Annotated in this window: 51 protein-coding genes and 2 pseudogenes; 23 read left to right on the top strand and 30 right to left on the bottom strand. The window is 61.9% G+C overall.

Annotated features, from left to right (window positions below; genetic code table 11):
* Window positions 1–32: 32 nt before the first annotated feature.
* Both M0D64_RS22445 and aroQ read right to left on the bottom strand, forming a co-directional pair.
* Window positions 33–938, bottom strand: coding sequence for a shikimate dehydrogenase (locus M0D64_RS22445; protein WP_266259289.1), 906 nt, complete (start codon window positions 936–938; stop codon window positions 33–35).
* Complete coding sequence (gene aroQ, locus M0D64_RS22440; RefSeq protein WP_154558529.1) at window positions 935–1390, bottom strand: type II 3-dehydroquinate dehydratase; 456 nt, start codon at window positions 1388–1390, stop codon at window positions 935–937. The genes M0D64_RS22445 and aroQ overlap by 4 nt, the downstream gene beginning before the upstream one ends.
* A 320-nt stretch (window positions 1391–1710) precedes the next feature.
* On the opposite strand from aroQ, the gene M0D64_RS22435 reads away from it, so the two are divergent.
* From M0D64_RS22435 to M0D64_RS22425, 3 genes are all read left to right on the top strand, one after another.
* Complete coding sequence (locus tag M0D64_RS22435; RefSeq protein ID WP_266259288.1) at window positions 1711–3594, top strand: bifunctional sugar phosphate isomerase/epimerase/4-hydroxyphenylpyruvate dioxygenase family protein; 1884 nt, start codon at window positions 1711–1713, stop codon at window positions 3592–3594.
* A 207-nt stretch (window positions 3595–3801) separates the two neighbouring features.
* Window positions 3802–4134, top strand: a complete 333-nt coding sequence (locus M0D64_RS22430; protein ID WP_097396058.1) for a hypothetical protein — start codon at window positions 3802–3804, stop codon at window positions 4132–4134.
* A 156-nt stretch (window positions 4135–4290) separates the two neighbouring features.
* Window positions 4291–4551 carry a hypothetical protein gene (locus M0D64_RS22425; RefSeq protein ID WP_154558531.1) on the top strand — a complete coding sequence of 87 codons (261 nt, stop codon included), beginning with the start codon at window positions 4291–4293 and terminating at the stop codon, window positions 4549–4551.
* A gap of 19 nt (window positions 4552–4570) precedes the next feature.
* Here the strand turns inward: M0D64_RS22425 and M0D64_RS22420 are convergent, their stop codons facing one another.
* From M0D64_RS22420 to M0D64_RS22395, 6 genes and pseudogenes are all read right to left on the bottom strand, one after another.
* Entirely contained in the window at window positions 4571–4900 is a 330-nt protein-coding gene (locus M0D64_RS22420; RefSeq protein WP_093645319.1) for a hypothetical protein, read from the bottom strand.
* A 12-nt stretch (window positions 4901–4912) separates the two neighbouring features.
* Window positions 4913–5680, bottom strand: a complete 768-nt coding sequence (locus M0D64_RS22415) for an AraC family transcriptional regulator (protein ID WP_266259287.1) — start codon at window positions 5678–5680, stop codon at window positions 4913–4915.
* Between the two features lie 132 nt (window positions 5681–5812).
* Window positions 5813–7108, bottom strand: a complete 1296-nt coding sequence (locus M0D64_RS22410; protein ID WP_266259286.1) for an FAD-dependent oxidoreductase — start codon at window positions 7106–7108, stop codon at window positions 5813–5815.
* Between the two features lie 122 nt (window positions 7109–7230).
* Window positions 7231–7482 (bottom strand): annotated as a pseudogene (locus tag M0D64_RS22405) ((2Fe-2S)-binding protein); the annotation flags it as partial.
* Entirely contained in the window at window positions 7475–8602 is a 1128-nt protein-coding gene (locus tag M0D64_RS22400; RefSeq protein ID WP_266259361.1) for an FAD-binding oxidoreductase, read from the bottom strand. The gene M0D64_RS22400 and the pseudogene M0D64_RS22405, both read right to left, overlap by 8 nt.
* Entirely contained in the window at window positions 8599–9555 is a 957-nt protein-coding gene (locus M0D64_RS22395) for a 4-hydroxyproline epimerase (protein WP_266259359.1), read from the bottom strand. Before M0D64_RS22395 ends, M0D64_RS22400 begins: the two co-directional genes overlap by 4 nt.
* Window positions 9556–9902: 347 nt before the next feature.
* Between M0D64_RS22395 and M0D64_RS22390 the strand changes: the two genes are divergently transcribed.
* The gene (locus M0D64_RS22390) at window positions 9903–10808 is read left to right on the top strand and encodes a dihydrodipicolinate synthase family protein (protein ID WP_266259285.1); all 906 of its coding nucleotides are present in this window, start codon (window positions 9903–9905) and stop codon (window positions 10806–10808) included.
* Window positions 10809–10870: 62 nt separating this feature from the next.
* Here M0D64_RS22390 and M0D64_RS22385 read toward each other — a convergent pair whose 3' ends face one another.
* Complete coding sequence (locus M0D64_RS22385) at window positions 10871–11590, bottom strand: response regulator transcription factor (protein WP_171927409.1); 720 nt, start codon at window positions 11588–11590, stop codon at window positions 10871–10873.
* A 409-nt stretch (window positions 11591–11999) separates the two neighbouring features.
* Here M0D64_RS22385 and M0D64_RS22380 point away from each other — a divergent pair, with 409 nt between their 5' ends.
* Window positions 12000–13301, top strand: a complete 1302-nt coding sequence (locus M0D64_RS22380) for an MFS transporter (RefSeq protein WP_266259284.1) — start codon at window positions 12000–12002, stop codon at window positions 13299–13301.
* Between the two features lie 134 nt (window positions 13302–13435).
* Complete coding sequence (locus M0D64_RS22375) at window positions 13436–15031, top strand: MFS transporter (RefSeq protein ID WP_266259283.1); 1596 nt, start codon at window positions 13436–13438, stop codon at window positions 15029–15031.
* A 211-nt stretch (window positions 15032–15242) separates the two neighbouring features.
* On the opposite strand, the gene M0D64_RS22370 is transcribed toward M0D64_RS22375, so the two are convergent.
* The 5 genes from M0D64_RS22370 to M0D64_RS22350 all read right to left on the bottom strand — a co-directional run bounded on the left by M0D64_RS22370 (window position 15243) and on the right by M0D64_RS22350 (window position 17521).
* A complete protein-coding gene (locus M0D64_RS22370; protein WP_154566769.1) occupies window positions 15243–15515 on the bottom strand; it encodes a hypothetical protein in 273 nt (90 codons plus the stop codon).
* Between the two features lie 64 nt (window positions 15516–15579).
* Entirely contained in the window at window positions 15580–16011 is a 432-nt protein-coding gene (locus tag M0D64_RS22365) for a DoxX family protein (protein ID WP_154566770.1), read from the bottom strand.
* Between the two features lie 253 nt (window positions 16012–16264).
* Complete coding sequence (locus tag M0D64_RS22360; protein ID WP_168435985.1) at window positions 16265–16729, bottom strand: RbsD/FucU family protein; 465 nt, start codon at window positions 16727–16729, stop codon at window positions 16265–16267.
* Between the two features lie 133 nt (window positions 16730–16862).
* Window positions 16863–17123 (bottom strand): hypothetical protein, encoded by a 261-nt coding sequence (locus tag M0D64_RS22355; RefSeq protein WP_266259282.1) that lies wholly within the window; start codon window positions 17121–17123, stop codon window positions 16863–16865.
* Between the two features lie 29 nt (window positions 17124–17152).
* Complete coding sequence (locus tag M0D64_RS22350; RefSeq protein ID WP_054039068.1) at window positions 17153–17521, bottom strand: nuclear transport factor 2 family protein; 369 nt, start codon at window positions 17519–17521, stop codon at window positions 17153–17155.
* Window positions 17522–17814: 293 nt separating this feature from the next.
* Between M0D64_RS22350 and M0D64_RS22345 the strand changes: the two genes are divergently transcribed.
* From M0D64_RS22345 to flhC, 7 genes and pseudogenes are all read left to right on the top strand, one after another.
* Entirely contained in the window at window positions 17815–18186 is a 372-nt protein-coding gene (locus M0D64_RS22345) for a type II toxin-antitoxin system RelE/ParE family toxin (RefSeq protein WP_054039105.1), read from the top strand.
* Complete coding sequence (locus M0D64_RS22340) at window positions 18183–18485, top strand: addiction module antidote protein (protein ID WP_054039070.1); 303 nt, start codon at window positions 18183–18185, stop codon at window positions 18483–18485. The genes M0D64_RS22345 and M0D64_RS22340 overlap by 4 nt, the downstream gene beginning before the upstream one ends.
* Window positions 18486–18661: 176 nt before the next feature.
* Entirely contained in the window at window positions 18662–19540 is an 879-nt protein-coding gene (locus M0D64_RS22335) for a helix-turn-helix domain-containing protein (protein ID WP_266259280.1), read from the top strand.
* A 93-nt stretch (window positions 19541–19633) separates the two neighbouring features.
* Window positions 19634–20164, top strand: coding sequence for a GNAT family N-acetyltransferase (locus tag M0D64_RS22330; RefSeq protein ID WP_266259279.1), 531 nt, complete (start codon window positions 19634–19636; stop codon window positions 20162–20164).
* Window positions 20165–20198: 34 nt separating this feature from the next.
* Window positions 20199–20423, top strand: a pseudogene (locus tag M0D64_RS22325) (YeeE/YedE thiosulfate transporter family protein); the annotation flags it as partial.
* A 520-nt stretch (window positions 20424–20943) separates the two neighbouring features.
* Window positions 20944–21264 (top strand): flagellar transcriptional regulator FlhD, encoded by a 321-nt coding sequence (flhD, locus tag M0D64_RS22320; RefSeq protein WP_028194930.1) that lies wholly within the window; start codon window positions 20944–20946, stop codon window positions 21262–21264.
* Window positions 21265–21278: 14 nt separating this feature from the next.
* On the top strand, window positions 21279–21848 hold the full coding sequence (gene flhC, locus M0D64_RS22315) for a flagellar transcriptional regulator FlhC (protein ID WP_054039111.1): 570 nt from the start codon (window positions 21279–21281) through the stop codon (window positions 21846–21848).
* Between the two features lie 167 nt (window positions 21849–22015).
* Here flhC and M0D64_RS22310 read toward each other — a convergent pair whose 3' ends face one another.
* From M0D64_RS22310 to M0D64_RS22265, 10 genes are all read right to left on the bottom strand, one after another.
* Window positions 22016–23344, bottom strand: a complete 1329-nt coding sequence (locus tag M0D64_RS22310) for an Nramp family divalent metal transporter (RefSeq protein ID WP_266259278.1) — start codon at window positions 23342–23344, stop codon at window positions 22016–22018.
* Between the two features lie 60 nt (window positions 23345–23404).
* Window positions 23405–24607, bottom strand: coding sequence for an acyl-CoA dehydrogenase family protein (locus M0D64_RS22305; RefSeq protein ID WP_266259276.1), 1203 nt, complete (start codon window positions 24605–24607; stop codon window positions 23405–23407).
* A 191-nt stretch (window positions 24608–24798) separates the two neighbouring features.
* On the bottom strand, window positions 24799–25455 hold the full coding sequence (locus tag M0D64_RS22300; protein WP_074286788.1) for a methionine ABC transporter permease: 657 nt from the start codon (window positions 25453–25455) through the stop codon (window positions 24799–24801).
* Window positions 25448–26605 carry a methionine ABC transporter ATP-binding protein gene (locus M0D64_RS22295; RefSeq protein ID WP_266259274.1) on the bottom strand — a complete coding sequence of 386 codons (1158 nt, stop codon included), beginning with the start codon at window positions 26603–26605 and terminating at the stop codon, window positions 25448–25450. The genes M0D64_RS22300 and M0D64_RS22295 overlap by 8 nt, the downstream gene beginning before the upstream one ends.
* A gap of 13 nt (window positions 26606–26618) precedes the next feature.
* The gene (locus tag M0D64_RS22290) at window positions 26619–28025 is read right to left on the bottom strand and encodes an LLM class flavin-dependent oxidoreductase (RefSeq protein WP_154566777.1); all 1407 of its coding nucleotides are present in this window, start codon (window positions 28023–28025) and stop codon (window positions 26619–26621) included.
* Between the two features lie 42 nt (window positions 28026–28067).
* Window positions 28068–28907, bottom strand: coding sequence for a MetQ/NlpA family ABC transporter substrate-binding protein (locus M0D64_RS22285; protein WP_266259272.1), 840 nt, complete (start codon window positions 28905–28907; stop codon window positions 28068–28070).
* A gap of 383 nt (window positions 28908–29290) precedes the next feature.
* Window positions 29291–30904: an efflux transporter outer membrane subunit gene (locus M0D64_RS22280; RefSeq protein WP_266259271.1), complete on the bottom strand. Its 1614-nt coding sequence runs from the start codon at window positions 30902–30904 to the stop codon at window positions 29291–29293.
* Window positions 30905–30917: 13 nt separating this feature from the next.
* The gene (locus M0D64_RS22275; RefSeq protein ID WP_266259269.1) at window positions 30918–34103 is read right to left on the bottom strand and encodes an efflux RND transporter permease subunit; all 3186 of its coding nucleotides are present in this window, start codon (window positions 34101–34103) and stop codon (window positions 30918–30920) included.
* A gap of 74 nt (window positions 34104–34177) precedes the next feature.
* Entirely contained in the window at window positions 34178–35389 is a 1212-nt protein-coding gene (locus M0D64_RS22270; protein WP_093634717.1) for an efflux RND transporter periplasmic adaptor subunit, read from the bottom strand.
* A 45-nt stretch (window positions 35390–35434) separates the two neighbouring features.
* The gene (locus M0D64_RS22265) at window positions 35435–36289 is read right to left on the bottom strand and encodes an alpha/beta hydrolase (RefSeq protein WP_093634909.1); all 855 of its coding nucleotides are present in this window, start codon (window positions 36287–36289) and stop codon (window positions 35435–35437) included.
* Between the two features lie 174 nt (window positions 36290–36463).
* On the opposite strand from M0D64_RS22265, the gene M0D64_RS22260 reads away from it, so the two are divergent.
* Together M0D64_RS22260 and M0D64_RS22255 are read left to right on the top strand one after the other, a co-directional pair.
* On the top strand, window positions 36464–37468 hold the full coding sequence (locus M0D64_RS22260; protein WP_154566782.1) for a LysR family transcriptional regulator: 1005 nt from the start codon (window positions 36464–36466) through the stop codon (window positions 37466–37468).
* Window positions 37469–37691: 223 nt separating this feature from the next.
* Window positions 37692–38000 carry a DUF4148 domain-containing protein gene (locus tag M0D64_RS22255; RefSeq protein WP_154566783.1) on the top strand — a complete coding sequence of 103 codons (309 nt, stop codon included), beginning with the start codon at window positions 37692–37694 and terminating at the stop codon, window positions 37998–38000.
* Window positions 38001–38982: 982 nt separating this feature from the next.
* Here M0D64_RS22255 and M0D64_RS22250 read toward each other — a convergent pair.
* Window positions 38983–40056: a purine nucleoside permease gene (locus tag M0D64_RS22250; RefSeq protein ID WP_171928333.1), complete on the bottom strand. Its 1074-nt coding sequence runs from the start codon at window positions 40054–40056 to the stop codon at window positions 38983–38985.
* A gap of 238 nt (window positions 40057–40294) precedes the next feature.
* Between M0D64_RS22250 and M0D64_RS22245 the strand changes: the two genes are divergently transcribed.
* Entirely contained in the window at window positions 40295–41275 is a 981-nt protein-coding gene (locus M0D64_RS22245; RefSeq protein WP_171928332.1) for an aldo/keto reductase, read from the top strand.
* A gap of 114 nt (window positions 41276–41389) precedes the next feature.
* On the opposite strand, the gene M0D64_RS22240 is transcribed toward M0D64_RS22245, so the two are convergent.
* From M0D64_RS22240 to M0D64_RS22225, 4 genes are all read right to left on the bottom strand, one after another.
* Window positions 41390–42295 carry a cation diffusion facilitator family transporter gene (locus M0D64_RS22240; protein WP_171928331.1) on the bottom strand — a complete coding sequence of 302 codons (906 nt, stop codon included), beginning with the start codon at window positions 42293–42295 and terminating at the stop codon, window positions 41390–41392.
* Between the two features lie 156 nt (window positions 42296–42451).
* Window positions 42452–47293: an NAD-glutamate dehydrogenase gene (locus M0D64_RS22235; RefSeq protein ID WP_266259267.1), complete on the bottom strand. Its 4842-nt coding sequence runs from the start codon at window positions 47291–47293 to the stop codon at window positions 42452–42454.
* 145 nt (window positions 47294–47438) lie between these two features.
* A complete protein-coding gene (locus tag M0D64_RS22230) occupies window positions 47439–48215 on the bottom strand; it encodes an alpha/beta fold hydrolase (protein ID WP_266259266.1) in 777 nt (258 codons plus the stop codon).
* On the bottom strand, window positions 48212–49246 hold the full coding sequence (locus tag M0D64_RS22225; protein WP_266259265.1) for a M14 family zinc carboxypeptidase: 1035 nt from the start codon (window positions 49244–49246) through the stop codon (window positions 48212–48214). The genes M0D64_RS22230 and M0D64_RS22225 overlap by 4 nt, the downstream gene beginning before the upstream one ends.
* Before the next feature lie 291 nt (window positions 49247–49537).
* On the opposite strand from M0D64_RS22225, the gene phnC reads away from it, so the two are divergent.
* The 6 genes from phnC to M0D64_RS22195 all read left to right on the top strand — a co-directional run bounded on the left by phnC (window position 49538) and on the right by M0D64_RS22195 (window position 54542).
* Window positions 49538–50452, top strand: a complete 915-nt coding sequence (gene phnC / locus M0D64_RS22220) for a phosphonate ABC transporter ATP-binding protein (RefSeq protein WP_266259264.1) — start codon at window positions 49538–49540, stop codon at window positions 50450–50452.
* A gap of 42 nt (window positions 50453–50494) precedes the next feature.
* Complete coding sequence (gene phnD / locus M0D64_RS22215) at window positions 50495–51472, top strand: phosphonate ABC transporter substrate-binding protein (protein ID WP_266259263.1); 978 nt, start codon at window positions 50495–50497, stop codon at window positions 51470–51472.
* A complete protein-coding gene (gene phnE, locus M0D64_RS22210) occupies window positions 51469–52308 on the top strand; it encodes a phosphonate ABC transporter, permease protein PhnE (RefSeq protein WP_154567167.1) in 840 nt (279 codons plus the stop codon). The genes phnD and phnE overlap by 4 nt, the downstream gene beginning before the upstream one ends.
* A 276-nt stretch (window positions 52309–52584) precedes the next feature.
* Window positions 52585–53421, top strand: coding sequence for a DMT family transporter (locus M0D64_RS22205; protein WP_266259260.1), 837 nt, complete (start codon window positions 52585–52587; stop codon window positions 53419–53421).
* A gap of 86 nt (window positions 53422–53507) precedes the next feature.
* Entirely contained in the window at window positions 53508–53966 is a 459-nt protein-coding gene (locus M0D64_RS22200; protein WP_171928324.1) for a helix-turn-helix domain-containing protein, read from the top strand.
* 3 nt (window positions 53967–53969) lie between these two features.
* Window positions 53970–54542 (top strand): PIN domain-containing protein, encoded by a 573-nt coding sequence (locus M0D64_RS22195; protein ID WP_266259259.1) that lies wholly within the window; start codon window positions 53970–53972, stop codon window positions 54540–54542.
* A gap of 30 nt (window positions 54543–54572) precedes the next feature.
* Here the strand turns inward: M0D64_RS22195 and M0D64_RS22190 are convergent, their stop codons facing one another.
* Window positions 54573–56090 (bottom strand): PLP-dependent aminotransferase family protein, encoded by a 1518-nt coding sequence (locus tag M0D64_RS22190; protein ID WP_266259258.1) that lies wholly within the window; start codon window positions 56088–56090, stop codon window positions 54573–54575.
* 138 nt (window positions 56091–56228) lie between these two features.
* Between M0D64_RS22190 and M0D64_RS22185 the strand changes: the two genes are divergently transcribed.
* Window positions 56229–57512 carry a 4-aminobutyrate--2-oxoglutarate transaminase gene (locus M0D64_RS22185; protein WP_266259257.1) on the top strand — a complete coding sequence of 428 codons (1284 nt, stop codon included), beginning with the start codon at window positions 56229–56231 and terminating at the stop codon, window positions 57510–57512.
* The last annotated feature ends 159 nt before the right edge of the window (window positions 57513–57671 follow it).

Here is a 57671-nt window from a genome sequence, read left to right as displayed (position 1 = left end):
CTCGGTCGGGTTACGTACCGGATATGTATGGCTTATGTGCTACTGGCCTGGCGTTGCAACAAGGACTGGAAATGCGTGTAAACGCGTTCGGCGTCGGGTTCCAGACCCGTGAAGATGCGCATCGCGTCGACCGCCTGATATACCGCCATCCCGCCGCCGCTCAGCGTGCGGCAGCCGAGTTCTTCGGCGGCCTGCAGCAGCGCAGTGCGGATCGGGAAATAGACGATGTCCGCTACCCACAAATCGCGGTGCAGCAATTCGACCGGCAATGGCAAGCCCGGCAATTTCGCCATGCCGGTGGGCGTTGCGTGAATCAGGCCGTTAGCGGCGGCGAGCGATTCTGCGAGCGAGCTGCCGGCGCTGACGGTGGAGGCGGGGAAACGCTTCTGCAATTCAGCAGCGAGCGATGCGGCACGCTCGGCGTCCACGTCGAATAGCGTGAGCGTTTGCGCACCCATGGTCAGCGCGGCATGCGCGACCGCTGCGCCCGCGCCGCCCGCGCCCAGTTGCACGACGCGCGCGAGCGATACGTCCGGCAGGCCGCGTTGAAACGCACGCGCGAAACCGGACCAATCGGTGTTGTGGCCGATACGTTTGCCGTTCTTGAACAGAACCGTATTGACCGCGCCGAGTGCGCGCGCATCGTCGGACAGTTCGTCGAGCAGCGGAATTACGGCCTGCTTGCAGGGGTACGTGATGTTCAGTCCGTTGTAGCCCATGCGTTCGGCTGAAACGAGCAAATCGGCGAGCGCCGTGATGTCCAGCTTCAGCGCCTCCAGATCGATGCGCCGATACACATAGTGCAGGCCGAGCTTGCTGCCCTCTTCCTCATGCATCGCGGGGCTAAGCGATCCGCCGATGCCCGAACCGATCAGACCGACGAGAAACGATTGCGGGCTCGCCTGAGCGTTTGCCTGTGTGTTCGCTTGTGCGTTCATTTGGCCGCCCTATTCTTAAGGATGACCGCCATCCGCTCCAGAGCGAGCACATAGCCCTGCGTGCCGCAACCAACGATGATCGCCTCGGCCACCGCCGACACGTACGAGTGATGCCGGAACGCTTCGCGGCGATGCACATTCGAAATATGCACCTCGATGACGGGCTTTTCGATCGCAGAGAGCGCGTCGGCAATCGCCACCGAGGTATGCGTGTAAGCCGCCGGATTGATCACGATGCCGTCAACCTTGCTGCGCGCCGCATGCAGCCAGTCGATGAGTTGGTGTTCCGCATTCGATTGGCAGAAATCGACCGACAGATCCAGCCGCTCGCCCGCGTCGCGGCAGAGCTGCGCGACGTCGTCGAGCGTTTCCGAACCATAGATGGCCGGCTCACGCGTGCCGAGCAGGTTGAGATTCGGTCCGTTGAGGACCAGCACTGAGGCAAAACTCATGACGACTACTCCTGCAAAAGTAAGGCATAAGGCGGGCCACAGCACGCGCCGCGGCTCTACAACGTAAGCGCAGTGTGCGCGCATTGCCCGCAATCGTCATTCGGGGTTTATACGAATTTGTACCATCTAGTTAGTTTGTATAGACTGTCGGGAAATTCCGCTAATATGGGCACTTCTGGCCTGCGCCCTGCTGGTTGACGGTAACTAGCTAGACCATTTTCCGCATTGCAGCATAGCGAACCGCAAGACATGCGGACGCCGTACAGTGGCCGCTTGGCGCTGCCCCAATAGCCGTTTCATTGTTTTTGCAGGAGCCGTTCATGCAACGTTCGATTGCCACCGTGTCGATCAGCGGGACCCTCGTCGAAAAGCTGACCGCAATCCAGGCGGCGGGCTTCGAAGGCGTCGAAATCTTCGAGAACGACCTGCTGTATTTCGACGGCTCACCCGCCGACGTGCGGCGCATCGCCGAGGATCTTGGTCTGAAGATCATGCTGTTCCAGCCGTTCCGCGATTTCGACGGAGTAAGCCCGGAGCGCCTCGAACGCAATCTGGATCGGGCGAAGCGGAAGTTCGACGTGATGCACGAACTGGGTACGGACCGGATTCTGGTGTGCAGCAACGTCTCGCCCGACACCATCGGCGACGATTCGCTCATGACCGACCAGCTCGGTGCGCTGGCCCGCGCGGCTGAAGCGGCCGGCGTGATTGCCGGCTATGAGGCGCTCGCGTGGGGCAAGCACGTCAAGACCTACCGCCACGCGTGGAAACTCGTCAACGCGGTCAATCATCCGAATCTGGGGCTTGTGCTCGACAGCTTTCATACGCTGTCGCTGAACGATACGGTGGACGCGATCGCCGATATTCCGGGCGATCGCATCGCCTTCGTGCAGATTGCCGATGCGCCGAAGCTCGCCATGGACGTGCTCGAATGGAGTCGCCACTACCGCTGCTTCCCAGGTCAGGGCGATTTCGATCTGGCAGGCTTCACCGCGCAGGTCGTGAAAACAGGCTATACAGGGCCGCTTTCGCTCGAAATTTTCAACGACGGTTTTCGCGCCGCGCCGACCGCCATCACCGCGGCGGACGGCCATCGCTCATTGCTGTTCCTCGAGGAACAGACGCGGGCACTGCTTGAATCCACCCAGCAGCCGGTCGGCGAACTCTATCGATCGCCCGCTGCGCCCGCGCACGTCGGCTATCAGTTTCTCGAGTTCGCGGTCGACCACACTACCCGCGCGCATCTCGTCGACTGGCTCGGCAAGCTGCGCTTCCGTCAGGCCGGCCAGCATCGTTCGAAAGATGTGACGCTGTTTCAGCACGGCGCGGCGTCGATCGTGCTGAATGCCGAACCGGATTCATTCGCCAATGCTTTCTTCCAGCAGCATGGTTTGTCGCTGTGCGCGTCGGCGTTTCGCGTGGATGACGCCAATCAGGCGTTCGAGCGCGCCGCTGGGTTCGGCTACGCCCCGTTCTCGGGTCAGATCGGCCCGAACGAACGCGTCCTGCCGGCCGTGCAGGCGCCCGACGGGAGCCTGAACTATTTCGTCGACGAGACACCCGACCAGCCCACTCTGTTCGAAGCCGATTTCGTGCTCACCGACATCAACGGTCCGACCGAAGTGGGGCCACTCACGCGCATCGACCATGTCTGCCTGTCTGTGCCGGCGCCTTCGCTGGATACGTGGGTTCTGTTTCTGCGGACCGCGTTCGGCTTTCAGGCCGAGCCTGGCGTACTGGTGCCCGACCCGTACGGGCTGGTGCGCAGCCGTGCGCTGCGCAGTCATGACGGTTCGGTGCGAATCGTACTGAACGCCTCGGTGGATCACCACACGGCAGTAGCCGAGGCCTTGCACACCTATCACGGCTCCGGCCTGAATCACGTCGCGTTCAGCACCGGCGATATTTTCAGCGCGGTTCCCGAATTCGTCGCCGACGGTCTGCCGGTGTTGCGCATTCCGCGCAATTACTACGACGACCTCGCCGCCCGCTATGCGCTGCCGGACGAGACGCTCGAGGCGCTGCGCGCGCACAACATCCTGTACGACCGCGACGAACGCGGTGGTGAGTTCTTCCACGCTTACACGGAACAACTGGATCAGCGCTTTTTCCTGGAGATTGTCGAACGGCGTGGCGGCTACGACGGTTATGGCGCGGCCAATGCGGCCGTGCGGCTCGCGGCGCAGGCTCAGCGCCGCAAGTAGGAGTTTGCGGCCGGTAATGCCGGTGGGCGATGGTTTGCGGTTTGCGGCCGGCTAATTCAGACAGATCGGGCACGGCCCATGCTGCATCGGCTCAAGCGGGCGCGCCGCACCGATATAATGGCGGTTGATCCGCGCCCCGCGCCGCGCGCACTCTACCCAGTGCTGGTGTGCCGCGTACCCTCAGCCGAATGAAACGCCAGGAGCGATATGAAGAAGTTTGCCGTAGTCCTGTCAGTTCCCCTGCTTCTCAGCGCTTGCGCGTACTTCCAGAAGAATCCGGATGCCGGCGAGCCCGTTACGGACACCACCACGCAGCGCTCGGTCAACGACGTAGTCGCCTGCCTGACGCAAGTGGCGACCAGTCACAACGCCGCGTTCAAATCGACCGAGATCCCTCAGGGCCAGATGCTCGATTTCGGCGATTCGAATATCGTCAAGGTGCGCAGCGACAACGGCGCGACGACTTATCGCTTCTACGCGGGCAAACGCCACGTGAACAATCTGTGGATTGAATCGGCGAGCAAAACCTGCGCGCCGTAAGGTAAGCACGGGTAACAATCGGCCAGGTGTAACGGTCGGTAACTTGTGCCGGCGCAATCATAGTGTCACGGTGTTACACCACAATGGTGTCTTAAGAATCGTTTAAGACTTCATCCGCATGATCCGTCCGACACTATCCCGCACAAGGTGCGCTTCATGAACCAGCCCGATCACAACACGAACGACACGCCCGCACCGGCGAAGCGGCCCACGATTCTGCGTCGCTTGCTGAGCCACCACGAACTGGCAACGCTGCTGCTGTTGCTGCACGCGCCGATCGACGCGTCCGCGAAACCCGAGATTCCGCAGCTTCACGAAGCCGGCCTGATCGAAACGGTCTCCGGCGACGCAGGCGACTCGCATATCCGTCTGACGCCCGAAGGCAATGCAGTGTTGCGCGGACTTGGCGTGAAATAAGGCGCGCTTTACATTTTACTTACGCCTGCCATACGCCGTACCCCGCCTCGCGTAGTCCAATCGCCAATTCCACTTCCATATCCTGTGCGCCGCGGTAAGGCATCGGATTGTAAACTTCATACAATTCGGGCATGAGGCGCAGGCCGTAATCGCGCACATAGCGATTTGCCTGAATGCCGGCCTTGTGCCGGTCGAATCTCAGATCCGGGTCCAATCCCGTCATTCCCACGTACACGCACGGCTTGTCGAACCGGTAATCCGGATTCGCGCGGCGAAAGCGTGCCTCGTTCCAGACGGTGTCGTCCAACGCGACGACGTAGACGTAGTAATGATGCTTGCGACGAACCATGTGTGCGGCGGCTCAGCTTCGCGAGGTTCCGTGCAGCAGCATCCGGTACTCGGTCGGCGTGACGCCGACGGTCGCCTTGAATTGACGCGTAAAGGCACTGTGATCGGTGTAGCCGCAGAGTGCGGCGACGTCGGTGACCTTGTCGTGTGAAACCAGCAATGCGGTGGCGGCGTCCAGCCGCATTTTCAGCAGCACCTGGCGCGGCGTCAAATGAAACACTTTGTGAAAGTAGCGCTCCAGTTGCGCCACCGACATATCCGCCATTGCAGCAAGCTGCTTCAGATTCAGCGGCTGCACATAGTTTTCCTGAATGGACTGCACCACTTCAGCCAGCCGGCTGTACGCGGGATGACTGCTTTCGTCCGCTTTCAGGTCGCGGGAGATGCCGGCGAGGCCGACTACCTTACCCGCCGCATCGCGCAACGGCTGCTTGCAGGTCAGGCACCAACCCGGCTGACGGCCGGGATACAGATGCAACTCCAACTGATCGATCATCTGGCTGCCGACGTTGATGATCGCTTTGTCCTGGGCGGTGTAGATACGACCGAAACGGTGCGGGAAGACGTCCTCGGCGGTCTTGCCGAGCAGCGCGGACTTTTCCTTGAAGCCACAGCGCGAAGCCAGCGTGCGATTGACCAGCGCATAGCGGGCATGCGCGTCCTTGACGAAAAACACGACGTCCGGCATCGCATCGAACACGGGCTCGAGCAGCGTGAAATGCGACAGCATGCCGGACAGCGTTGCGTCGTCCGGTTCGAGCGGATGAGCCAGCGTGTTCATCGTGCGGGTTCCGTGGTCGGTGCGGTTGTACGTTGGGTGCGTTCACCCGCGCAACTACACGGGTTTGCACTTGCGGTCGATTATAGGGCCACGCGCTAGTGAAAATATCCAGGGGACGAATCGATGGCGGGGTCATTCAGCACGTGACTGCTCCTCGCTGATTGCCGTCAACGTGCTGATTTGCGCCGGACTGAACGGCGGTCGCGGCGCTGCAGCATGCCAGCCTAGATACAGCGAAGCCGCGGCGCCGCAGATCCGGCCCTGGCATGCGCCCATCCCGCAGCGGGTATGCAGCTTGGCCTCGCGCCAATCCGGATAGGCGCGCACCTCGCCGAGGCTGACGTCTTCGCAACGGCAGAGCAGCGTGGCGTCGTCGGGTGGCGTGCGCGCGGCGGCCTGCAAGGCGAAGGCCGTTTCGACGCGCCTGGCGAAACACCGCCATCGGGCTCGTTGCGCTTGCAGCGTGGTGGCGTTTGCCGAGACGCCGCTTGCTGAGCCGCCGCTCGCGGCTAGCCCTGCAATCTCGCCTTCGACACTCGCCAGTTCCGCGCCGCCTACGCCCGTGCATTCGCCTGCCGCCAGCACGCCGTCAACCGAAGTCCGCTGTTCACCGTCGACGACGATCTCGCCCGCTTCGTTGATCGCACAGCCGAGCGCTTGCGCAAGCGTGATGTTCGGCACGAGTCCATAGCCGCAGGCGATGCGGTCGCAGTCGAGCGTCGACTCCTGCTGGCCGCGCCGGATCGTCACGCGCTCGACACGGCCATCGCCATGCGCTTGTCGGACGATGCTGCCGGTCCAGTAATGCACGCCCGCGAAGCCGCGCGTCATAGCAACGGCTTGCCGCAACTTCGCCGGCTCGCTAAACAATGAGACTCCGAATCGGGCGAGCTGGAGCGCCGATGCCTGCTCCACGACCGCCAGCACCCGCGCCCCCGCTGCACGTGCGGTGGCAAGCGCCGCGATCAGCAAGGGACCGCTGCCTGCAATCACGATCCGTTCGCCGCGTACCGGCATGCCGCCTTTGATGAGTGCCTGCAGTGCGCCTGCACCGGTCACACCGGGCAAGGTCCAGCCGGCGAATGGCAGTAGCCGCTCGCGCGCGCCGGTCGCGAGAATCAATCGATCGTAGCTGATCGACACACCACCATGCTCAGCCGACTCGAGCAGCAAACCTCGCGGACGCAAAGGCGCGATCACGCGCGCCGACGGCAAAAGGGTTACATTGGTTTGCGTCTTCAAGGCGCCGAGCAGGCCTTGTAGCGGCACTTGCGGCGGATGGCCGGGACCTTGCCGCCAGATTTGACCGCCGGCGTGCGGATTGTCGTCGAGCACCGCGACTGAGGCGCCCTCGCGTGCCGCTGCCTGCGCGGCGTTCAACCCGGCTGGACCGGCGCCTACCACGACGATGTCGAAGTGCTGCTTCATCGTTTGTCCGTGGTGGTGGGGGCGTTGGTCCCCCTGGTCGCGGTGGCCGCGCTAGTCGCGTTGGTCGCGTTGGTCGCGTTGGTCGCGTTGGTCGCGTTGACAGCATTGGCCGCAGCCGCGGCAGTGCAAACCACCTGCCCATCGCGGCAAAGCGTCTGGCATGCCAACGCATGCGCCCGGCCGTCGATCGTGACACGGCATTCCTGGCACACGCCCATCCCGCACAGCGCGGCGCGCGGCTCGCCGCTGACCGACGTCCGCGTGCCGCCCGCGCCCGCCATGACAAGCGCCGCGGCCACGATCGTGCCCGCTTCGACCTCGACGGCTTTACCGTCGATCGTCAAGTGAAGGCGTGCTACATCGGCGTCAGTCATGGACCACCTTCTGCGCAAAACGGACCGGCAAGTACGGCTCTGCGGGAATCGGCGCGGTGTTCCCGGTGATCAGCGCGGCAAGCAACTTTGCAGTGCCCAGCGAAGTCGTCACGCCAAGTCCCTCGTGTCCGACCGCAAGCCACACGCCGGGTGCAAAATCACCGGCCGGACCGATCAACGGCAAACCATCCGGCGACGCCGCACGAAAGCCGGTCCACGCGCGAATGCCATTGAGCGTCGGCAGGACCGGCAGATAGTGCGCCGCGCGCTGCAGCATCTGGGCGAGCACCGGCATGTCGACGGCGGGATCGCTTGTATCGAACTGGCGCGACGAGCCGATCAGCAACTGGCCTGTAGGCCGCTGCTGCGCATTGAATGCCACCGAGGTGCCGGCCGCGTGATGCGCGCTCTTGATGTAGCCCAGTTCGAGCAGTTGATGGCGAATGAGTCCGGGATAACGGTCGGTGATCAGCAAATGACCTTTCTTCGGTTGCAACGGCAGCGCCCGAAGCAGTTGCTGAGCGCCCAGACCATTGGCCACGATCACATGCGCGGCGCTGATGCGCTCTCCGTTGGCCAGCGTCACGCCACGCGCGCTGATCGCCGTGACCTGCGTTCCGAGTCGCACACGGATATTATCGATTCCTGAAGATTGCGTCAGCAGCCACTCGGCAACCGTGGGCGCATACACGATGCTGTCGTGCTCGATCCGCAAGCCGCCCGCCATCGATGCCGCCAGCGCCGGCTCGCACGCCCGCAACGCAGCCGCGTCGAGCAGTTGAGCGGAGACGCCCTGCGCTTCGAAGGCTGCATGCATGGTTCGGGCGGCTTGCCATTCCTCATCGTCGGCGGCAACCCATAAAGTACCGCAGCGCGCGAACGCATCGCGCGTGCGCAGTTGCGGCGCGAGCGCCAGCCACAAGTCGCGCGAATAGCGGCTCAGCGCGAACTCCGCGGGCGAGTCGTTCATCACGACGATGTGGCCCATGCCCGCCGCCGTCGCGCCGCCGCCGATGCCCTGCGCGTCGATTACCTCGACCCGCATGCCAAGCGCGGCCAGCTCCGCCGCGCAAGCCGCGCCGACAATACCGGCCCCGACGATCAACGCATCCGCTGTCATGCCGTGCGGATGCCCCATGCGAACGGGTCGCGCTCGTCGAAACACAAACGCCCTTCGGCCATGATGTGCGCGTGGCCGGTGATGGTCGGAATCACCGAGACGCCATCGCCGGCGGGACGATAGCTCGCCTCGAATACGCTGCCGATGATGCTCTCCTGCCGCCACACCGCGCCTTCGGCCAGCTTGCCGTCGGCGGCAAGGCAGGCGATCTTCGCGCTCGTGCCGGTACCGCACGGCGAGCGATCATACGCGTTGCCGGGACAGAGGACGAAGCTGCGGCTGTCGATACCGTCTCGCGAGCCGGGTCCGAAGAGTTCGATGTGGTCGATCAAGGCGCCGTCCGCACCGGTGATGCGCTGCGCGATCAGCGCATCGCGAATTACGGCACTGAACGCGCTCAGCTCAGCGATACGCGCCGCCTCCAGCGAGTGCCCATGGTCGGCGACGAGAAAGAACCAGTTGCCGCCCCAGCCGATGTCGCCAGTCAACATGCCGTAGCCCGGCACGTCCACCTGCACGCCTTGCCGGTAGCGATAAGCCGGCACGTTGCGCACGGCCACACTGCCGTCCTCGTTGAGCGTCGCTTCGACGACGCCGACCGGCGTCTCGATCCGATGAAGCCCCGGCCCGATCCGCCCCATGTGCGCGAGCGAGACAACGAGACCGATCGTGCCGTGCCCGCACATGCCAAGATAGCCCACGTTGTTGAAAAAGATCACGCCGGCCGCGCACGCGGGGTCGTCCGGCTCGCACAGCAGCGCGCCGACCACCACGTCCGAGCCGCGCGGTTCGGTGACGATGCCTGCGCGCCAGTCGTCGAATTGCGTGCGAAACACGTCGAGACGCTGCGCCAGCGTGCCGCCGCCGAGTGCCGGGCCACCCGACACCACCAGGCGGGTCGGTTCACCGCCGGTGTGCGAGTCGATGATGTCTAGGGTTTTCATGATGCACATGGTAGGAATGCCGGGCGCCGGAGTCTTGGTGCGCATAATCGTGGATTGTGACGATTTCAGCATAGCTTATCTGTCCATCCGCGCACGCGTCGGCTATTGAAATCAGGTGGGCGCCGCGTCTGCACAACCTCTATCGAGCGAGGTCAAGAACGCATGTGAGGCCCAGTCAACATGCTTTCGACGTATTTTGCGTCCTATGCTGAAATAGCTGATCCGCTTGGCCTTGCCGGGCATACAAGCACAGCCACTATGCTGAAATCGTCATCCGCCACGCGTGAATCGCGCAAGACGGCAGCATTTTCCCTGCTTACACTGCGCTTCGACTCAACACACTCAGGAGAGCAGTCGTGGCGCATATCTGGGAAGGCGTATTGCCCGCAGTTACCACCAAGTTTCACGCGGATTTCAGCATAGATCGCGAATGGACCGGCAAGAATATCGAGGCGCAGATCGACGCGGGTGTGGACGGCATCATCGTGTGCGGATCGCTCGGCGAAGCATCGACGCTCTCGCTGGACGAGAAGCTGCAAGTGCTCGACATCGCAGTCGTTGCCTCGCGCGGCCGTGTGCCCGTTCTGCTGACGATCGCCGAGAACAGCACGCTCGACGCATGCCGCCAGGCGGAAGCCGGCAGCCGGCATGGCGCGGCCGGATTCATGGTGCTGCCCGGGCTGCGCTATCTGTCCGACCGGCGCGAAACGCTGCACCATTTTCGCAGCGTCGCCGATGCGAGCGCGCTGCCGCTGATGATCTATAACAATCCGCTGGCCTATGGCGTCGACATGACGCCCGACATGTTCGCGGAAATCGCCGACGAAAAGAAGATCGTCGCAATCAAGGAATCATGCGGTGACGTGCGGCGCGTGACCGATCTGATCAACGTGGTCGGCGACCGCTTCGCGATTCTGTGCGGGGTCGACAACCTCGCGATGGAAGCGATATTGATGGGTGCGCATGGCTGGGTGGCCGGTCTCGTGTGCGCGTTTCCGCGCGAGACGGTGGTGATTTACAAGTTGCTGAAGGCGGGCCGTCTTGAAGAAGCGCGCGCGATCTATCGCTGGTTCGCGCCGCTGCTCGCGCTCGACGTCTCGTCGAAGCTGGTGCAGAACATCAAGCTTGCCGAGACGATCGTCGGGCTCGGTACGGAGCCGGTGCGGCCGCCGCGTCTGCCGTTGGCCGGAGACGAACGCAAGGCAGTCGAAGCGTTGATCCGCCGGGCGATTGAAAACCGGCCGACGCTGCCGCAGGTTTGAGTTGCGGCAAATTGATCCGTAGCCGCTTCCGGCCGCGGCGCGGCCGATGATGTGCCGGTTTGTCAGGCCGCCTGCTTTTCCGCGGCCGCTTCACCTTGCCGCAGATGCAGCAGCCGATAGCCGCTCTTGTAAACGGGTTGCAGCCGGAAGTCGTTTTGCGGCTCGATCTCGAGCAGCAGGCGCAGACGCGACACGTGGCTGTCGATCGTGCGGGTGAACTCGCGGAACTCACGGCCCCACACCATCGCGAAGATATGGTCGCGCGACATTACGCGGCCAATATTGGAAAAGAACAGCGACGCCAACCGGTATTGCGTGCCCGATAGCGGCACCGGCTGACCGCGCAACATGACGAGCTGGCGATGCGTGTCGAAATGGTAGGGGCCGACATCGAAGCTCGCGGCGCTGAACCGATCCGGATAGGCGCGGCGCAGCAACGCCGCAACGCGCTCGCGGAACTCGCCCGGGCGCAACGGCAGCCCGACATAGTCGTCTGCCCCGCTGGCAAAGGCGCGCACCACGCTATCCTCCGACGTCTCGGTCGAAGCGAACAGGACCGGCAGGCGGTCGCCGCCGACCGCGCGCACCGACCTCAGGACTTCGGCGCCGGACAGGCGCGTGCCTTGCCAGTCCAGCACCAGCAGATCCACGGTGGAACGGGCGAGCGCTTTCGACATGCTCAGACCGTCGTCATAGACCATACAGGTATGGCCGGCACTCATAAGAATCTTTTCGATCGACTGACGCATGACGGGGTCACGCTGAAGGATGGCAATGCGCATGGGATGACTCTTAACTGATAGCTCGGACGCGATTCTCAGAGGGACGCCCACTCCTTCACATAGGAGCAATCCTAATTTGCATACCAATCGCCCGACTCCCACACGTGGGCACGGCATTCCTACACCCAACCGCTGCGGCTCGCACAACGCGCAGCCCTCATGGTCCTGCCTGCCGTCGAAAAGGCACGTCTCGGGGAACTTTTCCCAATCTAATTAAGCACTTCCCGAAGCGACCGGCTTTCATCCTGTAAAATCGCCGCCCTGGCCCCAGTCGTCATCGCGCTTGCCCTATCCGGGCCGGCGCGCCGGTGTCCCGTGCTCTACCCAGCGCTTGCCACACTTCTCGCCCGACGACCGCCGTATTTCCACGCGCTACGTGTGGTTTCCAATTCAAGACAAGACACAAGCAATGCAAGCGACAAATCTGGGTGGAGCGCAGGCTGTCACCCCACGCCCTCTTGGGCGAAGCGATTACAAGACGCTCGGTCTCGCCGCGCTCGGCGGGGCGCTGGAGTTTTACGACTTCATCATCTTCGTATTCTTTGCGCCGGCGATCGGCCAGTTGTTCTTCCCCGCCGCGATGCCCGACTGGCTGCGTCAGGTGCAGACCTTCGGCATCTTCGCGGCGGGCTATCTGGCCCGGCCGCTCGGCGGCATCATCATGGCGCACTTCGGCGACCTGTTCGGCCGCAAGCGCATGTTCACGCTGAGCGTGCTGCTGATGTCGGTGCCGACGCTGATGATGGGCCTGCTGCCCACCTACGCCAGCATCGGCGTAATGGCGCCGGTATTGCTGCTGCTGTTCCGCGTGATGCAAGGCGCGGCGGTCGGCGGCGAAGTGCCGGGCGCATGGGTGTTCGTTTCCGAGCACGTGCCGCAGCGGCACATCGGCTATGCGTGCGGCACACTGACAGCCGGCCTCACGGCAGGCATCCTGCTCGGCTCGCTGATTGCCTCGGGGGTGAACCGCAACTTCGCACCGGCGGAAATCTCCGCCTACGCATGGCGCATCCCGTTCCTGGTGGGTGGCGTGTTCGGCATGTTCTCGGTTTATCTGCGCCGCTGGCTGCATGAGACGCCGGTGTTCGCCGAGCTCAAGCAACGCAAGGCGATCGCCGCGGAAGTGCCGCTCAAGGCCGTGCTGCGCGACCACGGACGCGCCGTGATCGTGTCGATGCTGCTCACGTGGATGCTGTCCGCTGCGATCGTCGTGGTGATTCTGATGACGCCGACGCTGCTGCAGAAGCAGTTTCATATCGCGCCGGCCACCGCGTTGCTGGCGAACTGCGTGGCGACGCTGTGCCTGACGATCGGCTGCGTGATGGCGGGTTCGATCGCCGGCCGCATCGGCGCGGGGCGCACGATTTTCATCGGCGGCCTCGCGCTGGCCGTGACGTACTACGTGATGTTCCAGCAGCTTGCCGTCGATACGTCGGCGTTGGTGCCGCTGTATGCGGTGGCCGGCCTGTTCGTCGGTGTGATCGGCGCGATTCCGTTCGTGCTGGTGAAGGCGTTCCCGCCGGTCGTGCGATTCTCGGGCATCTCGTTCTCGTATAACGTTGCCTACGCGGTGTTCGGCGGCCTCACGCCGATCGCCGTTTCGCTGATGATGAAGTCGAACCCGATGGCCGCGCCGCTGTATGTCGGCGCGATCTGCATTGTCGGGGCATTGACGACGCTGTTTATCAAAGACGCGCCACAAGTGCGCTAGTCGAGCTGTTTCGCAACGGCGCACCGCGTGGTGCGCCGTTGTTTGCATCGGCTCCACGCCCCGCCTTTACGGCAATTCCGGCGACATCGACACTTCACGTCGGGCCGAAACATCGTGCGCTGCATCAGCCTACGATGTGTCTCATGAACTCTTCCAATACCCGCCCATCGCCCGCCCTCGGCCGCATTCTCGCGACCGTCAGCGTCGGCTTCGTCGTCACGCAACTCGACGTGACCATCGTCAACATCGCGCTGCCGAAGATCGGTGCGGACCTGCATGCGGATGTCGCGGGGCTGCAATGGGTCGTCGATGCGTACACACTCGCGTTCGCCGTGCTGATGCTTTCGGCGGGCGCGCTCGGGGACCGGCTCGGCACACGGCGCATGTACGCGGCCGGCATCGTGCTCTTTGCACTCGCGTCGCTCGCCTGCGGATTGGCGCTCGATGCCACCATGCTGGTCGCGGCGCGCGCTGTGCAGGGCATCGGTGCGGCCGCCATGCTGCCGAACTCGCTGGCGCTGCTCAATCAGTCATACGGCCGCGATCCGAAGCTCCGTGCGCGCGCAGTCGGACTGTGGACCGCCGCGGGCGCGATTTCGATCGCGGCCGGACCGGTGGTCGGTGGCGTGCTGATCGCGGCATTCGGCTGGCGCAGTATCTTTCTCGTCAATCTGCCGATTTGCGTAGCCGGTTTGCTGGCGACCTGGTTCTGGGTGCCTCGCCCTGAATCCGCACAGAAAAGCGCGCAACGAGCGGCCGCGACTACGGTTCCCGCTCCGGCCACGACTGGGCGTGAGACGGCGATGAGGACAGGCACTGGGGCTGGAGTTGGGAATGCGGCTGCTGCTGCGACTAAAGGTACAGCATCGGCATCGGATAAAACCGAAGCAATCCCACGCGGCATCGATCTGAGCGGCCAAACCCTTGCGATCGTCGCGCTCACCGCCTTCGTCGCCGCTGTGATCGAACTGCGGCCGCTCGGGCTAAGCCATCCGCTGGTAGCCAGCGGGTTCATACTCGCGCTCATCGCGACCGGCGCTTTTATCGCAGTGGAATCGCGCGTCGCGGCACCCATGCTGCCGCTCTCGCTATTCAGCAAGCGCACCTTCAATGCGGCGGTGCTGTTCGGCATCTGTGTGAATCTGACGTACTACGGCATGGTGTTCGTGTTAAGCCTGTATTTGCAGCGCGTACGCGGCTATACCCCGCTGCAGGCGGGCCTCGCGTTCCTGCCGTTGACGGGCGGTTTTCTGCTCTCGAACGTGGCAAGCGGCTGGGTCGTCGGACGCTTTGGCGTACGTGTGCCGATGATCGCCGGCGCAATCACTGCGGGGCTCGGCTACGGCCTGCTGCATTTCGTCGATGCGTCTACGCCGCTCGTCGGCTTGCTGCTGCCGTTCCTGCTGATTCCCTCGGGGATGGGCCTCGCGGTTCCGGCGATGACGACCGCCGTGCTGGCCTCCGTCGAAGCGAAGCGCGCGGGCACTGCGTCCGCTGTGCTGAATACCGCCCGGCAAGCAGGTGGCGCAGTGGGTGTAGCCGCTTTTGGCGCGTTGGCGAGCGGTGCGGCTGCCACGCAGATCGTTTCGGGGATGCAGGCCGCGACGGCCATCTCGGTCGGTCTGCTGGTGCTCGGTGGAGTAATGGGTTGCCTCGTGCATCCGGAGCCGCACGCGTCGGCCTCGAAACCCTACAAGACTGGTCCTGGGCAAGTTGGTGAACCGCGTTGAGTGTCTCATCGCTTTGCCCGGCGCGAGCCGGCGAATTGGCAAATCGATGAATCGGCAAACCCGCAAACTGGCGAGTCGCACTTAGCGTCTCGCCGCTTCACCGGAAACGCAAAAAAATGACCCCCGCGATGCTTACACACCGCAGGAGTCTTCTTTCCGCGCTTATACCGCGCCAGCAGGCGCGCTACAACGCGCACTGCCGCCGCGTGACTTACAGCGGCGCTTCCTGAATCACGCCCGTGTCGATCGCGCGCTCGATCAGCCCTTCGTTTTGCGCCTTGGTGATCGCGTCGGCGATCAATTTTTCCGGCTGTTCGATTTCGGCCTTGATCGTGCCGATAAGACCGGATGCATCCAGAACCACCAATGTTTTCGCCGAATCGGCAAGGCTGATGATGACGCGATGCGGCGTAGGCCCTTCGCCGAGACTTGCGCACAACTGCGTGACCTTGCCGCCAATGGTTTGCTCAAAACTTTGAATCATTATTTGCTCCCTTGATTACAGCCACAATCAAAAGCGACCTGCACAGACTACCTCAATTGCGTGATCAGAGATTCAGCCCGCCGCGTGGCGAGCGCGCGCCGTCGATACTGATTCGGCCCGCTCCGGTCACGAACAGCAGCAGGAAACCACCAGCGATACCGATGTTTTTCCAGAAGTGGATCACCATATCGCGTTGCAAAGCGGGATCGGTAACATTCCAGAAATCGTGGCCCAGCACCGCGGCCGCCACGGTATAGACGGCCAGGACGAGCGCGAGCGGGCGGATCTTGAAGCCGACGATCAGCAGCAGGCCACCGAGCGCCTCGACCGCTGTTGCAATCGGTGCGGCGACCTGGACGAGCGGCACACCCTTCGAATTCAGATAGCCGACAAAACCCGCATAGCCCAGCAGTTTCATCACACCGCCCCATAAAAACAGCACGGCAAGGGCAACACGCGCGATGAGGATGACGCCGGAATCGACGGGACGCGTCATGAGGGGCTCCTGTAAATGAATATGCAGCAGACCCGGCCAGACGGCCGCAGTTCCCCACTTTGCACCTGAGAATAGGTGCGCTGCTCGCCTTTTCCAAGCGTGGGCCGGCACGAACAGCGCAATCCGCGCCGTCTCAAGGGAAGGAAAAAGGCGTCCGAGCGCCCAGCACGTGCCCGATCGTGCACGCCACGGACTGTATCGCCGCCGTGCCTAAGCGCGGGGATAAGATGGGTGTCGTCGCCGTCGTGAAGTGCTATTGCTGCGGCGCATCCGGCGCGAGCAAAACACCCTTCGTAAAGACGAAGCAGCCGTAACCGCGCTCTTCGCCGGTAGCGATCACGCAATAGGCCTTGCGCGCCCGCTCATAGAAAGCGAAACGTTCGACCGAAGCAAATGGCACCTCGCGCCCTTCCGCCGCATTGATTTCGATCTGCACTTCGCGCTGAACGGCTGGAATCGTATTCGGCTCGCCGACCACTTCCATCCGCGACGCAGGGCGCTCGATGAATGTATCCAGCGGCATCACCGACAGAATCGCGCGAATGGCACGCGGTGCGTTCACGCCGTCGAGGCGCAGTAGCTTGCCCAACACCGTCTCCTGCGCGACGGACGCGCCCGGAAAGTTGGCGTCGCAAACCACCAGTTCGTCGCCATGCCCCATCGAGCGTAGCGCATGCAGCACATCGGCATTCAGCAGCGGGTCCAGATTCTTCAGCACGGTGTCTCCTTGAGGTTCGATTGGCGGCCAGCTACCCGGGTTCGAGCGGATTGCCCTTGTGGCTGCCCTTGTGGCGCGTCGCGATCGATTGTAGCAAGACCGTGGCGCACGGTCCGTTACCGGCGGCTCACCGTCAATCCGCCTGTCCACACGATGCGGCGAGCGGCATTTCGCGACACCGCCACCGCAACCATCCGACCAAGGCGAGCAGCACGAGACCCGCGCCACCCAGCACCGGCTCGCGCCAGGCCAGCAACGCAGTGAAGGTGAACGCGCGCGTGCCGGCCAGCAGAGCGAAGCCGGCGATCGCGCTGGAGAGCGCGTCGACAGCGCCCGACAGGCGCGCGACCGTGAGGACAGTACCGGGAGCCGTGACGGCAACGGACTCGTGCATGATCGTCTCCGTGAAAAAACTGCGTGTGGTCAGGTAGCGGCAGGCACCTGGTCGAGGAAACCGGTCACCGCCTGCAGGCGGCCGTGCGTGTCGAGCACGCCGAAGTCGGATCCCTTGACGATCGCCTCGCCGGCCGGCGTGGTGAGTGCCCACGAAAAACGCAGGCGGTTGGCGAAACCGTCGACTTCCGTCGTGCGGTGAAACGTGTGATGCGGGAAGCGTTCATGCACCGCGCGGATCATCGCGTCGATGCCGTCATGGCCCGCGCCTGCCAGCAGCGGATCGCGATAGTCGGCATCGGCAGTCCATGTCGCGGCGATCAGTTCGCGGCGGCGCACTGCATCGGTTTCATTCCATGCGTCGAAGTAACGGTCGATCAGATCGGTATGCGCATTCATCTCAGACTCCTTGATTGGCATGACTGAGCACTACGCTCGGCAGACACGGTGTATGCGGCGGGCTCGGAGTGAAGATTGACGGCTCGAGCGCAGCGCGTCGATTACGTGGGAGGTAAGCATCGGGATGCACCAGCGTGAAGAACCGCGCTTTTTTGCCCACCGGATTGGCCATTCGGCCGAATCGTCACCGGCTGCGTCAGCCGCTAACCTCATGGCGGAATTGGGGGCCGCGCAGTGTCGACTCGCGGCATGTGACGAACTGAATGGGCGCGGACACAAGCCGCTTTTTTAATATGGTTTTCACACTTGCAAGACCGTATCCAACAGGATACACTCATCAACAAATCGGTTCACCGCCTGTGTACACGGTCAAGCGCACCGAGGAATTCGACCACTGGCTTGCCGGCCTCTCAGACTTGAGGGCGAGAGCCAAAATCCTGGTGCGGGTCAGGCGTGCTGAGCGAGGTCATTTCGGCGACGTCAAGTTGCTGGAAGACGGTGTATCCGAGATGCGCATCGATTGCGGGCCCGGCTATCGGGTCTACTTCGCGCGCGAAGGGCGCATGGTGTTTCTGCTGCTCTGCGGTGGCGATAAATCCACGCAGCCAGCCGACATCAGGCATGCCAAATCAATGTGGGCAGACATCAGAAAGGAACTGTCATGAGCAAAGTCAAAACCGCACGGTTCGACGCATCGCATTACCTCGATAGCGAAGAGATGATCGCCGAGTATCTCAACGCAGCGCTGGAAGAAGGCGACGCCGACCTCCTCCTCGCCGCGATCGCCGACATCGCAAAAGCACGCGGCATTGCGAAGGTCGCGGCGGACGCTGGACTCGGGCGCGAAAGCCTCTATAAAACACTCGCGCCCGGCTCCAAACCGCGCATGGACACGGTGTTCAAACTGCTGCGCGCGCTGGGCGTCAAACTCAACGCCGTGCCGGAAGGCGTGGCGCCCGCCTGATTCGCGCCTGGCGTGTTGTCGCTTGGGGTAACGCCCTGAATGCGCTGCGTATTCGTAGGTGCTCCTACGCTTTCTCGGATATTCCAGGGTATTGCCGGGCATTCCTGGGCATTCCCGGGTATTCCATTACCTGTCAGGTAATGGATCGCTAACGCGCTTTGGCTATCATCGGCAACATGAACACACTCTCTCTTGCACAAACCATCCCGTCGAACAGGCCGACGGCAAGCCGCACGGTCGGCGATCTGCTGCGCGAATGGCGGCAGCGGCGCAGAATGAGCCAGTTGCTGCTCGCCGCTGAAGCCGATATTTCAACGCGGCATCTGAGCTTCGTCGAATCGGGCCGCGCGGTGCCCAGCCGGGAAATGGTCATGCACCTCGCCGAGCGGCTCGACGTGCCACTGCGCGCGCGCAATGCGCTGCTGATTGCGGCGGGTTATGCGCCGCTGTTCCGCGAACGCCCTTTGACGGACCCGCAATTAACCGCCGCACGCGAGGCAGTTGAGTTGGTGCTCAAAGGTCACGAGCCGTATCCGGCTCTCGCGATCGACCGTCACTGGACCATCATTGCCGCGAACAATGCGCTTGCGCCGCTGCTTGCAGGCGCAAGCCCGGCGGTTCTGAAACCGCCGGTCAATGCGATGAGACTGAGCTTGCATCCGGAAGGCATCGCAGCGTCGATCGTCAACTGGCATGCCTGGCGCGCGCACGCGCTGTACCGACTCCAGCGCCAGATCGACGTGAGCGGCGACGACACGTTGAGCGCACTGCGCGACGAACTCGCTGCATACCCCGCTCCGCCCGGCGCGGAAGCGGCCGACCACGACGACACCGCGGGTAATCAGATCGCCGTGCCGCTGCGTTTGCGCACACCGATCGGCGTGCTGTCGTTCTTCAGCACGACCACGGTATTCGGCACACCGGTAGATGTCACACTGTCGGAGCTTGCTATTGAAGCGTTCTTTCCCGCCGATCAGGAAACCGCGGCGGCGTTGCGCGAGTTTGCCGCGAGCCAACGTGCCGAAGGCCAAAAATCTGAAGCCGTGAAGCCATAGCAGCACCGCTGAACCGCAGAAACCCGAAGAGCAGCATCGAAAGCAGAGTTGTTCCCGCTTGCAGCACCATTCAAACCACACGGAGAGACACACTTGATCAACAGCGCCCTACTGGTCCGCCAACTCGGTCCGGCCGATCGCGACGCCTACTTTCAGCTTCGCCTGCGCGGACTGAAGGCGCATCCGGAGTCGTTCGGGCAAAGCTACGAGGAAGCGGTGGCCAAGGGCGCGGCGCGGCACGACGCGATGTTGCAGGGCACGCGCGCAGCCGAAGGCGACTTTTTGCTCGGTGCTTATGAATCGGCCAATGCCCCCTTAATCGGCGTGGTCGGATTGCGGCGTAACCAGAGCGACAAGGAACGGCACAAGGCTTCCGTCGTCGGTATGTACGTCGCGCCGGAAGCTGCGGGTCGCGGAGTCGGGCGCGCCTTGCTTAATGAGTTGCTGGCGCGAGCGGCACAGGTAGAAGGTCTACGGCAAATCCAGTTGATGGTGAGTAGCCGCAACGAGGCGGCGCGCAAACTCTATGAGTCGCTTGGCTTTCGCAAATATGGTTGCGAGGTCGACGCGTTGAACGTCGGCGGGGTGTTTCACGATGCCGATCTGATGGCGCGCTTCATGTAACAGCTATTCGGCGCCAATCCTGCTCCCGGGGCGCCCGGTTCGCTCGCTGGTCGCGGCAGTGGTCGGCGGCCTGATGCTGGGCTACGGAGCCCGTCTGGCCTACGGTTGTAACATCGGCGCCTATTTCAGCGGCATCGTGTCAGGCAGCTTGCACGGTTGGCTGTGGCTGGTCGTCGCCTTCGCCGGCAACGTACTCGACACCCGCCTGCGCCCGGCGTTCGGCCTCGAAGTCGAACGGATCCGCGCAAACGGTTGCTAGAAGTTACAAATGCGCCCCGTTTGTAACTAGGGCTGCACCAACCTGTTACACATCTGATTTGTCCCCACAGCAGCGCCAATGAGCGGTATTTATTACTTTCAATTGGGCTCGCTTTCTATTTCCTTTCTGATTCAGTCCTGATTTTTCGGTTCTCGACCGGGTACACGCCATTGCTCAGATGAATAACGCTAAGGCCCACTACACAAGGGTTTTCATGGATCAGACAAAATTCCAAGGCAACAAAAAACCTGCTAAGCATCGTCTATTACAGGACTGTGAAAGACTTACCGAAATTTGATGTATCTTTTTGAGATATTTTTTTGAGAAGGGATTGATTTCTTGTTTTGCCCTTCATACAATTCGTCCCAAGCTGTTACGAAATGTAACGCGATGTATCAAAAAGTCGCGAGCTGTATCAGGTAGTGACATGTAGCCGGAGGACAACGTTTCCGGTGAGGCACAAAAGACATAACGGCAAAAAAAGCCGACATAGTAATTCGGGGCTTCGGAAACACAGAAAATGGACCGTAGCAGCGAGACGCTGGATTCAATCCGCGAGATCAACTTGTCTTACATCATGCTCGCGCAACGTATGTTGCGTGAGGACAAACCGGTCGGCATGTTCCGACTGGGACTGTCGTCGGAACTGGCTGATTTGCTTGCCGGGCTGTCGCTCGCGCAGATCGTCAAGCTGGCCGCTTCCGATCAGCTTTTGTGCTTCTTCCGCTTCAACGACCACTCGATGTTGTCGGCGTTGACGCAAACGACGAAGCATGCGGCAGTTGCACCGACTCACGCGGCGATCCTGCTTGCAGGCCAGCCTGCTGAGCAATTTGCTTAATCGAGGTGACCGCGATGCTCAAGCGTAGCCTGACGGAAGACGCACAAGAAGTATTCCGTGCCATCGCGCTGATTGAACTCGGCGCGCGCATGCAGGTGCTCGAAAGCGAGTTGACGCTTTCGCGCGACCGCATGATCCGCCTGTACCGCGAGGTCAAAGGTGTGTCGCCGCCCAAGGGTATGCTGCCTTTCTCGGCGGACTGGTACATGACGTGGCTGGCGAACATCCACGCGTCGTTGTTCTACAACACGTACCTGTTCCTGAAGAACGAAGCGCGTTGCTCGCACCTGGATGCGCTGACCAAGGGGTATCGGCTGTATCTGGAACATTGCCAGCACAGCGACTCCGAACCGGTGCTGGATCTCACGCGGGCATGGACGCTAGTGCGTTTCTTCGACGCCGACATCCTGCAGTTGACCAAATGCTGCCGTTGCACCGGCAAGTTCGTCGCGCACAAGCACGATCTGCAACACAACGTGGTGTGTGGCGCCTGCCAGCCGCCGTCGCGCGCCGGCAAGACCAAAAAGGCCGCCGCCGCTCGTCAGGAAGCGCTCGAAGCAGCGCAGATTGCACAAGCCGCCTGAGTTAAGTGGAATCGATGAGGGCCGGTCCAGCCTGATTCGAACCGAAGCACCTTGGAAAAAGTCCGCCATCCCGCGGACTTTTTTTTATGTGGTTTTCGCCCTGACACGGGACACCTCACATCTAACACCCGACGCCAGGCGCTACCCCGCTACCTCCCGCTGCCGCATCAGTCCACCAGTCCCACCGTCTGCACCACCAGCCACAGGTTCGCCGCACTGATTACCACGAACAGCGACCAGGCGAAAAACCGCGTCGGAAGTCTGTTGGCAAATTCGCCCATCAGCGAACGATCGTTGGTCATGCGAATCAGCGGATAGAGCGCGAACGGCAGTTGCAGGCTCAACACGACCTGGCTTGCGACCAGCAGCTTGCCGACTGCGCCGTTGCCCATCATCTGCACGCCGATCAGCGCCGGAATCAAGGCGAGCGCCCGCGTAATGAAGCGCCGCTGCCAGCACGGAATTTTCAGCTTCAGGAAGCCTTCCATGATGACCTGCCCGGCCACCGTGCCGGTGAAGGTCGAACTTTGCCCCGACGCCAGCAGCGTGATCGCGAACAGCACCGCTGCGAAACCGGTGCCGACGATCGGCGCCAGCAGTTTGTACGCGTCTTCGATTTCGGTGACTTGATTGTGGCCGGTCGCGTGGAACGCGGCGGCCGCGAGAATCAGGATCGCCATGTTGATCAGCAGCGCAATTATCAGCGAGACGATCGTATCGATGCGCGACATGCCGATCGCCGACCGGATGCTGGCCGAATCGCGTTTAACCGCGCGGGTCTGCACGATCGACGAATGCAGATAGAGGTTGTGGGGCATCACGGTCGCACCGAGAATGCCGATCGCCAGATACATCGGTTCGCGGCTGCCGAGTGCCTGCCACGAAGGAATCAGTCCTTGCGCGACGGACGGCCAATGCGGCTTCACCAGTGCCAACTCGATGATGTAGCCGACGCCGATCGTCGCGATCAACCCGAGCATGATCGCCTCAAGATCGCGGAAATTCTTGCCCTTCAGGCCAAGCACGATCAGCGTATCGAACGCGGTCAGCAACACGCCGGTGGTTAGCGAACATTTGAAGAGCAGATGGAAAGCCAGCGCGCCGCCGAGCACTTCGGCCAGATCGCAGGCCACGATCGACAGTTCGGCAAGCAACCACTGAAAGCGCGCCACACCAGGTGAGTAACGCAGTCTCGACAATTCCGCGAGGTCCCGCCCGGTGGCGATGCCGAGTCGCATGCTCAGACATTGCAGCGCCATCGCCGCAAGACTCGACAACATGACGACGAACAGCAGGCTGTAGCCGTAACGCGAACCCGCTTCGATATCGGTGGCCCAGTTGCCGGGGTCCATGTAGCCGATCGAAATCAGCAGGCCAGGCCCCGCGAATTGCAGGATTTTTTTCCAGAACGGCGCGCCTTGCGTAACGGCGACCGTGCCTTGCACCTCGGATGGGCAAAACGGCGCCGTTGCGGTGGTCGGTAATTTGAACTGCAAGCCGGTGGTCTCTTGAAGGGGATAAACCGCGACGCCTCATGCAGGCCACCGCGAACCGCCTCAAGTGTACAAAGAAACTTCCGGCAATGTCCCGCTTAACGCATAACGGCCGACGTCGCGTACGCGATAGTCGAGTGGATCGTGCAGCGTATGCACGCGAGCGTTGCGCCAGAAGCGGTCGAGCGCGAGCGGCGCGTGTGTGGCACGCGCGCCGCAGGCATCGAACAGTTTTTCGCTGACGTCGAGCGCGGCGCGGTGCGCGACGATTTTCGCCTCCGAGGTGGCGAGCGCCACCTGCGCACGGGTTTCGGCGTCCAGAGACGGGCCTTGTTGCCATGCGTCTTCGAGCGCGTAGGCGGCACGCACTGCCAGCGCTTCCGCGCTCACCGCCTGCAGACGCATCTCGCCGAAGCGCTGGATCAGGTAGGGATCGTCGGTGGCTTTTTCGACGCCCGAGGATATCCACGGTTTGCCGTACTGTGTGACGTACGCGCGTGCTTCTTCGAGCGCGCCCTGCGCGATGCCGACGAACAGATTGATCAGCACCTGCTGCGAGATCAGCGTGCGCAGGCTCGCGTATGAGGTGTCGGCCCGCTCCAGCACCTCGTGCGGTTCAACCTTGACTTGCGCAAAGGAGACGCTGCCGCTATCGGTTTGCCGCTGACCGATCGGATTCCAGTCTTCGTGAACGGTAATGCCTTCACGCGTGGTCGGCACCACCGCGAACACCGCTTTGCCGGTAACCGGATCGTGCCCTGAAACCGTCATCATGTGCGAGCCACGCGTGCCCGAACAAAATCCTTTCTGCCCATCTAAAAGATAGCCACCGTCGCTGGTTGCGCTTGCAACGAGTCGCGTGTCGAGCGGATTGACCGCATTACCCCACCACCAGCGCTCTTCCACGGTGCCGCCCAGATAGCGGGCACGTTGTTCCGGGTTGCCCCATACATTGACGCTGACCACCTGCAGGCACGTGAAGCCAAGCAGATGCGCCAGCGCACTGTCGACTCGCGCGATCTGGCGGATCGTCTCGTAGATCTCGGGCCAGCGCGTGCCGGAACCGCCGAATTCACGCGGTACGGCGAGCGTGAGCAGTCCCGCGTCGGCAATCCATTGTTTTTCCCGCGCGGCGTGGCCGCCGTCGCGATCGCGCTGAGCCGCGCTGGCACGCAACGCGTCGAGCAAGCCGATAAGATTGCGCACCACAGGCGCAGCACCGGTTTGCAGCGGTTGCAGTGCCTCGGGATGTCGAGGTTCGTTCATGCAATGTCCACGTGAAGAAGTTTGGCGAGCGACACGCTGCTTATCCGCGCGGCCGGTTTGCATTCGATCGGGTGAGCCGGAGTCTCGCTGCGCCCAGCGTCGTAAATAGCATGATAGACGGTGACGTCGCCGCTGAAAACGTGGGCCGCAAGCGCGTATTCGTTATGCAAATAGCGGTCGAAAGACGACAATCATGCGCGTTGCGCAAGCCGTCGCACGAAACGATCGCCGACGAACTGCACCGCCGTCACGATCACGATCAGCAACACGATCACCGTCACCATCACGGTAGTATCGAAACGCTGATAGCCGTAGCGGATCGCCAGATCGCCGAGACCACCGGCGCCCACCGCGCCCGCCATGGCCGAGGAACCGATCATCGCCACCACGGTGATCGTGAAGCCGCCGAGAATGCCCGGCAGCGCTTCAGGCAGCAGTACATGCCAGATGATATGCCGGCGCTGCGCGCCCATTGCCTGCGCGGCTTCGATCAAACCGCGGTCCACTTCGCGCAAGCTCACTTCGGCCACGCGCGCAAAAAAAGGAATCGCCGCGATACTGAGCGGCACGATGGCAGCCCATACACCGATCGTCGTGCCGATCAGCAAACGTGTGAGCGGCAACAGCGCGACCAGCAAAATGATGAAAGGCGTGGAGCGGAACGCATTGACGAGCGCGCCGAGCGTGCTGTTCACCACACGCTTTTCAAAGATGCCGCCGCGCGTTGTGGTGACCAGCACCAGCGCGAGCGGAATGCCGACCAGCGCCGCGACGAAGGCCGATACGCCGACCATGACGATGGTGTCGCGAATGGCATCGGCGAGTTCCGAGAGCCAGAGATCAGACATAGCCCAGCACCTCGACATGATTGGCATAGTGCCGCGCACGTTCGAGCAGCGTCGCGATCTGCGTTTGCACCGTGCCGTCCGCGTTCGCGCGCACTTCTGCCGACACCACCAGACGCCCTTGCGCATGCCCCTGAATCCGGTCGATGCCGCCATGCACGAAACTCACGCGGCCACCTTCAATGCTCAATGCAGACGTCAACCCACCCAGGTCAGGCTCACGTGCATCGCTGCCGGTGAAGCGCACGTCGAGCAGAATCTGCGCATCCGCGTGCGCGATCTCGTGCAACGGTTTGACGCGCGCGGCGAGATCCGCAGGCAGATCATGCACCAGGGTCCGCAGCAACGCGCGCGTCGCATCGTGCTGCGGGTCGCCGAATACGCGCCACACCGGACCCGTCTCCACCACTTCACCACGCTCGATCACGGCCACCGTATCGCAGACCTCGCGAATGACCTGCATCTCGTGCGTAATCAGCACGATGGTCAGGTTGAGGCGCTGATTGATATCGCGCAGCAACGCGAGAATGGCTTGCGTCGTTTCAGGATCGAGCGCGGACGTTGCTTCGTCGCAAAGCAGAATGTCCGGGGCGGTCACAAGGGCGCGCGCGATCCCGACGCGCTGCTTCTGACCGCCGGACAAACTCGCCGGATAAGCGTCGCGCTTGGTCGATAGGCCGACTAGTTCGAGCAAGGCGTCGACCTTTTTGTCGATCGCCGCTTTAGGCGCACCAGCGATTTTTAACGGCAACGCAATGTTTTCGTGCACCGTTTTAGCGGAGAGCAAATTGAAATGCTGGAACACCATGCCGATACGCCGCCGCAGCGTGACCAGCCCGCGTTCGTCGAGCTCGCCGACACTCACGTCATTCACGCGCACGGCGCCGGAACTCGGCTTTTCCAGACCATTGACGAGCCGCAGCAGGGTCGATTTACCTGCGCCGCTTCGCCCGATGATGCCGAACACTTCACCGCGCGCCACCTTCAGCGTGACGTTCGCCAGTGCCGCAGTCGACACACCGCGCGTGTTGGCGAACACCTTGCCCACGTCGTCGAATACGACGACTTCTTGCGCGGCATCGGCCGCATCACGATTCACGGTGAGGGACGGTGCGTCTTCAATGAATTTCGGCACGTCGAAAAGATGAGCCATGGCTTCGTTCCTCTCAGGCGTCCACGGTGGATCGCGCGCCGGTTTGCGCGCGACGGCGATGCTGCGCGCCGGCATGCACCTCAGGCAGTCGCGCCCGGCCGCCGCCGAATAGCTTTTCGCGCAGCGTCGGCGCCGGGTCGTAATCTTCCTTGTAGACGCCGCGATTCTGCAATTCCGGCACCACCAGATCGACGAAGTCTTCGAACGATTCGGGCATGACAGTGCGCGTCAGATTGAATCCGTCAACGCCCGCCTCTTCTATCCACGACACCAGCTCGTCCGCGATCTGCTGCGGTGACCCGACTACGGGCTTCGCGCGGCCGCCGAGCGTCATCTGTTCGAGCACTTTGCGTTTGGTCCATACGCCACTCACGCTCTTCTTCGAAATCGCTTCAACGGCAGATTGCATCGATTCGGTCTTCACATACGAAATCGGTTCATCCAGTTCGTACTGCGAGAAGTCGATGCCGGTCGAACTGGAGAAATGCGCGATACCGCCCTCGGCGCTCGCATAACGCCGGTACTCTTCGAATTTCTCCTGCGCGGCGCGTTCTGTTTCGCCGACTACAACGGTGATGCCGGCAAAGATCTTGATATCGTCAGGCGCGCGTCCGAAGCTCACTGCTCGTGCTCGAATGTCGTCGACAATGGAGCGGGTAAGCTGCTTGTTCTGGCCGCCGACAAACACGCACTCCGCGTGACGCGCCGCGAAATCGACGCCCCGGCTCGACGAACCCGCCTGATACAGCACCGGCGTGCGTTGCGGCGATGGCTCGCTCAAATGAATGGCGTCGATCGAATAGTACGGACCGTCGTGTTTCACGCGATGCACTTTGTCAGGGTGCGAGAAGATGCGTGCCTCGCGATCGCGCACTACCGCGTCGTCCTCCCAGCTTTGCTCCCATAGCTTGTAGACCACGTCCATGTAATCGTCCGCGCGGTCGTAACGGTCGTCGTGGCTGATCTGTTGTGCGAGACCCATGCCGCGCGCGGCACTGTCCAGATAGCCCGTCACGATGTTCCAGCCCACCCGACCCTTAGTCAAATGATCCAGCGTCGACATGCGGCGCGCGAACAGGTACGGCGGCTCGTAAGTCAGATTCGACGTGACGCCGAAGCCGATATGCTTCGTCACGTGTGCCATCGCGGGCACAATCAGCGATGGATCGTTGATCGGAATCTGCACCGATTCACGCAACGAGGTTTCCGGACCGCCCTGATAAACGTCGTATACGCCGACGATATCCGCGAGAAAGATCCCGTCGAACTTGCCGCGCTCGAGCGTTTGCGCGAGGCTCGTCCAGTAGTCGAGGTCGGTGTAGTGCGCCGAACGGTCGCGCGGATGCGTCCACAAACCATGATTGATGTGACCGACCGCATTCATGTTGAACGCGTTCAGCAGGATCTTTTTCTTCGCCATCGTGCGGCTCCTTGCTGGTTGCAACGTTGCTAGCGGCGTGCCTTACCAGGCGACGGCGTAGAGGCTGCCGAAGGCTTTGTCGAGTGCAGCGCGCACAGCGGGCGAATGCTGATAGATCGAGATGAACTTGCGGATACGCGGATCATTTGCGCTTTCCGGACGCACGACCCACTGGATCGCGTAGTTCTTGTTTTCCAGGCCGTCGAACAACAATGCGCTGTTCGGATCGGTAGTGCCCGCGAGCTTGATGAAGCTCGGGTAGCCTTGCGCGAGATCGACGTCGTCGAGCGAACGGGCCAATTGCGAGGCTTCGAGCTGAACGATCTTCAGGTGCTTCGGGTTGTCGATGATGTCGAGCGTCGTGGCGCGATAGTCGATGCCCGGCGTCAGCTTGATCAGACCGGCACGCTGCAGCAACAACAGACCACGACCGCCGTTGACCGGATCGTTAGCGATGGCGACGGTGGCGCCGTCTTTCAATTCATCGAAGCGTTTGATCTTTTTCGAATACAGGCCGATCTTCATGATCGTGCCCGGGGCGATTGCGACGAAGTTATAACCACCCTGCTTCTTTGCGTTCTCGAGAAACGGGATGTGCTGGAAATAGTTGACGTCGATATCCTTGTTGGCGAGCACCGCGTTCGGCGTATTCCAGTCGGTAAACTCGATGATCTTCACGTCAAGCCCTTGCTCCTTCGCTTCGCGCGCGGCGACTTTGAGCGCCTCGATTTGCGGGCTGGTGGCGATGCCGATTTTCAGCGTGGGCGTGTCTGCCGCGAACGCGGGCGAAGCGGACAACGCCAGCGCGAGGCCGAACGCGCCGAGGAACGTCAGCGTCCGCGCCTTGAAAAAACGCCGTGCAGTGGTCAGAGAAATGCGCATGGTGAACTCGTTAGGATAGGGGCGTGGCGTGTTTCGAGGCGAGCCGATTCCACGACATGCGGGCAGGCGTACCGGAATCGGTCGGACAACAGAAATCTGCAGCGCGCGGTTTAACCGGCGTGCGGCAGCGATAGAACGCGTGAGCGGGTCAGCGCGGACAGCGGCAGGTCGGACAGGTCATCGCCTCTCTCCAGATGAGGTGCGAATCATCATAGACGGCGGGAAACCGGCGGTCTACGAACGGATTTTTGGAAGGAAAGCGGGAAAAATGATTTGGGGCTCGCCCCATGGAGCTGGCGCAACACGTCACCAAAGAAAAAACGCCGGGCCACGCTTTAGCGCAACCCGGCGTTCTTCACCAGCCAACAAACTAAAAACAGACCTTAGCGCTTCGCCACCTGCTCCGCCGACGCAGAAGCAGAAGTAGCAACCGGACCCGAAGCCGGCGCAACCGCCCCCACCGTCTCGTCGCCCGCAGGCTTCACATCACCCCAGCCGCCACCCAGCGCGCGAATCAGGTTAACCGTCGCCACCGCCTGCGTGCCCGACAGATGGCTCGCCTGTAGTTGCGATGTCAGCACCTGCCGCTCGCCGTCGATCACATCCAGATAGCTGACCGCGCCTTCCGTGTACTGCGTGCGCGACAGATGCGCCGCGCGTTGCGAGGCCACGACCGCATCGTTCTGCTCGCGCATCTGATCGTCGAGCAAACGCAGATCGGCCAGGTTGTCCTCGGCCTCACGGAACGCCACCAGCACCTGTTGACGATACTGCGCGACATCTTCGTCGTACTTCGAGCGAGCTTGCGCGAGGTTTGCCTTGCGGCGGCCACCGTCGAACAAAGGCAACGTTAGCGCGGTACCGGCGAATGGCCCGAGAATAAACGCGCGGCTCGACCACTTGAACAGATCGCCCAGCGTCGCCGATTCAAAACCAGCCGCACCCGTGATATCGAGCTTCGGGAAGAACGCCGACTTCGCCAGACCGACCCGCGCATTCGCCGCCATCATCGCCCGCTCCGCCGCCGAAATGTCCGGCCGACGTTCGAGCAGCGCCGAAGGCAAACCTGGCGGCACGCGCACCGTCACCGGCACGAGCGGTGCCTCCGCGAACGAGAAATCGGCCGGCGGCTTGCCGAGCAGAATCGCCAGACTGTGCTCGGAGGCCGCGCGCTGACGCGCCACGCCCACTGCATCGGCACGCGCACTCGCCAGTTCGTTGCGAGAACGCGAAACATCCAGCTCACCGATATCGCCTTCCCTGAAACGGCGCTCGACCAGCTTCAGCGTGTCCTCGCGCAACGCCACGGTACGGCGGTACAGATCCTGATCCGTGTCGAGCTCGCGCAACTGGAAGTAGTTCTGCGCAACGTCGGCTTGCAACGACAACTGTACCGACCGGAACAATGCTTCACTTTGCTGCTCGTCCGCACGCGATGCATTCACGTTCGAACCGACTCGCCCGAACAGATCGGTTTCATACGATGCGCCAACCTGCGCACGCCAGATCGTGCCGTTCGTCCCGCCCGCGCTATCCGGCTGAAACTGCGAGGCCGCCGATGCCCGTTCACGCGTCGGACCAAAGCCCGCGTCGAACTTCGGGAACCAGTCCGACTTCGCCGCCTGCGTCACCGCACGCGCCTGCTGCACACGCGCCGCAGCCGCCTTCAAGTCCTGATTCGCTGCAGCCGCCTGTTCTTCCAGCGCGTTCAACTGCGGGTCGCCGAAAATCGTCCACCATTCGCCGCGATGCGCGTCGTCGGCGGGCTGAGCCTGCTTCCAGGTGCCCGTGTCCTGCGGCGATGCCGCGGACGTAGCCGATGCAGCCGAAGCACCGGACGCAGCCGATGCAGCAGTCGGCGTTTCCTTGAACGCAGCCGGCGTATCCACCTCCGGCCGCTTATACGTGGGCTCCACGGAGCAGGCCGCGAGCAACGCCAGCAGCAAACCGCTGGCAGCCGCTCTGCCCCACCCGCTTAAAGATTCAAAACGCTTCATTATTATTTTCTCCTCAGGCGTCCGTCACCGGCGCCCCAAGGTGCGGCGCGTCTTTCTGCGCGACGTGAATCGTCCCGCCCGCCAGCGTACGCAGCACCACATAGAACACAGGGGTCAGCATCAGGCCGAACAGCGTCACGCCGAGCATGCCGAAGAACACCGCGATACCCATCGCATGACGCATCTCCGAACCCGCTCCACTCGAGAGCACGAGCGGCACCACACCCATGATGAAAGCGATCGACGTCATCAGAATCGGACGCAGACGCAGGCGGCTCGCCTCGATCGCCGCCGCCAGCGGCGTACGCCCGTCATGTTCGAGTTCGCGAGCGAACTCGACGATCAGAATCGCGTTCTTCGCCGACAGCCCCACCAGCACCATCAAACCGATCTGCGTGAAGATGTTGTTGTCGCCACCCGTGAGCCACACACCGGTCAGCGCGGATAGCACGCTCATCGGCACGATCAGGATCACGGCGAGCGGCAGCGTCAGGCTTTCATACAACGCGGCCAGCACGAGGAACACGAGCAGCACGCTGATCGGGAACACCCACAGGCCCGCATTGCCGGCGATGATCTGCTGATACGTCAGGTCGGTCCATTCGAGCTTCACGCCATGCGGCAAGGTTTCCGCTGCCACGCGTTCGGCCGCGGCTTGCGCCTGGCCCGATGAGAAGCCCGGCGCCGGACCACCGTTGATGTCGGCAGCCGTATAGCCGTTGTAACGCACCACCATTTCCGGACCATACGTCGGCGTCACCGTCACCAGCGACGACAGCGGCACCATGTCACCCGCAGCATTGCGCGTCTTCAGTTGCAGGATGTCGTCGGCGCGTTGACGGAACGGCGCGTCAGCCTGCACCCGGACCTGATACACACGGCCGAAGCGGTTGAAGTCGTTCACATACAGCGAGCCCAGATAGATCTGCATCGTGTTGAACACGTCCGTGACCGGCACGCCAAGTTGCTTGGCTTTCACGCGATCCAGGTCGACATTCAATTGCGGCACGTTGATCTGATAGCTCGAGAACGTCGGTCCGAGTTCAGGCGTTTGCGCCGCCTTCTTCACGAATGCCTCCGCTGCCTTGTTCAGTTCCGCGTAACCCACCGCGCCGTGATCCTCCAACTGCATCTTGAAACCGCCCAGCGTACCCAAACCAAGCACAGGTGGTGGCGGGAACACCGCGACGAACGAATCCTTGATCGCGCCATACTGCTGGTTCAACGCGCCGGCAATCGCACCGGCCGAGAGTTTCTTGCTGCCGCGTTCCTTGAAAGGCTTCAACGTGACGAACACGATGCCCGCGCTCGAACTATTGGTGAAGCCGTTCACCGACAGGCCCGGGAACGCCACCGCGCTTTCCACGCCCGGCTGCTTCAAGGCAACCGCGCTCATGTCACGGATCACCTTTTCCGTGCGATCCAGCGACGCGCCGTTCGGGAGTTGCGCAAACGCAATCAGGTATTCCTTGTCCTGCGCCGGCACGAAACCGCCCGGCACGACGCGCGAGATCAGCACCGTTGCACCCAGCAGGATCGCGTAGACCGCGAGCATCGCACCTTTACGGCCCAGCACGCCTCTCACGCCACGGCCGTACTCCGTCGAGCCGCGATGGAACACCTTGTTGAAGCCCTTGAAGAAGCGACCCAGCACGCGGTTCATCACACGCGTCAGGAAGTCTTCCTTGGCGCCGTGGCCACGCAACAGCATCGCGGACAAAGCCGGCGACAAAGTCAGCGAGTTGAACGCCGAGATCACCGTCGAGATCGCGATGGTCATCGCGAACTGCTTGTAGAACTGGCCCGTCAAACCGGTCATGAAAGCGAGTGGCACGAACACGGCAACCAGCGTCAGCGCGATGGCGATAATCGGCCCGCTCACTTCCTGCATGGCCTTATAAGTCGCATCGCGCGCACTGAGCCCGCTTTCGATGTTCCGCTCGACGTTCTCCACCACCACGATCGCATCGTCCACCACGATCCCGATGGCCAGCACCATCCCGAACAGCGACAACGCATTGATCGAGAAGCCGAACGCCAGCAGCAGCGAGAACGTACCCACAATCGACACCGGTACCGCAATCAACGGAATGATCGACGCACGCCAGGTCTGCAGGAACACGATCACCACGATCACCACCAGCGCGATCGCTTCAAGCAGCGTGTGAATCACCGCCTCGATACTCGAGCGCACGAACTGCGTCGGGTCATAGACGATCTTGTATTCGACGCCTGCCGGCATGTCTTCCGCCAGTTCCTTCATCGCGGAACGAACCTGGTCGGAAATCGCGAGCGAGTTCGCGCCCGGCGCCTGGTTGATAGCGAGCGCCACCGCGGGCTTGTTGTCGAGCAGCGAACGCAGACCGTATTCCGACGCGGCCAGTTCGACCCGTGCGATATCACGCAGGTACGTTACGCCGCCATCCGGCGCGGTTTTGACGATGATGTCGCCGAATTCGCCCTCGGTCTTCAAGCGGCCACGCGCATTCACCGACAACTGCAGCTGCGTGCCCGGCACCGAAGGCGATGCGCCGATCACACCGGCTGCCACCTGAATGTTCTGCTCGCGAATCGCGTTGACCACTTCGGTCGCCGTCAAACCGCGCTGTGCGACTTTCTGCGGATCGAGCCAGACACGCATCGCGTAGTCGCCCGAACCCCACAGCTGCACCTCGCCGACGCCCTGAATCCGCGCCAACCGGTCCTTGACGTTGAGCAACGCGTAGTTGCGCAGGTACGTCATGTCGTAGCGATTGTTCGGCGAGATCAGGTGGACCACCATCGTCAGCGTCGGCGAACTCTTGATGGTCGTGATGCCAAGCCGTTGCACGTCTTCCGGCAGGCGCGGCAGCGCCTGGTTGACGCGGTTCTGCACGAGCTGCGTCGCCAGGTCCGGATTGGTGCCGAGCTTGAAGGTCACCGTCAGCGTGAGATTGCCGTCGCTATTGGCTTGCGACTGCATGTACAGCATGTTCTCGACGCCGTTGATCTGCTCTTCAAGCGGCGCCGCAACGGCCTCCGCGATCACTTTCGGATTGGCGCCCGGATATTGCGCGTGCACCACCACCGAAGGCGGCACGACTTCCGGGTACTCCGAAATCGGCAGCTTGAAGAGCGAAATGATGCCCCCCAGCAGGATCAATACCGATAACACACCGGCAAAGATCGGTCGATCGATGAAGAATTTGGATATGTTCATGGGAAGCTCTTAACGTTGGAGCATGCGCCCGCTACGGCCAGTCAACATGACTGGGCAAGCGCGGCGCACGGGGCTCACGAATTCTTGTCCGCTGCTTTTGCCCGCGTCTGCGCAAGCGGCGCGCTGTTCGGATCCTGATCGGTGGTCATCGGCACCATGTGAGCGCGCACTGCATCGCCCGGACGCACCCGCTGGACACCGTTCACGACGATCCGGTCGGTTGCCTGCAAACCGCCCTTGACGACGCGCAGGTTGCCCTGCATGCCGCCCACTGCGATTTCCCGGTACACGACGTGGTTGCTCTGGTCGACCACCAGCACGAACTTCTTGTCCTGATCGGTGCCCACTGCGGCGTCGTCGATCAGCAGTGCCGGATGCGGCTCGCTGCCGCCGACCTTCACGCGCGCATAGAGACCAGGGATCAATGCACCGTCCTGGTTATCGAAGCGCGCACGCACCCGGATCGTGCCGGACGACGTATCCAGCCGGTTGTCGACGGATTCGATCGTGCCGCTGCGCGAGTAGCCGCTTTCATCCGCCAGCCCGAGGTCCACCGGCACCTTGCTGCCATCCTTTGCGCGGCTCAGGTACTGCAGGTAGGTCTGTTCGTCAACGTCGAACGATGCGTAGATCGGCGAAACCGACACCAGCGTGGTCAACGGCGCCGCGCTTGCACCTGCCGACACCACGTTGCCCACCGTGATTTCCGCACGCGAGACACGGCCCGACACCGGCGCGACGATCTTCGTGTAGCCGAGATTGATACGCGCGGTTTCGACGGCGGCTTGCGCGGCCTTCAGGTTGGCGCTCGCTTCGCGCGCGGCGTTCTGCTTCTCGTCGTAGTCGCGCTTGGCGATCGCGTTGTCGGCGATCAGGCGTTGCGCGCGCTCCCAATCGCTTTGCGTGTAGCCCGTACGCGCTTGCGCCGCCGCGACCTGTGCTTCGGTGCGATCGACTTCAGCCGCGTACGGACGCGGATCGATCACGAACAGCGTGTCGCCCTTCTTCACGAGGGCGCCGTCCTTGAAGTTGACGGACACGATCGTGCCCGGCACTTGCGAACGGACGTCCACTTTTTCGACCGCTTCGAGGCGGCCGGAATAGCTTTGCCAGTCGGTGATGGTCTTTTGCACCACGGTGGCCACATCGACTTCCGGCACGATGGTCGGCGCAGCAGGCGAGCTCGCGTCGACGCGGATCGCGCCGAACGTGCCCAGCCCGGCCACCACGATGACAGCTAGCACGGCAATCGCCACACGGCGACGGGAAAGAGGAAGGATAGTCATGAGAAGCTCCCGGTATCGTTGATTAAAGTTTTGCTTATTGGTGTCTCAGCGATGGGCGCGCGCATCGAAGCGCCACTGAAAAAATCGCACCGCTTCCTGCAAGGCGGGCGGATGGTCGGCCAACGCGGCGTGCGAGACGCTGGGATAGCGGACCACCTGGGTCAGCACACCCGCGTCGATCAGACCGCTCGCGTATTTCTCCGCTTCCACATGCAGCACGTCGTTTTGCGCCGTCGCGATCAGCGTGGCCGGCAGGCCCGCCAGGCGCGACGATTCGAGCGGTGCGGCATACGGATGCATGCGCTGCGACGCTTGCGGCAGATACGCGCGATAACACGCCGCGCATTCCTTCGCGGTGATATCTGAGCCGAGGCGCTTTTCGTCGCCGAGGCGCGTCAGGCTCGGATCGAGCATCGGTCCGAACAGCGCTTGCGCCGCAATGCGCACGTCGCCGCGATCACGCGCGATGAAAGCGAGGCAGTTGGCCAACTGCCCGCCGGCATCGTGGCCCGCCACGCCGACCTTCTTGCTATTCCCGCCAAACGCGCGTGCTCGTGTCTGCACCCACAGCGCCGCGCGATGTGCGTCTTCAGGCGCCGCCGGAAACGGAAACTGCGGCGCCAGCGAATAACCGACCGAAACGACCAGAGCCGGTAAGTGTTCTGCGAAATAACGGGCGGCGAAGTCGGCCTGATCGATCGAGCCCTTGGTAAAACCGCCACCGTGGAAGTAAAGCAATACCGGCAGTGCGGTTTTCTGTGCCTGGCGGTACAAACGCAACGTAATGTCCTGTGCGTGCCCTTCGATCTGCACGTCAGTGACGTCGAGTGCCGTGCTGTCAGCCTGTGCCGGGCCGCTGCCGGCGGGCACAAACGAGTACGGCGGTTTAAATGCATCCATGTCGAGCCGCGCAATGCGCATAGAACTTCAATGGTGCGAATTGTGGGTTCGGCAGACTCGTAAATAAATGCCTATAATCCGGCAACACAATTCGGCGCCCCTGAACAATCGAACGCGATTGCTCTGCGGATTCGATTCCTGCTCAGTGCGCCCGCCCCTTTTAGGAGGTTTGCAATGGACCGGCTTCAGGCCATGCAAGTGTTCACGCGCGTCGTCGACACCAACAGCTTTACCCGCGCGGCGGAAACGCTCGACCTGCCACGCGCATCAGTTACCACCATCATTCAGAACCTCGAAGCGTTCCTCGGCACGCGGCTGATGCACCGGACCACGCGGCGTTTGTCGCTGACGCCGGACGGCGCGGCGTATTACGAACGCTGCGTGCGCATCCTCGCGGACGTCGAAGAGACCGAGGCCAGCTTCCAGAGCGGCAATAAAAAGCCGCACGGCAAGCTGCGCATCGACATGCCGGGATCGATCGGGCGTTTGCTGGTGATCCCTTCGCTGTGTGAATTCCACACGCGTTACCCGGACATCGACCTGCAGCTCGGATTGACGGACCGGCCCGTCGATCTGTTGCAGGAAGGCGTGGATTGCGTGGTGCGGGTGGGCGCGCTACAGGATTCCTCGCTGGTGGCGCGCCGTATCGGTTTGTTCGAGGGCGTGACATGCGCGGCCCCCAGCTACATCGAGCGTGCGGGCATGCCGACTTCGCTCGAAGACCTCGAGAATCACAAAGCAGTCAATTATTTTTCGAGCCGCACGGGGCGCACGATCGATTGGGCCTTCATGGTTGATGGCAAAGAAGTCGAAGTGAAGATGAAGAGCATTGTGTCGGTGAACGACGCCGATGCTTACGTAACGTGCGGCCTGGAAGGCTTCGGCCTGTTTCAGCCGGCGCTCTTCATGGTACTGCCGCATCTGCGTTCGGGTCAGCTGGTTGAAGTGCTGCCGGAGCTGAAGCCTTTACCGATGCCGATTTCCGCAGTCTATCCGCACAGTCGGCATCTGTCGCCTAAAGTCCGTGTTTTCGTAGACTGGATTGCCGAGCTGTTCGACCGCTGCCCGTTGCTCAGCGGACGCGGCAGTCTCGACGCGATGTGCACGAAGCGTACTTTCGAAGAACGCGAATCTGCTCCGATACTCGACACGCCGGTGATAACGGAGTGGGTTGCCTGATTCGTGCGAGTTGAAGTACAGATTATGGAAAAGTGAATTTCAACCGCGGCTCTAATGCCGCGGTTGCCCTGCAGTAACCGGATAACGCGTACGCCGTCGCGATTGTTCTAGATTCGCGACAATTCATTTCGCGAAAGTGCGATTTATCCGCATCACCTCGAAGTCTACATTTCACCCTGTCGCAGCGCCGCTCGTGCTGCAAACGAATCGACAGGAGTGAATCATGAAGCGCAATCTCTTAGCAGGTCTGGCTCTTTCGCTGCTTGCCAGCGCACCGGTGTTTGCTCAAAGCAACGGTGGGGGCATTGGGCATGCGGGCACGTATCAAACGTTGCCTGCTCCGACCACCGTCGGCAAAACGCGTGCTGAAGTTAACGCTGAGCTGGTCGCGGCGTATCGCGATGGTTCGTTGCCTGCGTTGAATCGTACGTCGTACCCGAATAAAGGTCTGATTGGTCAGACGCAGGCTGCGCGCATTGCATTGCAGGAAGGGACTGGTGGCGACGTTACGCGCGTCGCCAACGGGCAGTAAGGCGAATGCGCCGCGATGATTCGGTTTCCAAAAGAAATTTTCATCGCGGTGGGTTGTTTGCACTCTTTACGAAGGAGCATGTTATGACACCGTCTGAACTTGATGATTGGGATGTGGATGTGGGGGCGTGGACGCCTTATCGGGCGCCGCAGCGGTAAAGGTTTGGTTTTTGTTTTTGCCTTCGCGGCGCTTTTTGTCCGTGTTCCTGGGGCGTTGGCCTTTCCTTGATTTGTTAGTGGTCTATTAGCGTTGCCCCTGTGCGGGGCGGCACTTACTTCTCTTTGCCGGCTGCAAAGAGAAGTAAGCAAGAGAAAGCAGCTCAAACCGCTACTACTAAGTGGGCGCCGTGGTCTGCAGCGGGTAGTGGTGCATCTGGAATCCGTGTTCTCGCACATTCAGCGCTAGTGACAAAGGACTCATCAGCTCCCACTCCGCACTGCGTGCGTCGCGGACGGGTCTGCATGGGAAACCAGGGGCTTCGGTTGGGCGCAGCGGGGGCCATCGGCTTCGCCTCGGCGAGGTGTCTCTGCACTCACCCGGCAACCCCTTACTTCAAACGATATGTCGGTGTCCTGAAATCACGGTTCCGGTTGCAGTTCCAATCACAATCGCGATGGCGTTGGTGACAGCGGTGCAATGGCGAGCCACGGTCCGGTGGCGAGGCGTGAACGCCAAAACGTAGCGGGTGGTTTGATGACCTACGCTTCGGCGCGCGCAGCGCCGCCGGAAGTATGACGCCCTTGTCACTGGCGTATGCAGGTGCACGAACACAGATTCCAGATGCACCACTACCCCTGGCAAACTACGGTGCCCACTTAGCAGGAGTGGTTTGAGCCGCTTTCTTTTGCCTACTTTTCTTTGCGGCATGCAAAGAAAAATAGGTGCCGCCCCGCACAGGGGCAACGCTAATAGACCACTAGCAAATCAAGGAAAGGCCAACGCCCCAGGAACACGGACAAAAAGCGCCGCGAAGGCAAAAAAGCTACCTCTTTGGCACCCCCTCCCGCCACTCCCCCCAATGAGTGGCAATATCCTGCACAAGCGGATTCCCCGACCTGTAAAGGTTCTCAATAGCAATCGTAAAACCCCCTTGCGCAGCATAGTTAAGCAAATTATCCGCACTAGTCTGCCCATCATATGGCCGATCAAAATCAGACCCAGCCCGCAGCACCGCAACGCGATTCAAATCAACCTTATGCACCGAGGCCGCGCGCTTAAGCGCCTCATACGTCGCGTTATCCTCCTGCTGCGTAGTGCAATACACACCATTGCCATCCGTCAGAATCTTGGTCCAATCCCGCGCCCGCTGCCCAAGCAGCGTCCCCGACCACCAGGTATCGCCCGCGAGCGTGTCGCATTGAATGACAGTAGGCGGCCGATTCGCAGGCGCATACGAATACTTGGCCCGCGCAGCCTGCGCCTGAGCGTTATCTGACAGCACAACGCTGCGCGACAAGGCAAACGCCGTATCGGCAAGCTGGGTATTCAACTGAAACACCTCCGTCCGATAGTCGAGCGGCGGCTTGGCCGTCGGACTCGTGGTATTGATCCCGAGGTATCCGGTATTCCAGCCAGGCGGAATCTCCCGCCCGTCGATCTCCCACTGAATCCCGAAATCGACCAGGTACTTCGCCCACGCGGCGGATCCGACCGTGCCTTGCTGCGGATCGATCCCGGCAATCCCCGCCACCATAAAATACGTATGCCGCAAATCGAACCGCGGCGAAAAGGTCAACGCCATGATCGACGCGGCAGCGTTGCTATGCCCCATGCCAGTCGTCATGACACACACGTCCTGCTTATTGCAATGAACCGTCGGGTAGTCAGGCGATAAGCCATCGACCGTAATCTCGCGCCATGGACCAAGCCGATCGAGCCATACCTGCCCTTCCGGCCCGAACATCGAAACGATCATCACCTTGACCGGCCGCCCGTGCGAGCCGCCGTCGCCTTGCGAGAAACCGTCGTTGTCGTCCGCGCTGGCAGGGCCAGATGTAAAGGCGGCGCATGCCGCGAGTGCAATGGCAGAGATTGCGCCAAGTGTGCGAGTCAGCATCGTGATCCTTCCTTTTTGCTTGTGATGCAGATTGGGAGAAAGGCCGCTTTCAAGCCGAAAGAAGTATAGATGCGAAGAAATTATTTTCCACTACGTATTGCAGCAATTCACCCGCCGCGACTGAACTCCGCCGACCCGCGCGTTCGGTTGGCCCTTCAGCACGTCAACGCGTCCGTTCCTATAATGGGAGGTAGTCAGCACGCACCGCGTTTGTGCACTTCAACAAAGGAGCACCTCGATGGATTATGTGAAACTCGGCCGCACCGGCCTCGATGTATCGCGTCTTTGTCTCGGCTGCATGAGTTACGGCGTGCCCGCTCGCGGCACCCACTCCTGGTCGCTCGACGATGAAGCGGCGCGCCCCTTTATCAAGCAGGCGCTCGACCACGGCATCAATTTCTTCGATACCGCCAACGTTTACTCGGACGGCACCAGCGAGGAAATCGTCGGCCGCGCATTGAAGGACTTTGCGAAGCGCGACGAGATCGTGCTGGCCACCAAGGTGAATAGCCGCATGCATCCGGGCCCGAACGGCGCGGGTCTGTCGCGCAAGGCGATCATGGCGGAAATCGACAACAGCCTGAGGCGTCTCGGTACGGATTACGTCGATCTGTATCAGATCCACCGCTGGGATGACGACACACCGATCGAAGAAACCATGGAGGCGCTGCACGACGTGGTGAAGGCAGGCAAGGCGCGGTATATCGGTGCGTCGTCGATGTATGCGTGGCAGTTCGCCAAGGCATTGCATGTGGCTGAACGCCATGGCTGGACGCGCTTCGTGACGATGCAGAACTACGTGAATCTGCTCTATCGCGAGGAAGAGCGGGAGATGCTGCCGCTGTGCGAAAGCGAGGGCATCGGCGTCATTCCATGGAGCCCGCTGGCACGCGGACGTCTGACGCGCGACTGGAACACTGAAAGCGCACGCTCCGAGACCGACGAGTTCGGCCGCACACTTTACGCACATACCGAAGACGCCGACCGCCGGATCGTGGAACGCGTCAGTCAGATTGCGAAAGAACGCGGTGTGCCGCGTGCGCAAGTCGCGCTAGCCTGGGTGTTGCAGAAGAAGCCGATTACCGCGCCTATCGTCGGCGCGACCAAGCTCCATCATCTCGACGATGCGGTCGCGGCATTGTCGCTGAATCTGAGCGCGGACGAGATCCGTCAATTGGAGGAGCTGTACGTGCCGCATGCGGTGACCGGTTTCAAATAAGCGGCCAATGCACCGGGCAGCAGACGCGAAAGTAAGGGCCTTCCTAAGCGGAGACACTAGCGCGATCCGCTGGCCCCGAGTGAACCGTACGTACCAGGCAACCGGGACAAAGCATCAAACCCGCGGTACGTCCGGTTCGAAAAACACCCAGCGCACTTGCGGAAACGCCTCCTGCAAGTCCGCTTCGATCACGTTGATCGCATCGACCATCGCGCGGCCGCTCGCGTAGTCGATCATTTCCGCTTGCACCGCCACCACCACGTGGCGACCCCACTGCAGCGTAATCATGTTGATGATGCTGCGAATCTCGGAGCGGCCGCGCAGATGCGTCTCGATTGCGCGGCGCACTTCCGGGCTCGCCGATTCGCCGACGATCATCGACTTCACTTCGCGCGCCACCAGCCACGCAATCACCATCAGCAACACGCCGACGCCGATGGAGCCCAGTGCGTCGTAGACGGGATTGCCAGTCACCATCGTCAGCAACACGGCAATGAAGGCGATCGCAAGACCCGCCAACGCGGCAATGTCCTCGCCGGCCACCACCAGCAGTTCGGACTCGCGCGTTTCGCGAAACCAGCGCCACAGGTGTTTGTCCGGATGCGACTTGCGGATCTCCTTCACCGCGCCCCACAACGAAAGCGTTTCGAGCACCACCGAAACGCCCAGCACGACGAGCGCCACATAGGCGTACTGCAAAGGCTCGCGCGCGAATAAACGATGCACGCCTTCGTACACCGAAAACGCGCCGCCGACAAAAAACAGCAGCAATGCCACCAGCAGCGAATAGAAATTGATCTCGCGGCCACCGCCCATGGGATGCAACGGGCTTGCCGGCTTGCGCGCTTCACGCAAGCCGAATAGCAGCAGCAACTGGTTACCGCAGTCAGCGGTCGAGTGAATGGCTTCGGCGAACATCGAGCCGGAACCAGTGAACGCGGCAGCAGCGAACTTGCAGATAGCGATGCCGAGGTTGGCGGCAAGCGCATAGAAAATGGCTTTCGGCGATTCTTCTTTCATCGTCGTTGCGAGGGTCCGTGAGTTTGCAGAGCGCTTTCAGTTGGCAATAGTTCGTATTATGGACATGCCAACCGGCATGCGTCCAACCCCGGCGCTGTTCCGCGCCGGGTTCTGTGACGTATGCAGCACATCTGCCCGCTCTCGCGCTCCGTCGTGCTATGCCCTTTCGAGCACGGCCATCTCCCGCACGATCACCAGCAGCATCGACAAGCTCGCGCCGCCCGTGGCCCGCAAGTCGGCAAGCAGGCGCGCGTAACGTTCGAGTTGCGCGGTGCGCTTCTCGCGCCATGCCTGAACCAACGCGTCCGGCGTGGATGCCTCGTCGGCGTCGGCCAGCGCGCTCGTGGTCAACGCGCGTTTCAGGCGTGCGAGTTCCGCCAGCGCGGTGGCGCGCGCCAGCATGTCCCAATGCGTGGGCGCCGGCAGCGCGGCCGCGCGCTCGCTGATCCAGCCGTAGTTCAGCAGCGTGCCGAGCGCGAAGTAGACACCCGCCACGAGTTCGAGACTGCGTCCGCAGGTCGACGCCACCTCGGCGATGTCGAGCAAAGCCGCCGATATCTCCCCGCTGGCGATTCGCACCGCCAGTTCGCTATCGACACCGGCGTCCACGAGCACGCGTTGGCGCTCGGACAGCGCTTCGAGATCGGCGCTCGGCAACAGCGCCGGCCATTGCGGCGCGAGCCGTTGCGCCGCATCGCGGCAGCGTGCGAGCAAGCCGGCGACATCACCGTCGCTGACCGCCCCCGATTGCAATTGCCGCAGGAACCACAGCGCCGAGCGTTCGACGAGCCGCGCCACTTCGACGAACATTCGCGCCTGCACATCGTCGGCGACACGATTATCTAGCGCATCGATACTGCGCCATACGTCGTCGAGATCGAACACGTCACGCGCCATGATGCAGGCCCGCACGATGTCACCAGGCTGTGCATCGGTCTCTTCCATCAGCCGATGCACGAACTCGCAGCCGACGCGATTCACCAACGCATTGGTCAAATGCGTCGCAAGGATTTCGCGCCGCAACGGGTGACGCTGCATCGGTTCGCTAAAGCGCTGCCTCAACGGCTTCGGAAAGTATTCGATCAGCATGTCGCTGACGAGCGGGTCTTCCGGCATCGACGATTCGAGCAGGGCGTCGTAGAGCCACATCTTGCTATAGGCAAGCAGCACCGCGCGCTCAGGCGTGGTCAGCCCTTGTTTCGCGGCCTGGCGCTCGGCGACGTCCTCATCGGTCGGCAAGAACTCGATCACGCGGTTCAGGCGGCCCGCGCGTTCGAGATAACGCATCAGACGCGCTTCGGCATCGAGCAATTCGACGCCATAGCGGCCCGCAATCGAGAGTGCCTGGGTCTGGTAATAGTTGTCCTGCAAGACGAGCAAGCCGACTTCATCGGTCATTTCCGCGAGCAGTGCATTGCGCTGTTTCCCGGTCATTTCGCCGTCGGAGACGACCAGGCCCAGCAGAATCTTGATGTTGACCTCGTGATCCGAACAGTCGACCCCAGCAGAGTTGTCGATCGCATCGGTATTGATGCGGCCGCCGCGCTGCGCGAACTCGATACGCCCGAATTGCGTGAGACCGAGATTGCCGCCTTCCGCGACGACCTTGCAGTGCAGATCGGAGCCGTTGACACGGATCGCGTCGTTGGCGCGGTCGCCGACCTGCAGATGCGTTTCGCGGCTCGCCTTCACATAGGTGCCGATACCGCCGTTGTAGAGCAGATCGACAGGTGCCTGCAGAATCCCGCGCATCAATTCAGCGGGCGCGAGCGCCGGCGCGCTGATGCCAAGCACCGACTGCACGGCTGGAGACAATGGAATCGTCTTGGCGGTGCGCGGAAACACGCCGCCGCCCGCCGAGATCAGCGACGGGTCGTAGTCGGCCCAACTCGACCGGTCAAGCCCGAAAAGTCGTCCGCGCTCGGCAAGGCTTACCGCCGGGTCGGGATTCGGATCGAGAAAGATATGCCGATGATCGAACGCGGCTACCAGCTTGATATGCGGCGAGAGCAGCATGCCGTTGCCGAATACATCGCCCGACATATCGCCGACGCCCACGACCGTGAAGTCGGTCGCTTGCGTATCGACGCCCATTTCGCGGAAGTGCCGTTTGACCGACTCCCAAGCGCCGCGCGCCGTGATCGCCATTTTTTTGTGGTCATAACCGACCGAACCGCCCGACGCAAAGGCGTCGTCGAGCCAGAAGCCATATTCCTGGGAGATCGCGTTCGCGTAGTCGGAGAAGGTGGCGGTGCCCTTGTCGGCGGCGACCACCAGATAGGGGTCATCGGGGTCATGCCGCACCACATCGGGCGGCGGCACCACCGTCGTACCCGCGAGGTTGTCAGTCAAATCGAGCAAGCCGCGCAGGAACGTCTGATAGCAGGCGATACCTTCACGCATCCACGCGTCGCGCTCGGTTTGCGGCGGCGGATTCTTTACGACGAAACCGCCTTTGGAGCCAACCGGCACGATCACCACATTCTTGACCATCTGCGCCTTCATCAACCCGAGGACTTCCGTGCGGAAGTCCTCACGCCGATCCGACCAGCGCAGACCGCCGCGCGCAACACGGCCGCCGCGCAAATGCACGCCTTCCACACGCGGCGAGTACACCCAGATTTCAAACATCGGTTTCGGTTCGGGCAAACCGGGCACGTGGGCGGGATTGAATTTGAACGACAGATACGGTTTCGGATGGCCGTCGGCGTCGAAGCGATAGTAATTCGTGCGCTGCGTCGCCTTGATGACCCCGAGGAATTGCCGGAGTATCCGGTCCTCGTCGAGATTCGGCACCTGATCGAGCGCGCTGTCGATCGTCTTCAGCAAGCTATCGACGCGAGCCTCGCGCGTGTCTCCGAGCACCGGATCGAAACGTGCAATGAACAACTCGACCAGCATGCGGGCGATCGCCGGATTGCCGGTGACCGCGCGTTCGATATAAGCATCGCTGAACGTCGAACCCACCTGCCTCAGGTACTTGGCGTAGGCACGCAGAATCGTCACCTCGCGCGCACTCAGTTGTGCGCGCAACACCAGCCGGTTGAAATCGTCGCTTTCGATGCCACCGGTCCACACCTGTTCGAACGCGTCTTCGAAAAGATCCTTCACCCGTTCGATATCGAACTCCGCATCGTCCGCGAGTTCAAGGCCGAAATCGTGAATCCAGGCAGGCGTGGCGTCGAGTGCTTCGATCAGATAAGGCCGCTCTTCATCGACACGCACGCCGAGATGTTCGAGCATCGGCAAGCTGCGCGACAACGCAATAGGCAAGCCCGCACGATAAACCTTGAAACGGAACGCGCGTGGCCCCGATTCGATCGGGCGGTACAGGTTCATGGCGAGCCGCTCGCTGCCCTGCACGCGTTCGATCAACTCGATATCACGCACCGCGGTACGGGCCGGATAATCGTCGCGATAGCCGGGGGGAAACGAATCCGCATAGTGTTGCAGGAGACGGTTGCCCTGCTCTTCGCCGAATGCATCGAGCAATGCGTCGGCGAGATCGTCCTGCCAGCGGCGCGTGACATGCACGAGCCGCGCTTCGAGCTCACGCGTGTCGACAGTCGGCATGCCGCCGGGCTTCGCATGCACGACGAAGTGAATGCGCGCGAGTGTCGACTCCGACAACAACGGCGTGAATTCGACACTTGCGCCGTTGAATGCATCGGTCAGCAGATTGGCAATGCGCTGCCGCAGATCGGTGTTGTACTTGTCGCGCGGCACGAACACGAGACACGACACGAAGCGATCGAAACGGTCGCGCCGGACGAACATACGCGTGCGCTGATGCTCCTGCAAACGCAGCACACCCAGCGCGATATCGTAGAGCTGGTCTTCGTCGGCCTGAAACAGTTCGTCACGTGGATAGGTTTCGAGCACCGTCACCAGTGACTTGGCCAGGTGGCCCTTGGGCAGGAAACCGGCCCGTCGTACGATGTTCGCGCATTTGCGCCGCACGATCGGGATTTCCGAGGCCGACACCAGGTAGGCGGTGGACGTATACAGGCCGATAAAGCGCCGCTCGCCGGTCACTTTGCCGTCCGCACCGGTCAGCTTGATGCCGACGTAATCCAGATAGCCCGGCCGATGCACCGTCGCGCGCGAGTTGGCCTTGGTCAGGAAAATGGGCGACGAGCCGGAGATGATATCGGCGGCCGCCGGTGGCAATGGCGTGACTTCGGCAGCGCCCGCGGGACGCAACTCATCGCGCAGAATGCCGAGGCCGGAGGCGGGTATCGCACGCAGGCCAAAGCCGATATCGTGCTGCACCAATTCATAGTCGCGCTGGCCGAGAAACGTGAAATGATCGGCCACCATCCATTCGAGGAACGCGCGGGCCTCGACACCTTCGGGCCCTGCCTCGCCGGCCTTCATGCCTTTGACGGTGACACGCGCGAGTTCGACGATCTTCGGCCAGTCTTCCACTGCAGCGCGCACGTCGCGCAGCACCTTGGCGATCTCGTCACGCAATGCGTCGAGTTTCGCTGCGTCGCCGCAACGGTCGACCTCGAAGTGAATGAATGAGGCAAGCTGCGAGCGCGTATCGGCGGCATCTTCAGCGCCCTGACCCACGCGCACAATGCTGCCGTCCGGTCCGCGCCAGATGCGAAACACCGGATGCACGACTGAATGCAGCGCGAGCCCGAGGCGGTTGACCGCCATCGATACCGAATCGACCAGAAACGGCATGTCGTCGTTGACGATTTCGATCACCGTGTGATCGGAATGCCAACCATGCTGTTCGAGTATCGGGTTGTAGACGCGCAGCCGTTCGCTGCCTGGCACGAAGCGCTGCGCGGTTTGCCAGTGGGCAAGCGCTGCGCCGTAAAGATCGGCGATGGAGCGGCTTTGAAGGTCGTCGGCGTCGACGAAATCGTAGTAGTGCCGCAGGAAAGGCTCGACGACTTTGAAGGTTGGCTCCGGCAATCGCCCACGCGCAAATTCAAAGACATCGTTCAGCAGGTGCGTGACGGCTTCTTCATTCTTTGCTTGCATGATCAACTCCCCCGGCGGGCGGCAATAGCGAGTATCGCTTGATTCGCATGCATCGTCTGAACCAGGATTATGCGCCTGCCACCCGGAAATCGATGCGCGAGCTCACTTAGGTTATACCCGCTGCCGGCGACCGTGCCGCCTCTGTTTAAAGCGCGGCCTTCAATTCGCCAGCCTCCTGCTTCAGCCATACCTGAACCTGTTCGCTGGTCCAGGCCGGGTCGTCGTGCGGCAGGTCATGACCGGCCCATTGATGCTCGCGATGCGTTGCGCCCCACGCGGCCGCGAGCTTGACCGAACACACCGGATTGACCAGCTTATCGGCGCGTGAAGAGAGAATCAGCAACGGGCAATGCGGTTTCGCCGCTGCCGCACTAAAGCGCGCGGCAGCCCAAAGCTGCCGTAACGCATTGCCGCGGCTCACCGGCGCGCTGCGGCGAATTTCGCTCCATGCATCGAGATCGGCGCCCAGCGTTTCGGCGTTGTTGCACGTCAGCCGATGAATGCCGCTTTCCGCGCGCGGCGCATCGCGCCAGTGTGCTGCGACGCCCAGCAGGCCCGGCCATGCCGACGGACGCAAGCGCTCGTGCATGCGGCTGAACGGCCGCATGCTGGTATTGATCAACACGAGCCGCTCGATCTCGCCGGGATGCCGTTGCGCCCAGTCGGTCGCCACCATGCCGCCGAGCGACATCGCCAGCACGCGATAAGGACCTGCCGCACCCGTTTGCAATGCAGCAATCCGCACGAAGCCCACCATATCCTCGACCGCGGCCGGTGCGCGCAAGTTAGCGAACTCGCCGTTGCCGGGCAGATCGAGCAGCAACAGGCGATCCGTGCCGGTCGCCTCGCGCAGCACGCCGGGCAAACGACCCCAGTGGCGTGTTTCGCGCGTCAGTCCACGCAAAAGAATCCATGTGCTCATGGCGCTTCCGGCCTGGTCCAATGGTCGATCGCGTTTTGCAGCAGTTCTTCGCGACGATTGCCTTGCGGTAGCCAGCGTTGCGACGAGAACGCTGCGCGCGCGAGAAAATCGAGCAGATTCGCATGACGCCGCAGCACGCGTGCGGTGCGATGCGCCTTGACCGGATTGAACATGCCCTGGCGCGAAAACAGTTGGCGCGGATTCTTCTTGATCCACAGCCACGAACCGAGTTCGAGCGTCATCGGCAGGAAGACGTTGGGTGGCGGCGTACGGTCGTACGCGAAGTCCCACAGATCGCCATGCAACAGATACTGGTGGCTTTGCGGTTCGAACGCGTAGCCATGATGCGGATGCGCGCGCTCGAACATGGTTTTCAGCACGTACATTTCCGGCAGATGCGGCATCAGTTTGCGGGTGCGCGCGTAGGGAAACCAGATGCTGTCGCGCCAGCCGTAGCCCGAGTGGCAGTCGAGCGCGATGCTCAGGGGCCGCACGGCCATGTCGGTTTCGACCACTCGCAGGAGTGCCGAGGCCTCGGGCTCCATCGGCTCGCCTTGCCGGCCGCGATACCACGGCAACCACGCGCCCACCCGCTGACCGCCGGCGAGCAGCGGCACCCGTTCGTCGGCATTCTGCGGCGCATTGCGCATCAGATCGACCCCATTGGGATTGGCCCGCGTGGCAGCCCACATGCCGCCCGGATTGACGATCGGCATAAAGATCAGACGAATCGATTGCAACTGCCGCACCAGCAGTTCGTCCCATTCCAGCCGGGCGAGCAGCGCGCGCATGTAGTCGAGCACGAGTTGCGAGCCGATCCGTTCGAGTCCGTGAATGCCGCCAAAAAAACCGATTGCCGGCGCGAGCGGATCGGTTGAACCGATACTCGCGGTGTGCACCGCGAATTGCCGGCCCCGCACCGTCGTCTCGCAGACGGTGCGGATCTCGAAGCTGGCGCTGCCCTGGTCGAGGATCGTCTTGAGATCTTCGTACTCCGCAAAACTGTCGGGCAGAAAGCTCAAAGGCTGCATGACGACGTCGAAAGGAACTGCAAGGTTATTGGGGACGGCACACTGAATGACGCAATATAGCCTGGCTGCGGGTGATCATGCGCAGCCCGCCCCGTCCAATGCAAATCATGTCATACGGGTGTCATTTTCCATTCGAACGAATGACTTCTGTCTGCCTTCCCGGCGACTCAAAAAAGACACATATAGATATAGTCGTCTAGACGTTGCGATGCCTTCACTCAACCGTCACAGACGCTTCCTAGAATGAGCCCCACACATGCCGGCAATGGCCGGATGCATGAAGGGGTACTCATGGAAGCAATTCGGGAAGCAATTCGTATCGAACGGTTGAGCAAGACGTTCAGCAACGGCCGCAAGGCGCTGGACGAAATCGATCTGCGTGTCGAGCCGGGCGAAATGGTTGCGTTGATTGGCGCCTCGGGCTCGGGCAAGTCGACACTGCTGCGGCATATCGCGGGCTTCACGGCCTCGGATGCGCAACCGTCGCAGATCGCGATTCTCGGCCGGCCAATCCAGCAGAACGGCCGCATTGTGCGCGAAGTGCGCAGCATTCGCCGCGATATCGGCTTCGTGTTCCAGCAATTCAATCTGGTGAACCGGCTTTCCGTCGAGAGCAACGTGCTGATCGGCGCGCTCGCGCGGCTGCCTTTGTGGCGCCGTTTGAGCGGGCGCTTTCCGGCCGCGGAGCGGGCGTTGTCGATGGCCGCGCTCAACGAAGTCGGCATCGGCGACCATGCACGCGAACGCGCCGCCAACCTCTCCGGCGGCCAGCAGCAACGCGCGGCATTGGCGCGCGCTCTGGTGCAACGCGCGCGCATCGTGCTCGCCGACGAACCCATCGCCTCGCTCGACCCCGAATCGTCGCGCCGTGTGATGGAAATGCTGCGCACCCTTAACGTCGAGCATCAACTGACGGTGCTGGTGTCGCTGCATCAGGTCGACATCGCCATGCAGTATTGCCCGCGCACCGTTGCACTGCGTCGCGGCAAGGTGGTCTACGACGGCCCCTCGGCCGCGCTGAGCCCTGCCCTGCTCAAGAAACTCTACGGCGACGATGCCCGTGAACTGCTCGAAGAGACCGCCGCGGGCGCGGTCAATCATGCGGACAGCAACGCTAACGGGGCTGACACCAGCGCACCGGCGCAAGACACCGAATCCACCTCGACGCGTTATGCGTTCGCCCTCAATCCGGCGCACTCGAACTGAGCGCGCCCACTCATTCTGTTCACTCAACCGGACCTCAAAGCGATGAAATTCCTGCGTTCATTGATCACGCTGACCGTCGGCGCAGCCGCATTTGCCTGCGTCGCCACCGCACAAGCCGAGGACATCAATCTCGGCATCATCTCGACCGATTCGTCCTCCGTGCTGAAACAGCGCTGGGAGCCGCTGATCGACGACATGAACAAGCAAACCGGCCTGAACGTCAAAGCGTTCTTCGCGACCGACTACGCCGGCATCATCGAAGGCATGCGCTTTAACAAGGTACAGGTCGGCTATTTTGGCAATGCCTCGGCGATCGAAGCGGTGGATCGCTCGCAAGGCGAAGTGTTCGCGAAGGTCCTGTATCTGAATGGCGACGCCGGTTACAAGTCGGTGCTGATCACCAACGTGAACAGCCGCCTCAAGACGCTCGACGACGTGTTCAAGAACACGAAGGACGTCACGCTCGGTTTCGGCGATCCGAACTCCACCTCGGGCACGCTGATCCCCGGCTATTACCTGTTCGCCAAGCACAACACGCCGGTCAACACCTCGTTCAAGGCCGTGCTGCCGTCGAGCCACGAAGCGAATCTGCTGGCCGTGGTGAACAACAAGATCGACATCGCGACCAACAACACCGAGATGCTCGACACGCTGAAGAAGCAGCATCCGGACAAGTTTGCGCAAGTGCGCGTGTTGTGGACGTCGCCGCTGATTCCGTCGGACCCGCTGGTATGGCGCAAGGATCTGCCGCAAGCCACCAAGGACAAGATCCGCAACTTCTTCGTGAACTACGGCAAGACCGATCCGCATGAAAAAGCGGTGATGGCTGCTATCACGGGCTACGCCGGCTTCGCGGCATCGTCGGATGAGCAGTTGCTGCCGATTCGCCAGGTCGCGTTGTTCCAGCAGAAGCAGAAGATCGAGAGCGACACGCATCTTTCCGACGACGACCGCAAGACCCAACTGGCCGCACTCGACGCCAGGCTGAGCGCACTCAACACCGCCATAGCCAAGCAATGAACACCGTTGATCTGATCACGTCGCCCACGCGTGCGAGCGAAGCGCTCGCCGCGCAGGCGGCGCGCGGCGCCCCCGCTGCGGGCAAACGCAGTTGGCTGTCGCTCATCGGCTGGATCGCCGTGCTTGCCGTGCTGGGTGGCGCCTGGCACGGCGCCGATATGCGACCGCTCGACCTGCTCTCCGACTCGGGCAACATGGGGCAGTTCGCCAAGGACTTCTTCCCGCCGGACTTCACCGAATGGCGCAGCTATCTGCACGAGATGTACGTGACGCTGTCGGTGGCGGTGTGGGGCACAGCCCTCTCGCTGGTGTGCGCGGTGCCGTGTGGGCTGATGTCCGCGCACAACATGGCGCCGATGTGGGTCGTGCAGCCGATGCGCCGCATGATGGACGCGTGCCGCGCGATCAATGAAATGGTCTTCGCGATGCTGTTCATCGTCGCGGTGGGACTCGGTCCGTTCGCCGGCGTGCTGGCGTTGTGGGTGCACACCACCGGCGTGCTCGCCAAGCTCTTCGCCGAAGCGGTCGAGGCAATCGATCCGCGTCCGGCCGAAGGCGTTCGCGCCACCGGCGCGACCAGTCTCGACGAGATCATTTACGGCGTGCTGCCGCAAGTGCTGCCGTTGTGGATCTCGTACGCGCTATATCGCTTCGAATCGAACGTGCGCTCGGCGATGGTGGTCGGCATGGTCGGCGCGGGTGGGATCGGCGTGGTGCTGTACGAGGCGATCCGCTCGTTCAATTACGCGCAGACGGCCGCGGTGATGATCATGGTGATCGTGGTCGTGACGGTGATCGATCTGGCGTCCGCGTGGCTGCGCGAACGCGTGACGTGAGCGCTTCACGATTCCTGAAAGCCTGGGGGTGGCGAGACGTGCTTCGCCAACCCTCGTCCAGGCCGCTTCGATACTGTGTGCCAGTGTGTAAGTGCGCCGGCCTGCTAGCGCTGCGACGAGGTTGAGCAGCGGGTTCTCGTCGCCACAAATCACCGGTTTTCGCCACATAAAGCCCCTTCAGTTTAGTCGTCCACCCCTCCATTCCCGCGTTCTGCTGGAATAATCACGTGCTTGCAGCCGGCGCTCTGGCCTTCTTTCCCCTCTCCCTGGTTTCTGATGGACACCTTTGTCGTCTTGCTGGTGCTGCTCTCCGCGCTGCTTCACGCTACCTGGAACGCGTTTCTGCATCTATCCGAAGACCGCGTATGGCTGCTTGGCATGATGGCGATTCCCTATGTCGCAGTCAGCGCGGTCGGCGTGATCGTGCTGCCTTTGCCCGCACCGGCGGCGTGGCCTTATATCTTGGCGTCGGTAGTACTCGAATTCGGCTACCTGCTGGCACTGATCCGCGCTTATAAGAGCGGCGATTTCGGGCAAATCTATCCGATTGCGCGCGGTCTTTCGCCGATGCTCGTATTCGTCGGCGCGCTGGTATTCGCGCACGAATCGCTCAAGCCGTTGGCGGCCATCGGCGTGGCACTGGTGTCACTCGGCATCGTCTCACTCGCGTTCCGCCGCGGCATGCGTTTTTCCGGCGAAAGCGTGCCGTTCGCGCTGCTGACGGGCTTCTTCATCGCCACGTATTCGGTCGTCGACGGAATCGGCGCGCGCGTGGCGGGCAACGGTTTAAGCTACATCATGTGGGTCTATCTGATCTGGAATATCCCGCAGTTTCTGCTCGCCTGGCATTGGCGTGGCGGCGCGAAGGGGTTGTTCATCGGCCGCACGGTGGTGCTCAAGGGCATCGCGTCCGGTGTGCTCGCACTCACCGCCTATTGCCTGATCATCGAGGCCTACCGCTATCTGCCGATTGCGATGGTCTCTGCGCTGCGTGAACTCAGTTCGATCTTCGCGGTGCTGATCGGCTGGCTGTTCATGCAGGAGAAGCTGACCACGCGGCGGATCGTGGCCTGCGCACTGGTTACGCTGGGGGCTGTGTTGATTCGGATTTGAGGCGTTGAAGCACGCGCGCGACCATTTCGTTTATTGCGATTTCGAATATTTCGATTTACAATAGCGAATTCGAAAGGAACCACGCCATGAACACCTCGATCCATCCCACGCCGCTCCCGTCAGCGCAAGAGGCTGAGCTCGCCCGTGTCTCCGGTCGGAATCTGTCCGTCGTGCTTTCAAGCCGCGCCGAAACGCAACAGTTCGACTTCAAGGACAGCAAGGGCGAAACGCGCAGTGTCGAATTGCCGACGTCTGTTGTGCGTCTGATCGTCGACGTCCTCGCGGAAATCGGCCAGGGTAACGCTGTGTCGATCATCCCTATTCATGCCGAGTTGACCACGCAGGAAGCGGCCGACCTGCTTAACGTATCGCGCCCGTATTTCGTCCAGTTGCTGGAAAAGAAAGAAATCCCTTTCCGGAAGGTCAATACGCATCGGCGAGTGCGTTATGAAGACGTGATGGCGTATAAGGATCGAATCGATTCGGACCGGCGCAAGGCCTTGGACGAACTCGCAGCGTTGTCACAGGAAATGGGCCTGGAATAATCAATGTCGTCACATTTCACTGCGATCTACGACGCTTGCGTTCTGTACTCCCAACCATTACGAAATCTGTTGATGCGTCTCGCGCTAACCGACCTCTATCGTGCGCGCTGGACGCCGGCTATTCATGACAAGTGGACCCGCAATCTGATTGCAAACCGTCCTGATCTCGACCCCGTCAAGATCTATCGCGTCCGCGACCTGATGGACGCGCATGTGCGGGATGCCTTGGTCGACAATTATGAGCATCTGATGCCGGCCATCGATTTGCCAGACCCTGGTGATGCACATGTGGTCGCCGCCGCCGTGCATTGCGGCGCGGAACTCATTGTCACGTTCAACCTGAAGGATTTTCCAGTCGACGCTTTGAGCACATTCAATGTGGCCGCTCAGCATCCTGATGACTTCATCGCTGATCTCTTCGACCTGAACCAGGCCAAGGTTCTCGAAGCAATGGCTGAACACAGAAAGTCGTTGAAAAATCCGCCCAAGTCTGTCGAAGAATACCTCGACACTCTTGCTGGCCTGGGCCTCACGCAAACCGTTTCAATGGTCCGTCCCTACAGCGTCGCTATCTGAAAAGCGCCCTCACCTGCCCTCAAGCCCCGCTCACGCGAACTGCACAAGCGTCGCGTCAATCGCCTCAGCCAGCGTATTGAACGCCGGCGCGATCTCTTCGTCCGGCACACACGCATAGCCGATCAGCAGACCCGACGGCGCCAGCGACGGCTGCGCGTAATACCCCGACAACGGCCGTACGACGATATTGCGCTCCAGCGCAGCAGCAGCCACCGCGCGGTCGTTACTGCCTTCGGGCAGCTGCATCACCAGATGTAAACCAGCATCGCCGCCCACGGCCGGCAGCGCGTCGCCATAACGACGCGCTGCAGCATCCAGCAGGGTCTGGCGACGCTGCCCGTAGAGCGTGCGCATCTTGCGGATATGCGACGTGAAATGCCCTTCCGCGATGAACTCCGCGAGCATCGCCTGCTGCAACAACTGCCCTTCCCGATACAACTCCGCGCTCGCAGTCGCAAAGCTCTCGGCCAGCGCTTCCGGCACGACCAGGTAGCCGATCCGCAACCCAGGAAACAGCGTCTTGCCGAAGCTGCCCACGTAAATCACCTGCCCGGATCTATCCAGACCTTGCAACGATGCGAGCGGCCGGCTGCCGTAACGGTATTCGCTGTCGTAGTCGTCCTCGATGATCCAGCACTGATTCTGCCGCGCGTACTCGAGCAACATGCGGCGCCGCGCGAGGCTCATCACCATGCCCAGCGGATATTGATGCGACGGCGTGACGAGCATCAGCTTCGGCGGCTGCGCGAGATCGTCGGCGGAAGGATTGATGCCCTCTTCGTCGACGGCGATCGGCCGCGATTGCAGACCGGACACGTGCAGCACGCTGCGCACGCCCCAATAGCATGGGTCTTCGGTCCAGATCACATCGCCCGGATCGGATAGCAGGCGCACAGCCAGGTCGACCGACTGGTGGATCCCGGTCGTGACGATGATCTGCTCGGGCGTACAACGCACCGAGCGCGACGTGCGCAAATAGTCCGCCAACGCGTGCCGCAGCGAGGCCAGGCCGCCGCCCGGCGCGTAGGTCAGCAAGTCCGGGCGCGGCCTGCGCCAATACTTGTTGTGCAGACGGCTCCACACGCGCGCCGGAAACTTCGTGACATCCGGCACCCCGGGCATGAACGCGCCCCATTGCCGCTTCGAGACGCCCGCCCCCGAAATCAGCCTCGCGCCACGCGTCGACAACGCGCGGCTGCCCTGCAAAGGCAGCGGCAGAGGCAACGACTCGAGCGGCGCGGCCAGTGCCTCGGCGTCGGGCACGCCGACGATCTCGTCCGGCGCGCTTTCGGCGACGAACGTGCCGCGGCCGGTTGCCGAGTTCACATAGCCTTCGAGCACCAACTGCTCGTACACCTGCGTGACGGTATTGCGCCCGATGCCCAATTCCTGCGCTAATAGACGCGACGACGGCACCCTGCTGCCCGCCGGCAATTCGCGCGACAGGATCGCCTGCTGCAACAGCCGATGCAACTGACGATAGATCGGCTGGCCGTTGCCACGGTCAAGGCGCTGCGCCAGCCAGTCGGACAAAACGCTCGCGCGCATGATTGGCTCCTACATTTTTATTGAAATGGCTCTGAAGTTAAGAGCCAAATCTCATTATAGTCGCTGCATGTGCTGCGCTGCGCGTGCGGCGTCCGTTGGCGGCACCCCCGCAAACACCGAGGAGCGAAGGAGATAACCATGAAGAATGCTGACCTGAAGAGCCGCAAAGACGCCGCCACGCCGCGCGGCGTCGGAGTGATGTGCGATTTCTACGCCGAGCGTGCGGAGAATGCCGAGTTGTGGGACGTCGAAGGCCGCCGTTTCATCGATTTCGCCGCGGGCATTGCGGTGTGCAACACCGGCCACCGTCACCCGAAGATTCTGGCCGCGATCCGCGACCAGCTCGATCATTTCACGCACACCGCGTATCAGATCGTGCCGTACGCGTCGTACGTCGAACTGGCTGAGAAGATCAACGCGCGCGCGCCGGGCGACTACCCGAAGAAAACCGCTTTCTTCACGACGGGCGCCGAAGCCGTTGAAAACGCGATCAAGATTGCGCGTGCCGCGACCGGCCGTCCGGGCGTGATCGCGTTTACCGGCGGTTTCCATGGCCGCACGATGATGGGCATGGCGCTGACCGGCAAGGTTGCGCCGTACAAGATCGGCTTTGGTCCGTTCCCGGCGGACGTGTTCCACGCCCCGTTCCCGAATCCGCTGCATGGCGTGACGACGGCCGACTCACTGAAGGCGATCGAGTTTCTGTTCAAGGCCGACATCGATCCGAAGCGCGTCGCGGCGATTATTTTCGAACCGGTTCAGGGCGAAGGCGGCTTCTACCCGGCGCCGGCGGAGTTCGTGCGCGCACTGCGCAAGCTGTGCAATGAGCATGGCATTTTGCTGATTGCCGACGAAGTGCAGACGGGTTTTGCCCGTACCGGCAAGTTGTTTGCGATGCATCACTATGACGTGGTGCCTGATCTGATGACGATGGCCAAGAGCCTGGCGGGTGGGATGCCGTTGTCGGGCGTGGTCGGACGTGCTGATTTGATGGACGCTGCGGCGCCTGGCGGTCTGGGTGGCACGTATGCGGGTAACCCGCTGGCGGTTGCGTCCGCGCATGCTGTGCTCGATATCATCGATGAAGAGAAGCTCTGCGAGCGGGCTACCGTTCTGGGTGATCGCGTCAAGGCGAAGCTGATCGCGCTTCAGAGCGAAGTTCCGCAGATCGCCGATGTGCGTGGGCCGGGTGGCATGGTTGCTGTTGAGTTCTGCAAGGCGGGTGGCACGGAGCCGGATGCGGATTTCACCAAGCGGGTGCAGGCTCGGGCGCTTGAGCGCGGGTTGTTGCTGCTGGTTTGTGGTGTTTATTCGAACGTCGTTCGGTTCCTGTTCCCGCTCACTATTCAAGACTCCGTCTTTGATGAGGCTATGGGGATTCTTGAAACGGTGCTTAAGGAGAGTGTTGCTGTAGCTGTTTGATGGTTTTTTTTGCCTGCGCGGCGCGCGGGTGTGTGGATGCGTGCCGCGTTGGGCTTTGCTTTTTTTTTGCCTTTGCGGCGCTTGTTGTCTGTGTTCTTAGGGCTTTGGCCTTTCCTTGTTTTGTTAGTGGTCTATTAGTGTTGCCCCTGTGCGGGGCGG

The sequence above is a fragment of the Paraburkholderia sp. WS6 genome (assembly GCF_030464835.1).
In the GTDB taxonomy this organism is placed as follows: Bacteria; Pseudomonadota; Gammaproteobacteria; order Burkholderiales; family Burkholderiaceae; genus Paraburkholderia; species Paraburkholderia madseniana.
The sequence above is the reverse complement of the archived record's forward strand: the minus strand, read 5'-3'. Positions and strand labels throughout refer to the sequence as shown.

Coding starts and splice junctions, on each gene's coding strand:
- M0D64_RS22350 (WP_054039068.1), bottom strand. CDS start 17,521: ATGAATGCGCATACCGATCTGATCGACCGTTACTTCGACGCATGGAAT.
- M0D64_RS22295 (WP_266259274.1), bottom strand. CDS start 26,605: ATGGCTCATCTTTTCGACGTGCCGAAATTCATTGAAGACGCACCGTCC.
- M0D64_RS22305 (WP_266259276.1), bottom strand. CDS start 24,607: ATGAACGAACCTCGACATCCCGAGGCACTGCAACCGCTGCAAACCGGT.
- M0D64_RS22260 (WP_154566782.1), top strand. CDS start 36,464: ATGGACCGGCTTCAGGCCATGCAAGTGTTCACGCGCGTCGTCGACACC.
- M0D64_RS22245 (WP_171928332.1), top strand. CDS start 40,295: ATGGATTATGTGAAACTCGGCCGCACCGGCCTCGATGTATCGCGTCTT.
- flhD (WP_028194930.1), top strand. CDS start 20,944: ATGGACCGTAGCAGCGAGACGCTGGATTCAATCCGCGAGATCAACTTG.
- M0D64_RS22385 (WP_171927409.1), bottom strand. CDS start 11,590: ATGCGCATTGCCATCCTTCAGCGTGACCCCGTCATGCGTCAGTCGATC.
- M0D64_RS22430 (WP_097396058.1), top strand. CDS start 3,802: ATGAAGAAGTTTGCCGTAGTCCTGTCAGTTCCCCTGCTTCTCAGCGCT.
- M0D64_RS22410 (WP_266259286.1), bottom strand. CDS start 7,108: ATGAAGCAGCACTTCGACATCGTCGTGGTAGGCGCCGGTCCAGCCGGG.
- M0D64_RS22265 (WP_093634909.1), bottom strand. CDS start 36,289: ATGGATGCATTTAAACCGCCGTACTCGTTTGTGCCCGCCGGCAGCGGC.
- M0D64_RS22200 (WP_171928324.1), top strand. CDS start 53,508: ATGAACACCTCGATCCATCCCACGCCGCTCCCGTCAGCGCAAGAGGCT.
- M0D64_RS22345 (WP_054039105.1), top strand. CDS start 17,815: ATGGTTTTCACACTTGCAAGACCGTATCCAACAGGATACACTCATCAA.
- M0D64_RS22400 (WP_266259361.1), bottom strand. CDS start 8,602: ATGACAGCGGATGCGTTGATCGTCGGGGCCGGTATTGTCGGCGCGGCT.
- M0D64_RS22380 (WP_266259284.1), top strand. CDS start 12,000: ATGCAAGCGACAAATCTGGGTGGAGCGCAGGCTGTCACCCCACGCCCT.
- M0D64_RS22375 (WP_266259283.1), top strand. CDS start 13,436: ATGTGTCTCATGAACTCTTCCAATACCCGCCCATCGCCCGCCCTCGGC.
- M0D64_RS22290 (WP_154566777.1), bottom strand. CDS start 28,025: ATGGCGAAGAAAAAGATCCTGCTGAACGCGTTCAACATGAATGCGGTC.
- M0D64_RS22190 (WP_266259258.1), bottom strand. CDS start 56,090: ATGCGCGCGAGCGTTTTGTCCGACTGGCTGGCGCAGCGCCTTGACCGT.
- M0D64_RS22230 (WP_266259266.1), bottom strand. CDS start 48,215: ATGAGCACATGGATTCTTTTGCGTGGACTGACGCGCGAAACACGCCAC.
- M0D64_RS22415 (WP_266259287.1), bottom strand. CDS start 5,680: ATGAACACGCTGGCTCATCCGCTCGAACCGGACGACGCAACGCTGTCC.
- M0D64_RS22280 (WP_266259271.1), bottom strand. CDS start 30,904: ATGAAGCGTTTTGAATCTTTAAGCGGGTGGGGCAGAGCGGCTGCCAGC.
- M0D64_RS22340 (WP_054039070.1), top strand. CDS start 18,183: ATGAGCAAAGTCAAAACCGCACGGTTCGACGCATCGCATTACCTCGAT.
- M0D64_RS22435 (WP_266259288.1), top strand. CDS start 1,711: ATGCAACGTTCGATTGCCACCGTGTCGATCAGCGGGACCCTCGTCGAA.
- M0D64_RS22365 (WP_154566770.1), bottom strand. CDS start 16,011: ATGACGCGTCCCGTCGATTCCGGCGTCATCCTCATCGCGCGTGTTGCC.
- aroQ (WP_154558529.1), bottom strand. CDS start 1,390: ATGAGTTTTGCCTCAGTGCTGGTCCTCAACGGACCGAATCTCAACCTG.
- M0D64_RS22335 (WP_266259280.1), top strand. CDS start 18,662: ATGAACACACTCTCTCTTGCACAAACCATCCCGTCGAACAGGCCGACG.
- M0D64_RS22285 (WP_266259272.1), bottom strand. CDS start 28,907: ATGCGCATTTCTCTGACCACTGCACGGCGTTTTTTCAAGGCGCGGACG.
- M0D64_RS22370 (WP_154566769.1), bottom strand. CDS start 15,515: ATGATTCAAAGTTTTGAGCAAACCATTGGCGGCAAGGTCACGCAGTTG.
- M0D64_RS22235 (WP_266259267.1), bottom strand. CDS start 47,293: ATGCAAGCAAAGAATGAAGAAGCCGTCACGCACCTGCTGAACGATGTC.
- flhC (WP_054039111.1), top strand. CDS start 21,279: ATGCTCAAGCGTAGCCTGACGGAAGACGCACAAGAAGTATTCCGTGCC.
- M0D64_RS22185 (WP_266259257.1), top strand. CDS start 56,229: ATGAAGAATGCTGACCTGAAGAGCCGCAAAGACGCCGCCACGCCGCGC.
- phnC (WP_266259264.1), top strand. CDS start 49,538: ATGGAAGCAATTCGGGAAGCAATTCGTATCGAACGGTTGAGCAAGACG.
- phnE (WP_154567167.1), top strand. CDS start 51,469: ATGAACACCGTTGATCTGATCACGTCGCCCACGCGTGCGAGCGAAGCG.
- M0D64_RS22255 (WP_154566783.1), top strand. CDS start 37,692: ATGAAGCGCAATCTCTTAGCAGGTCTGGCTCTTTCGCTGCTTGCCAGC.
- M0D64_RS22425 (WP_154558531.1), top strand. CDS start 4,291: ATGAACCAGCCCGATCACAACACGAACGACACGCCCGCACCGGCGAAG.
- M0D64_RS22395 (WP_266259359.1), bottom strand. CDS start 9,555: ATGTGCATCATGAAAACCCTAGACATCATCGACTCGCACACCGGCGGT.
- M0D64_RS22270 (WP_093634717.1), bottom strand. CDS start 35,389: ATGACTATCCTTCCTCTTTCCCGTCGCCGTGTGGCGATTGCCGTGCTA.
- M0D64_RS22225 (WP_266259265.1), bottom strand. CDS start 49,246: ATGCAGCCTTTGAGCTTTCTGCCCGACAGTTTTGCGGAGTACGAAGAT.
- M0D64_RS22250 (WP_171928333.1), bottom strand. CDS start 40,056: ATGCTGACTCGCACACTTGGCGCAATCTCTGCCATTGCACTCGCGGCA.
- M0D64_RS22240 (WP_171928331.1), bottom strand. CDS start 42,295: ATGAAAGAAGAATCGCCGAAAGCCATTTTCTATGCGCTTGCCGCCAAC.
- M0D64_RS22355 (WP_266259282.1), bottom strand. CDS start 17,123: ATGCACGAGTCCGTTGCCGTCACGGCTCCCGGTACTGTCCTCACGGTC.
- M0D64_RS22445 (WP_266259289.1), bottom strand. CDS start 938: ATGAACGCACAAGCGAACACACAGGCAAACGCTCAGGCGAGCCCGCAA.
- M0D64_RS22275 (WP_266259269.1), bottom strand. CDS start 34,103: ATGAACATATCCAAATTCTTCATCGATCGACCGATCTTTGCCGGTGTG.
- M0D64_RS22195 (WP_266259259.1), top strand. CDS start 53,970: ATGTCGTCACATTTCACTGCGATCTACGACGCTTGCGTTCTGTACTCC.
- M0D64_RS22300 (WP_074286788.1), bottom strand. CDS start 25,455: ATGTCTGATCTCTGGCTCTCGGAACTCGCCGATGCCATTCGCGACACC.
- phnD (WP_266259263.1), top strand. CDS start 50,495: ATGAAATTCCTGCGTTCATTGATCACGCTGACCGTCGGCGCAGCCGCA.
- M0D64_RS22205 (WP_266259260.1), top strand. CDS start 52,585: ATGGACACCTTTGTCGTCTTGCTGGTGCTGCTCTCCGCGCTGCTTCAC.
- M0D64_RS22420 (WP_093645319.1), bottom strand. CDS start 4,900: ATGGTTCGTCGCAAGCATCATTACTACGTCTACGTCGTCGCGTTGGAC.